Here is a 57671-nt window from a genome sequence, read left to right as displayed (position 1 = left end):
ATGTTGCGAACAGCAGCTTGTTTACTCATGACGGAAAGCAGATCGATACTCTCGATTTGAATTACACGGCTGCCAGTAATAATTATCAGCTGGAACCTGGGCAAAACAGTTTAGTAGTAACACTGGAAGGTCAAACCGCGAATGGTTTGAAAGTGAAGAAAACATTTACTTTCACTCGGGGTAGTTATCTGATTAACGTAGCCTATGTTATCAGCAATCAGGGGAATGAACCCTGGAAAGGCTATATGAACACGCAGTTGCTGCGGTCAACTCCTGAAGAAGATAAATCCAGCATGTTTCATGTAGGTTCTTATACAGGCGCTTCCTATTCTGTGCCAGGCCAATACAAGTATAAGAAAGTCAGCTTCAAGGATATGGATAAGAATAATTTGAATGCCCAGGCTGATGGCGGCTGGATTGCTATGCAGCAGCATTATTTTCTGAGTTCCTGGATTCCAGCTAAAGAAGCTAAAAACACAATTTATACCCGTGCCTCAGCGGGCGATTACACTATTGGTTCTGTAAGTCCGGCTATACAGGTGAATCCTGGGGAGTCAGAAAATATCGCCGCAGGCTTATACGTAGGTCCCGAAAATACTGAGGTACTCCAGGGAATAGCACCTGGGCTTGAGCTGACAGTAGACTATGGCTGGTTATGGTTTTTATCCTCAATCCTGTTTTCGATAATGAAGGCAATCCATTCGGTGCTGGGCAATTGGGGATGGTCTATTGTACTCGTTACCGTATTAATTAAACTGGCTTTTTACCGGCTATCAGCAAGCAGTTACAAGTCGATGGCAGGCATGCGCAAACTTCAGCCTAAATTACAGGCTTTGCGTGAGCGATATGGTGATGATAAGGCCAAGTTAAGTCAGGCTACGATGGAGCTTTATCGTGCAGAACAGGTCAATCCTTTAGGGGGCTGTTTACCTATTCTGGTACAGATTCCTGTCTTTATCGCTCTCTATTGGGTATTGCTTGAAAGCGTTGAACTGCGTCAGGCTCCCTTTATGTTCTGGATCAAAGACTTGTCTGCGGCTGATCCCTATCATGTACTGCCCATTATTATGGGAGCTACCATGCTGATTCAGCAAAGGCTCAACCCTGCTCCTCCCGATCCGACTCAGGCCAAAGTGATGATGTTTTTACCGGTATTGTTTACCGCGCTGTTCTGGAGTTTCCCAGCCGGTCTGGTCTTATACTGGATTGTGAATAATACATTGTCAATTTTGCAGCAATGGTATATCACGCGTAAGTACAGTGATGATAAACCAGTCAACAAAAAAATGGTTACCGTCAAATAAATGAATAATGACAGCATAGTTGCTATAGCCACTCCTCCTGGTCGCGGAGGAGTGGGTATTGTTCGAGTTTCCGGGCCTCTGGCTTATGAAATTGGACTTAAACTAAGCGGTCAGACTCAATTAATTCCGCGTCAGGCCATATACACCCGCTTCTATAATCTAAATCAGGAAATAATCGACCAAGGGCTGATTCTTTATTTTAAAAACCCTCATTCGTTTACTGGTGAAGAAGTGGTTGAGTTTCAGGGACATGGTTCTCCTGTGGTTCTGGATTATCTGGTAAATGAATGTTTGGCCTGTGGTGCAAGGCTGGCTCGCCCGGGCGAATTTTCCGAACGGGCTTTTTTAAATGATAAAATTGATCTGACTCAGGCAGAAGCAATTGCTGATCTGATTCATGCCAGTACGCTAACTGCTGCCAGAATGGCGGTTCGTTCTCTTCAGGGGGAGTTTTCTAAAAAAATTCATGCATTAAACGAGCAGATTATCCATTTGCGGATGTATGTCGAGGCTGCAATTGATTTTCCCGAGGAAGAAGTGGATTTTCTCAGTGACGGAAAAATTTTACAAAAATTGCAGTCTATTCTCACTGAATTACAATCTCTGCGTACCAATGCCAATCAGGGGGCTCTTTTAAGAGAGGGTCTTTCAATTGTGATAGTTGGCAAGCCCAACGCCGGTAAGTCCACATTAATAAATCATTTAGCGGGACGGGAAGTGGCAATCGTCACTGACATTGCTGGTACTACCCGTGACATCATGCGAGAAGAAGTATTGCTGGACGACCTGCCTGTTCATTTTATCGATACTGCCGGTCTTCGTGAAAGTGAAGATATCGTAGAGCAGGAAGGAATCAAACGCGCCTGGCAGGCAGTCAGACAAGCTGATTGTGTACTAATGATTATGGATATATCCACTGATCATGCAGATTGTACGATTAGTGAAGAAGTCAGAGCTAATCTTCCGCAGAATGTTCCTCTGGTGAAAGTGTTTAATAAAATTGATCTCAATCCTTCCGCTTTACCTGATAAAGAAGCAATCTACATTTCGGCAAAATCAGGGCAAGGGATAGAGGCATTAAAAACAAAAATAAAAGCCATTGTGGGCTATCAGGCATCCGAAGGCCAGTTCATTGCACGAAGAAGACATTTGCAAGCGCTCGAACAAGCCCATCAATTTCTTATCAAAGGCCTTGATCAACTAATAGATGTCAAAGCAGGCGAACTCCTCGCAGAAGATTTACGTCAGGCTCATCTGCAATTATGCGAAATCACTGGTGAGTTTAGCTCCGATGATCTGCTAGGAAAGATTTTTTCCAGTTTTTGTATTGGCAAATAAACACACATTTATTATCACTTCTCACAACCCGGCTAAACTATAGTAATAAAGAGCAATAAGGATGCGTAATGAAAACTCGGCCGGTCTACATCGCAGGGGGTATTCGTACCCCTTTTGTAAAATCAATGGGAAGTTATAGTGACATAAGCACCCAGGAGCTTATGATAGCCTCTCTCCAGGCATTGGTTAAAAAATTTAAACTGGAAAATCAGTTGGTTGGTGATGTAGCTCTTGGAGCGGTGATTACCAGTCCTTTTAACTGGAATTTATCAAGAGAGTGTGTGCTGGGAACCAGTTTAAATCCGGCAACACCAGGGTATACCTTGCAACGAGCCTGCGGTACCAGTCTTGAGGCCAGTCTGCAAATTGCTCTGAAAATTGCTAACTATCAGATAGAAGATGGCATTGCCGGCGGTGTCGACACCAACAGCGATTTTCCGGTGATGCTTCCGCGCTCCTTTAGTTTGAAATTAACGCAGCTTAAACAGGCGAAGGATTTTTCTTCAAAGCTTAAGGCCTTACTGGCGTTCAGGCCTTCTGATTTAAACCCTCAATATCCGGGGGTTGTAGAACCAAGAACCGGGCTATCAATGGGGCAGCACACTGAAAAAATGGTCAAGGAATGGCAGATCAGCAGAGAGGCGCAGGATGAGTTGACCTTGTTAAGTCATCAGCATGGTGCCAAGGCCTATGAGGAAGGCTTTTATGATGATTTGGTACTGGAATATATGGGATTAAAAAAAGACGGTATTTTACGAAGTAATGCGTCTTTGGAAAGTTTAGCCAGATTAAAACCGGTTTTTGATACGACCAGTGGAAAGGGCAGCCTTACTGCCGGAAACAGCACTCCACTTACGGATGGATCATCTGCTGTATACCTGCTTTCTGAGAGCCGCGCCAAAGAGCAGCATCTACCCATGCTGGCTCGTTTTGTCGATGCTGAGGTAGCTGCCGTCAATTTTGTTGCCGGCGAAGGCTTACTCATGGCGCCTACCATTGCGGTGAGTGAGTTATTGAAACGCAATCGTTTAACGCTTCAGAGTTTTGACTTTTATGAAATACATGAGGCATTTGCCGGGCAAGTTCTTTGTACTTTGAAAGCCTGGGAATCTGCGGAGTATTGCAAGCGGGTCTTATCCAGAAACAATGCAATGGGTTCAATTGATCGGACACTGCTGAATATTAAGGGGGGCAGCGTGGCTTTAGGCCATCCATTTGCAGCAACAGGAACCCGGATAGTAGCCAGTCTTGCCAAAATGCTGCATCAAAAAGGCAGTGGCCGGGGTTTAATTTCAATCTGTACCGCTGGAGGTATGGGGGTTGCGGCAATTCTTGAAGCAAGCTGAGTCAATCCGTAAATTGTTAATTGTTTTTCTATCGGCAGATTGAAAAAATAAAATACAGAAAGTCTTGTTTCTTGGCTTTAGCCATGATAAGTTATAAATTCGGCTTACTGCGCATTTTATGGATTGAACTATGGTTGACTCGGCATATACAAATTTCCTGAATCAAAAAAATCGTTTTTTTGAAAAACAACTGCAAACGACCGCTGCAGTGGAAGAGTATATGCGCCTTCATCTTAAAAACGAAGGTACCGAATTGGAGGACGAGGACAGTGAGGAAGATATTCTCAACTTTCGCTCCATTGCTCCCAACAAAACGTTGATAGAGCAGGAATTCTATGACATTCTCGGCAGCATAGATAAGAAGCTCTTAAAGCAGGAGAATGATGAACTATTAAAATGGGCTTATCATTGTGGTTTAATGCTCCAGGAAGTCTATGGGGCTTGCGCCTACGATCAATACTACCGCGACAGAGATAATAATCTGAAAAACAAGGCTGAGCTGTATGCACTACTTTGCCAACAGATTAAAAATCGTATTGATAAAAAAAATGTAGAAACGCGAAAAGCCCATGAATCATTTCTGGCGCATGTACTCAAAAAAATGAAGGAAGGTTTGCTTGATCTGGCAGAAACCCCTCTTCATTTATCTTTATTACGAAACAAAATTGCTTACTTAAACGTTTGCCGTCTTTATTGGGCATTTTGCCGCATGACTCTAAGCAGTGGCTTGAGGCTGGCTCGTGATACCCATGTGCTTGAAAAACTCGATAAACTGGTAGGTCATCACATTGATGCTGAAAAAATAATTCATACTTTTGAATTACCCAATTCAATTTTTCGTGCATTGAGCGTAGGTTTTTTTGCTTCACGTTTTATGCTTGATTCCCTGGCTTTAATTAAACATACTTTCTTCCCCTCTGAAGAAGAAAAATCAAGAACCAGAACCGAGAGGTTCATGGATGAACTGTACAAACGTCATTGCAATTTTTTAAATGACATCGTCTGGGCTACCGTAAACGGTATTACCAATTATAACAGTTTTTTCCATATCTCCGCTCCGGCTGCCGGCTGGATCACGGCTGGTTTTCTGGTCTTTGACGTGGCTATGATTATGTGGCGTCGCTTTCTTGCCCATCGGGAATACGATATTAAACGTAAGCAGTATGTGCAGGAGTTGGCTGATATTGAAGTTCGGTTGCTGAAGAAAAGCGATGTGGATGATAAAGAAAGCAGGCAGTTGAAAGCACGTCATGAAGCGGTCCGTGCCCAGCTTCGTGAACTGGATTTAAAATGGGAAGCAGCCAATGCCAAATTCTTATTTAATGCAGCTGCCGCCACTTTACTGGTGATGGGATTTTCTGCTGCCCTGCTATTCACCCCACCTGGAATTATTCTGGCGTCCTATGCGTTGTGTGCGGTCGCAGTGGGAATGTATTTATCAGCCGATGCCTTTGGCGAGTATCGTGAAAAGACATTAAGATTGCAGGAAGCTGTTGAATTAGCCAGACAGCATCGTGAGGATCCTTTCGATACCTTGCATGAGAGTGATTATTGGGCTGACCAATTAATCCTGGATGAGCGAGTCAGAAAACTGGTTCAGGAACACCAAAACGCCAGGCATGATTTTATTTATACAATGATTAAAAATACGGTAATGCCTGCATTAATTATCAGTACTTTAGCCATTTGTTGGCAGGCTGCTCTGGTAATCATTGCTGCTTATGCGGTTTATGAACTCGTGAATGCCTATCAAAGACATCAGCAGAAACAGGCTGCATTGCCTGCGCCGGAAGCCAGTGAGGAGGAAAAACTGCTGAAAGATCTCGAGGAGGCACCCCTTGAGGAATTGCATCTGGAAACCGCTGAGCTCAATAGAAGCTGTTGTTTCTAGCTTTATCCCCACTGCCCTTTAGTTACGGAAATTATTGTAGGTTGTGCCCTTGGCCCAACAAGGGCACAACCTACATCCTGATAGCAATAATCCTGTGTACCGCTGGTCCTTCATGTTTCCGGATACATTGCCTTCACTGCGGCAATATCTTTTTCGCTCAATTTAACTCGTTGACCGATTTCAACATTATCCATTAAAGGAATGATAGTTTTCTCACCGTTTTTTGAGAAAGCATAAGCGCCATAATGCATAATGGACAGATAATCGTATTCACCAAAATCCTTGCCATCTGTCAGTTGCTGGTCAAAATTATAGCGATGGTCTTCATCAATATTTTCCCAGACGATACGAATATAATTAGCACGATCCGCCCTTGATTGCTCATGCCACAAACCCAGAGCATGGCCTATTTCGTGAACTGTGTTCATAGTAGTGCAGCGGGGTGATAAATTAATTTCCTGCTTGCCGCCCATTTTACCCACATAGGACGAACAAGTAGTTCCTGCTGCTGGTATAAACGCGATATAATCTTTATATTCCGCACGATTTTTCGAGGTCAGCTCAACAAACTCAAGGGCAGTATATTGCTGCCAGTGGGCAATGGCTTGGAGAACCGCTAATTTGTTCATCAAGGGTAAATCTTCTGACATTTCAAAAGGTATCACGCCATGTGCCCAGCGATTGCCGCCAATTTTGGGACGAAATACTGCACCTGCTTTATCCAAATCACGGGTTTTGGCAAGTAGAATATCCCCTTCCGCCACTGCGAATTCATTGATTTTCTCATAGACAATGGTTCGACTGCCGAGCACCGGATCACTAACAATCATGTGGCCAAGATTCGCGGCATTAGCGATGGAAAAAATAAAGAGCAAACTGGAAATCCCTATTTTTTTTGTGATGGTCATCATTAAAGTCCTTATTAATAAAACGACACGGGATCTACTATTGCAGAAATTAAAAAAAAATTAAATAAATTGAGTCAATAAATTTTTATATTTATCGCTATAAATCATGGCCAGTTAACATAGTCTTTAAAATCCAAATCCGGTCGTAAAATGATCGGGCTTTGTGTATACACTTTTCCTTCAAGCATTCGTTGAATCTGCCGCTCGGAGGGACTATCCATTTGAATTTTCCACAAGTATTTGCTTAGTCGTACTGCATAAGGATCAGGCGGAGTAATTTCCAGGCCATTTTTAATAATTTCATTACCCACTACAATCGTTTCAATCTGACGCGCCTGGGCAGTGCAGTGTTCCAGACTACACCAGCCGTGCTGGTAATAATGGTCACAGCATATGGCGCGGCGCTCACAGCGTCCGCGTTCAAGATATTTTTTATAATAATCATTCCAGGCGATATCGATTAACTGCCGGTGTTTAAACCCCAGTCGCATGGCATTGACCATCACATGCTCAAGATGCTGGTAATCAATTACAGAACCTGTTATTAAAATATCCACATCCTGAGTCGGCCAGGATTCAAGCACCGCTCCGCAGAGCCAGTAGGTGTAGTGATCGACACCTTCAATGGCGAAAAATTCATCTCGCCAGGCATTTAAAAATTCAGGATCAGGAGGATACCAGGGAGTATTGGTTTCCAACTCGCCGCGAATATAGCTAAAAGCTTGTGCTTTCATTTTTAACTAAATAATTTATAATTACCGGCCAACTGCCCGCAGCCTAGTTTGTCCTTGCTCATCGGTCCAAAGGTATAGACTTTTTTAAGACCAAAGGATTGAACGCCGGCAGCCAGCGTTTCCAAAGTCTGTTGTTTAACTGCAATCAGCTGGTTCTGTTCTGCGAATTCAGTGGGATTAAGACAGGAAATTTTAAGCTCAATTTGACATCCCAGAATGTCGATGACTTTTTCCACCGTCCGTTTCAAATCGTCAAGCGAATTATTATAATTTTCCATCACGATATAATTGATCTTGATTGCGGTATCAGGTCGTTTAGCCATAAACATTTGAACATGCTGTAAAACGTCATGCAGATTATATTTGCTGCACTTACTATAGAGGTATTTTATTTTATCTTCATTCCAATGCGGAATTCCGACTTGAAGAGAGCGAAGCGGGAGTTCGGAGTCAGCCCAGCGTATTAATGCGCTGGGCAAGGCTCCCATGGTCGACATTTTGAATTGTAAATGGGGGTTTTGTTCCAGAAGTCTTGCTGAGGCTTCAATCAGCACATTCGTCATTAAGGTGGGTTCGCCAATCCCTGAATAAAATACGTCTTCACGAATCCTGTAGCTGGGAAAATCCCGGCGGTAAATAGCAATCAGAGTATTAACCTGCTCCACAATTTCCGAGACCGTCAATGCTTTAATTGGTGATAAGGTTCCGGAAGCGCAAAATAGACAGCCTACCGAGCAGCCAAAAGAAGTAGAGGGTTCAAACGCGATATTAAAAGGCTTTCCCTTATCCAGATGGAGATAATAAGAGGCTTCAATGAGCCTGCCAAAGCGCTTTGTTTTTAGCACAAACCGTTTGGCAATTTGTGTATTCCAGGCAGATCCTGCAAAAAAATATTCATCATTGATCGTTTCAATAACTTCATAAGCACTATTGGTCCATGTCATTGCCTCTCCTTAGGGATTGCCTATTCTCGTTGCAGGGGTATCAGCAGGTGGGATAGTGCTTATGGCGACCCTTAAGACCATTAAATTGTCAGTGATCTGACCGATAGCCTGTTGCATTCTGGATTGAGTAATGGCTGTGCTGTTCAGCGAGCGTACTGCAAAATCCAATCCGCTCTGCTCTAATTCAATACGTTCATTACCGATATCGATACAAGCCTGCCTTGTTCGGGGTGATAAATCAAGCATCGCATTTCTTGGCATAGAATCATTGTAGACAATATTCGCTCTATCGCAGGCATCTCGTAATGACATCCTCTGAAAATTGCTACTGCTGGTTAAAGCGTTTAACTTTTGTAAGCTGTCCAGCACAAAATGCTGTTGTAACTGATTGGGGGGAAGGGCTCTAAAGAACTGATTGAGTACTTGTATTTTTTCAGGTCCGCTTACGGCTTGCCAGAGTCCATTTGCATTCCTTCGATTTTTGCTGAGAAGCTCAAGATCGCCATTTTGAAGGATGCTCAGCTCATAATCAGAGGAAGCCAGGCTATATTTACCGCCCCTGTTAATCCCAATCTCAAAGGGTCCGCCATTGATTGTTCCTATTTCAGCCCAGCTTCCTCGCGGCATATGACGTGCGCCTTGTTTCATGAATATTTTTAATGATTCAACCACATTAGGACTCAATACCTGTTCATTAGCGGCTGAGGGTCTGCTTGCAGATGCAGGTTGAAAGAATGTCGGTTGATTGGCCACACTGGCTGTAGTTACTGGCGTTACAGTTGCTGCAGTGGCCGTTGTAGCTGTGCTTGTGGGAACACTGGTTGTGGTCGTGGTTGTTGCAGGACTTGCTGTTGCTGGGGCAGGAGCCTGTTGGGGTATCGCTTCCAGTCGCTGCAAATTTTCATCGCTGGCTTCAAAAATATAACCGCCGCCCCCTCCGGCCGGAAAGCGGATTCTGTCCACTCTGATGTTAAGAAGCTCTAAAGCTTTCTGAATTTTTGCGGGATTGTTTCCCTGATTATTCAGGCGTTGCATATCCTGATATTCATTCGAGTTTTCCCCATAGCGATCTTTCACCGCTAGATATAAACTAATGGCCTTCTCTGGCTTAACATACACAGAGCTTTGATAGGCTGCGAGAGTATCGTGTAATTTTCTGGTCGCCGGAGCCATGAAATTCACCCGAAATCTGTTTCCTTCAAGGCTGTCGATAGAATGTATGTCTGGAAATCTTAACAAAGTCAGTATTCGTTCCAACTCCTGCGCGCTGCTATGGCCTGTGACTGCCTGCGGACCATTTTGATTCACAATCGCTGCATAAAGTGCTCTTGCTGTTTCAGGACTTATTTCATGAGACAGGGCTAAACCTTGCGGTGAGGGGCGCAGGCGCATATGCGGATTATAGGCGGCGTTTAAGCCATCAAGGTTGGCATTCGATGACATGGCGGCATCCACACTGGCGTGGCCGCCTTCATTTCCGATCATTGCATGCGGATCGGCGCAATTGGTACAGGCGTTAATAAAGCCCTGACGTTCTACGAACACATCATCAGTGGGTGTTCCTCCCCATTGCAGTCCAAGCTGGGTGGCCACTCTGCCTATCTGCTCAAGGGTTTCTCGATAACCGGGAGGATTTGCCGCAGCACCGGCCTGTACATTTCCGGAAAATGGCAATTCCAGGCGGCCAATACGGCCGATAGCAGCAGCTCGCTGATTTTCAGGGAGTGCCGCAATCGTTCGCAATGCCTGCAATATTCCCTGCAGCCGGGCGTGTTCAAGATAAGGTTTGTCAGCGCCCGGTACTCCATGCGCGAAAAATCCCATGCCGGCCTTGAGAAATTTCAAACAGATCAGATCACCCTGATTTAACTCTTCTCCCTGTGCGACCACTGCATGCCAGGTCTGCAAAAATTCAGCGGAAATGGCATTAGCTACCAGATTTAAATCAAGCTTGCCACTGACTCCATACCAGCTGATCTGTCGATAGTTCTCAGGGGTTGCTGGCCGCTGATAACCGTACATATCGCGAAAGCTTTCGGCTTGCCAGGCAGCATAGCCATTTGGCAGATGTGCATCTGCAGGATTATCAGGATAGAAAAACATTCCGCCGGTGTTACGAAAATCTGACTGCCATTGCAAGCCGGCCTGATCGACTACAATCATTCGTCTGGGATTGGGGTAGGTGTGGATGGGATTGCCATGTGGATAACCACCATAGGCATTAACCTGAACAATTCCGGCACCATTAGTCGCTTTAACCAGGCAGCGGAGTCTGGCTATTTTATTATCGCTTAATTTTCCCTGATAAAGGCCGGTATTCATTATCCCGGTTACATTGCTGCTTTCATTCCGGGCAAGTATCTGTAAATGCCTTGCGGTTAGCTCATCGGCATTGGCAGGCAGGGTTTCTACCTGATTGGTATAAGGGTTATTAAAACTGCAGCCAAGAATAGGCTCACCGCGCAGCAGATTTCTAAAGGCCAGCAAAACAGGTTCAGGACAGTTTAAATCAATTCGATTAGCATTGGCAGGCAGGCTGGTGGCGTGAAAGGCCGCAACCCGTTCTATGCTGATTTGATTGACAGGGGCCGGTGCTGCTACTGGGGGCAAAACCGGTGCTGTTCTTGCTGCCGGTGGATTGACAGGGGGTTGCGCAGCCGGCGCATTGGCTACCGGTGTCATCGGTAAAGGTATATTAGCCTCTCTATAGGCTCGTACTCGTCCCCTTGATCCTCTGCCGCCGCCGCCAGTCAGGCTAAGATTGCTGCTTATAAGCATCCTCAGTCGTTCTCTGGCAAGGGGGGAAAGATGAATATCGTAGCCATTGTTTCCGTGAAAGCCGATTAAGCCATGCGGAATTTCCAAAATGTTCAGAGTTTGGCGTATTTTATCAGGTGAAGGATTATTAGTCAGTGAAGCAATCTCATTACCGCGCTCGAGACTGTTGACCATTTCATAGAGTTGTCTTGCTACATCAGGTGTCAGATGGAAGGTGGTTTGCTGCTGCTGAATATTTTCAATTAGTTGTAAATTTCGCTGCGGATTGGCAATTCGCAGAATATACCCATCGATTCCCCCTGCCGGAAAATCAATTTCCGGCTCATCGCGTTCATTTCTAACGAGATTAATATCCAGTAACTGCAGTGCCTTAATCATTTTAGCCGGGAGTATTCCCTCATTATTCAGTGCCTGCATTTCCTGGTATTGAGCTGAGTTTTCACCATATCGATCCTTTACCTGCAAATAGAAATTGCGGGCCATTTCCGGGGTAATATAAATTTTATCGGAATAGTTGTTTAACATAGCGACTAAATTATCATAGGTTTCTCGAACAGTGACCGAAAATCCGTTTTGTATGTTAAACCCTATGGTTAATTGATCGCCGATACCTAAGGTAGTCAGTATTTGACGGAGTTCGGCTGTCGTGGCATAACCAGTAACGGCCCGAGGGCCGTGACTCTTGACCACCGCGGTATACAGTGCTCTGGCCTGTTCATTAGTGATATTTATCTGCCGCAATGCACCGAGAAATTTGGCATTAAAAGCCGTTTGCGTCACTGGATCAGTAATATGGCTTCCGATCATATTCTGCAGACGGGACCAATTAGGAGAACGTTTGAGTGCCTGTACGGTTTCAGCACTTAAGGTCTCGAAAACTTTGGGGCCTGGCTGAAGCTGACCTTCATTTCTGACGGCTGTTTTTGCCAGAAGAATAGCTGACAGCGCCTCATGATTATCGGTGTTGGCGATCAGCTCAAGCAAATAGGCTGGTAGACCAGCTTCGTCAATAGTATAACTGGCCAATGTACTCGGATTGGTATGATTTAATTTGCCATTGACTGACTGATAATCGGCTCGCGCCTGATCAAAATACGCAAGATCGGTCTGAGAAACAGTATTCCTGAAACCAGAATGGATTACTTCCGCAAAGTCCACACAAATAGCTCCCTGATGAACCACAAATTTACCCGGTTTATCGACCCAAATAGTGAACTCATCAAAATGCGGTGAATCTTTGATTGTGGCCCAGTCGCTGCGGAAATAATCAACAATCTCTTTTTGATCTGCGGTATTTAGTTCCCTGTTTAATCCAAACGCCTGTCGGTTGTGATTGATGAATTCGAGGACTGTTTGTTCAATACTACCGCCCTGTGCCAGAGTGTTGTACACGCTGGTAATCAGGGTGTTTCTCAAACTGCTGTTTTCATCCAGAATCTGGCCAAAATTGCGTTGGGATAAGTCTTTACTGCGGGCGTAAATATTAACCTCAGCTAACAAAAACTGGAGCATAATAGCCAGCGTTTCTTTCTTTTTACCAGCAGTCAGGTTGGGATTATTAACACTTTGAAAGGGGGAAATGGGCAGGGTGCTCCAGAGTTCAAGCGCACAACTGTCTAGCCAGGCTTCCACGGTATCCCGGAAACTCGGATTATCTTCCATATGGATATCTTTCAGCAGTTGTTCAGTGATTGGTGTTCCTGCTGAATTTTCTGCAAAGTTCACATCAAGGCCAGTTTGCGCTTTCATTGCAGCCGTCAGAATGCTTTGAATTTGCTCAAAACTGGGTTGACGGTTTTGCTGGCGTGCTAATGCCTCAAGTTGCCTGATGGCAGCTCTGATTACCTGTTCTTTAGGGGATTGACTGCCGAAAACTAAATTATTAAAGCCGACCATCATGGCGCCATAGAAACGGTCGTTTCTCGTTCTATCCACAGTGAAGACGCGGTTTTTGGTGTAAAGATAACCATCAGTTACAGGGGGCATCAGCATACTGTAAAGGTTACTTCCTTCCATTAAACGGGCTACTGAAGGAGGATAGTCAGGATACACATGGTTGAGTTGGTTGATTTCAGGCGTATTCTGAATTAGCCTTAAAGCCGCTATAATTTTCTCAATTTGTTGAAGCCGGGATTGTTTTTGCTCCCTAATGCTTCGCCGTTCCTGATCTTGCGGGCTAATGGATGCAATGTCCTGTTGCAGGGCCCGGCGATACAATTCCATTTCCTGAAGGGCTCCGGCATGTTCCCCGGAGTTTTTTCCAAAAAAAGTTTTCATCGCCATCATGGTCTGACAAGTATTGTCAGTTCCAGCCCGCTCTCCGCCGACAGCCGGAACCAGGAGATGGATGATATTAGTAACAGGATTGACGAAGAACCAGCGGGCCGACGTGGGCTCATTGAAAAGGATATCCATTTCTGAATCCTTATGCAGAATTATTGTGCAGAGATGTAAATATATCTAACATGGTAGATTTTTTTTGATCAAAATACAAGTCAATTGAGCGGGATGTTGAAAAATATCGCAGGTCGCTTATTGTAAGCCAAGCGCTAATTGGTAAAGCTCGTTTTTCGAGGTTTTACTGATACGGGATGCGATCTTAACCGCTTGTTTTAGTGGAACTTCCTCAAGCAGAATTTTTAGCAATTGGCTATCGTCTGTCGTTTTCTCTTGCGAAAGCGGCGGAAATAAAAGTACAAATTCGCCTTTGCTACGCCCCGACTCGCTCTGCAGCCAGGCAATAATCTGTTCTGCAGAACCCTGCTCAAAATGCTCATAGGCTTTAGTGAGTTCTTTTGCTAAAACCAGACGGTAATCCAAACCATACACTTCAGCGATATCCTGCAGGCTATCGATTATACGATGAGTCGACTCATACACAACCAGCGTCTCGGAACGCATGGTCATCTCTTTAAGCCTGTCTTTTCTGGCTTTGCTTTTAGCGGGTAAAAAACCCAGAAAACTGAAGGTGTCGCAAGGTACTCCCGAAGCTGAAAGCGCGGTAATCAAGGCACAACAGCCGGGAACGGGAACGACCGGAATCCGTTGTTCACGGAGCAGACGTACCAGAACAAAGCCAGGATCGCTAATGAGAGGGGTTCCCGCATCGCTGATTAAGGCATAGGACTTGCCCGACAAAAGCCAGGTCAGCACCTGCTCTGCTTTTGAGTTTTCGTTATGTTCATGGAGAGAAATGAGTGGTTTTTCAATGCCCAAGGCATGGCAGAGCTGGCCTGAATGCCGCGTATCTTCCGCCAGAATCCCATCGACTTGCTTAAGTGTGTCCAGAGCGCGCAGACTAATATCCTGTAAATTGCCAATGGGGGTGGCGACAATATAAAGGGTACCGGGAACAGTTGCCGAAGAATTTGTCATGGTTTATCCTATGTGGTTCCAGCGTTTTGGACTCATTTTCATGCTCGTTAAATCTCGTTTAGCCAAATTATCGATATTGACTGCTTCAGTATTGTTATTAACCCACTGTACCAAGGCAGCAATCGAAAACCGCCCAATGGTCCACCAGTCCGAAGCTCCCTCTCCTTTCAGTATGCCTGCCGAAGCCTATCTGGCCATGGCAAATAATCAGTCAGGAGATGAGCGAAATGGCCTGCTCATTCTGGCCGCCGGCCGATATTTAAATGATGGCCAGTGGCGCGATGCCAATGATATCTTAACACAGTTAGACGGGCTTAATGCAGCACAAACCAGTGAAAAGAATATCCTGCTGGCAAAAATTGATTTAATGCGTGATCAGCCCAAATCGGCTATTTCACGATTGGCTTCGATTCAAAAGTCGGATGAAATTCCTGCCTATTTTTTCAGCCAGTACCACGAGGTGTTAGCCAGCGCCTATGAAGCAGGCAATAATTCTGTTTACGCAATTAATGAACGAATTAAACTGGATAAACTTCTGGTTAATGGCAGCGCTGCCGACAATAATCGAAAATTACTCTGGCTGGATTTAACCCGGTTGCCGATTGCTGAATTAAATACTCTGGATATGGAGGCCAAAGAGGGTTCCGAACTGAAAGGCTGGTTAAACCTCGCTTTAATTTCAAGACAACCCGACGGCGGATCAAATTTGCTCTACAAACTTGAAAAATGGCAGGAAGACTACAGCAATCATCCTGCCAACAACCTGCTTCCGCCATCACTGGCGGCTATAAAATCCAACTTGCATGATGGACCTCGACAGGTCGCGTTGTTATTACCTTTGTCCGGGGCACTGGCAGGGCCAGGAGGCGCCATAAGAGACGGATTTATGTCAGCTCACAATTCCGATACCTCAGGAAAACAAATCAATGTTCAGCTTTATGACACAGCGTCCGCCGATGCGGTCAGTCTCTATCAGCAGGCCATAGAAGATGGCGCTGATTATGTGGTGGGCCCTCTAACTAAAGCGGATGTGGCACGTGTAGCCGCTATTGAGCATCCTGTGCCCACTGTTTTTCTGAATGATACTGATGTTGAGAACAATCAGAATACCTATCATTTCGGGCTTTCGCCTGGTAATGAGGCCCGCCAGGTCGCCGTTAAGGCCAGCAAGAAAGGTTTGCGGCGTGCGCTCATCATTGCTCCAAATGGGGCCTGGGGCAAAGAGATTGTCACCGCCTTTGATGCTCAATGGAAGAGCGCAGGGGGTATCGTTGTTGATCAATTGGTTTACGATAATCAGTCTGACCTGAATAAGGGCATTCGCGATCTGTTGCAGGTTTCTGAAAAGAAAGCCAGCGAGAAGCAATTTAAACCAGGAACGGAAGAGGCCAGGCTTGCCGGGCCAATTCGCCGCCAGGACTTCGATATGATCTTTTTGCTTGCCTACCCTTCCAAGGCTCGCCAGATCATGCCGCTACTTAAATATTATTTTGCCGGCGATATTCCGGTATTCGCCACCTCTTCTGTGTATGCCGGCACCCCGAATACTAAGCGTGACCGGGACCTCGACGGGATTATTTTCTGCGATATGCCTTGGGTATTTAATCATCAACTGGCCAGCAAGAACTGGCCGGAGCAATATAATAGTTACAACCGCCTGTACGCTATTGGTGCAGACAGTTACACACTGGGAACACGTTTGAACCAGCTGCAACTGTTTCCGGCAATGGGAATTAATGACAAAGACGGGGTTTTATACTTAAATCGGGCACAGCAGGTGGCCAGAGTTATGGCTTGGGGGCGTTTTAGCGGCGGTGTTGCCCGTTTGACCAGTGAAACCACCTAGATAACGCTATGTCAGTAGAATTTGGGAAGCAAACTGAACGTCAGGCGGTTCAGTTTTTAAAAAAGCAGGGATTGCAATTCATTGAATCAAATTTCAGATGTCGATGGGGTGAAGTGGATGTGATTATGCGTGATGCGTCCACGCTGGTTTTTGTGGAGGTTCGTGCAAGAAGCTCTTTCGACTACGGCGGTGCCATAGCCAGTATCACAGTTGCCAAGCAACGCAAGTTGATAAAAACAGCGAATTATTATTTGCTAACCAAAAAACTGCATGACAAATGTGCGGCGCGTTTTGATGTAGTACTTTTTGAAGGTAAACCTTTACAGATAGAGTGGATAAAAAATGCATTTGACAGTTATTACTAAACTTAAACAAGGAACGTTGTAGTCATGACGCAAATGGAAGAACGAGTAAGACAATTATTTGGTATCAGCATCGAAGCCAAATTGGCTGTGGCCGACAGTCTGTCCTCACTGATTGCAAAGGCAGGCCTGCGTTTGGTGAATTGTCTATTAAGCGACAATAAGGTGCTGATTTGCGGTAATGGCGGTTCAGCTGCTAATGGTCTGCATCTTTCAGCCGCCATGTTAAATCATTTTGATGTCGAGCGTCCCTCGCTGCCTTTTGTCTCCTTAAGCAGTGATCTGGCGGCTGTGACATCTATTGCCAACTACAGCCATTTCGATCAGGTTTTTGCACGGCAAATCTATGCCTTGGGTCAGGAGGGTGATGTATTGCTGGTTTTAACCACATCGGGGAATTCCAATAGTATTTTACAGGCTGTCAATGCTGCAAATGATCGAGGCATGGACACTATTGCCTTAAACGGCCGTGATGGAGGTCTTCTGGCTAATCATCTGGGGCCTGAAGATATTGAGATCCGGGTTGCCTCAGACAGTGCTGCACGAATAAGAGAAACACACTTGTTTATCCTGCACTGTTTTTGTGATTTAATTGACCAGTCGTTGTTTGGGCAGATGTTGAGGTAAACCATGAAGTTTCGTGCCTTGTGTTTTTTACTGATTAGCGCTTTATTAAGCGGCTGTGTCGCAGCGGTTGTTGCAGGAGCGGCTGCCGGGGCTATTGTTTATGATCGGCGCAGCCTGTCAATGCTCGAGAGTGATGCGCGGATATATCATCTGGTTCATAAGGAAATAGTAACCGATCCGCAGTTTGCTGATTCCCGGATTTCAGTGGTCAGTTTTAACCAGATAGTGTTGCTGGTGGGACAAACGCCAACTGCTTCACTGCGGATTACGGCAGAAAAGATAGCTCAAAGAACTCCTCATGTGCGGCGGGTTTATGATGAAATCACGCTGGGATACCCACTATCCATGTCCCAGCAAACCCGTGATAGCTGGATGACTAGCCAGGTGCGAAGCCGTATGCTTACTCGAAAAAATCTTGAGTCCGGTTCAATTCGGGTTGTCACTGAGAATGCGGTAGTCTATCTGATGGGAATTGTTACTCAGGAGCAGGGCGATTTGGCAGTGGAAGTAGCCAGACAGGTTCCTGGAGTCCAAAAGGTAGTCAAAGTTTTCCAGTACATAACCTAGTATGAGACCAGGGATGGGGCACATCGTAATCGTCTTGATGTCATTGCTGCTCGGCGGTTGCCTGGGCAGCGTATGGACTGGCGCTAACTTGATTTATGACAGGCATGATGTATATAAAAAGCTGGATGATTATCAGCTGGCCGCTAATGCTCATCACATCCTGTTTGATGACAGAATCCTGAAACAACCCGGCTGTTCCCTTGATTTGGCTGTGTTAAACGGCGACGTACTGTTAGCAGGTCATGTACCCAGCCAGCATCTGCGCGATGTTGCGGTTCGCCGTTTAAATAGTCTCAGTGGTTATCGCGAATTATTTGATCAGGTCGATGTAAGTCGGGATGCAGGCAGTGGTTTGCAGGATAGCTGGATAACCACAAAAATAAGAAGTCAGATTTTTGCAGATGCCTCAATTGATCCCAATGCCTTCAAAATTATTACCTCGGATAGAATCGTATATATTATGGGGGATGTGCGGCCAAGACAGGCTGAGCGGGTTATTGAGATCGCACGTAATACAAGTGATGTCATTCGCGTGGTAAAACTGATGCGCTACTATAATTTGAGCGAATCCCCCGCTCCAAATGGTTAGAAGTCTGTGGTCTGCGCAAACACAGACCACAGTGTACCGACCCAAACCAGGAAGTGGCTAACCTGGAGGTTAGCATTAACTTTATCAATGGAATCGACCTTTATCCAGTCGTTTGCGAATTTTTCTTAATTTAAATGCACGCAACAATCCAGTTGACTCATTGTCATCGCTTTCGTTAAGTCCATTAAGAGCCTGTACAGGATGGGATTTGCAGTGTTTCCGATAAGTGAAGTGATTTTTGTTGTGCTTATGATGATGGCCATCGTCATAGCGATGGAGCATTTTTTCCCGCATAGTGGCTGCGGTGCCTTGTTGCTTTTCAGACATAAGTAATTCCTTAACTTGTCAAATCAGTTCAGACAGGAATAGAAGCTCCCTAAAACAAAGGGCAGTACTCCTAAATAAAATATAGGCAAAATGATTAAAATAAGCCATTTAGGATAAGGATTAATGTTATCCCCTCTCCACCGCGCATAGCGTGGGGGGAGAGGGTAGGGAGAGGGGGTTAAAAAATTTATCACGTTAGTGATTCCATTTTGTTGTGACAATAAGCCAGAGCTACTGAAAAATGAGTAATGAATCGCTACGCGACCTTATTTATAGCCCCCTCACCCTAACCCTCTCCCCCACGCTGCGCGAGGTGGCGAGGGGATCTGATAGGCTTAGCCTGACGGCTATGGGCCCTTGGTCCAACATTGAGTTCGGGAGTGGTTGAAACCCCTCTGCGTGGGCAAAGGGGCATTCCTGACATTTTACAAAGAAAGAGCAGAAGGAAAAGGAAGTGCCCTGCTTTTAAGCCTGAATAACCGTATAAATGAATGATTGCGTTGCTTATCCAGGTTGATTCTATTATAATCCGCGCCTGGAAAGGTAGGTTATTTTGTGAAATTAGAGAATAATGTAAGCGGGGTAAAAAAACTTCAGGAAATTCAATTGCTATTGATCCTGATAATTGTTTTCACTGCTGTGTTGATAAAAGACAGAGAAGCCGGCATATCTGCTTTTCTGGGTGGAGTGATTGCATTACTTCCTTCATTATTATTTGCAAAACTACTTTTTAAATATCGAGGGGCGAGAGCCGCGCGGCAAATAGTGAAAAATTTTTATCTAGGGGAATTTATAAAAATAGGCTCCTCTATATTCCTGTTTGTGCTGGTTTTTAGTACGTATAAAGTGCAACCCCTGGCGTTTATTTTAACCTATATAGTAGTGGTAATATCGCACTGGTTTTCACCACTGCTTATTGATAATCAACGAAATAGGCCAGAAAGTGACTGAAATGGTATCAAGTACAGATTACATTAAACATCATTTAACATATTTGACCTTCAATGTTAAAGAGATGCAGTTCGGTTCGGGTGGTTTCTGGACCTTGAATTTAGACACACTGTTTTTTTCAATTACACTAGGCAGTCTGGTGCTCCTGATGATGTATTTCGGAGCCCGCCGCGTTACTACTGCTGTGCCTGGAAAACTGCAAAACTTTGCCGAACTGATGCTTGACTTTGCAGATACTCAGGTGAAGGATTGTTTCCATGGCAAAAATAAATTGATTGGGCCTTTGGCTCTGACGATATTTGTCTGGGTATTTCTGATGAACTTCATGGATATCGTTCCAGTGGATGTTCTTCCTGAAGCCGCCAAGCTTATGGGGGTACACTATCTGAAAGTCGTACCAACCAATGATTTAAATCTGACCTTTGGTATGTCGCTGTCAGTATTTATTTTGATACTGTTCTACAGCATCAAAATTAAGGGAATAAAAGGGTTTACCAAAGAATTGGCATTGCAGCCGTTCAATAAATGGTACTTCATTCCTGTTAACTTGGTCCTTGAATTGGTTGGCTTAATTGCCAAACCTATTTCTCTGGCATTGCGGTTGTTTGGAAATCTGTATGCGGGCGAATTAATTTTTATTCTAATCGCCCTGCTTACTTTAAACTCCATGTCATCTGTCGCCGGAACGGTAACGCTTGGCGCTGCCCAGTTCCTGTTATCATTGGGATGGTCTATTTTTCATATTTTGGTTATTACGTTACAGGCATTTATTTTCATGGTACTGACTATTGTTTATTTAAGTCTTGCCCATGAGGATCACTAGGTTTAACTTTAATCATCGTCCATAAAGGGGATTTTTATGCAAGCAGCAAATTTAATAGCACAAGTTCAAGGTATGACTGTTATTGCAGTAGCCTTGTTAATCGGTTTAGGTGCTCTGGGTACAGCAATTGGTTTCGGATTGCTGGGTGGCAAATTCCTGGAAGGCTCTGCTCGTCAGCCAGAAATGGTTCCTATGCTTCAGGTTAAAATGTTTATCGTTGCTGGTCTGTTAGATGCGGTAACCATGATTGGTGTTGGTATTGCCCTGTTCTTCACTTTCGCTAATCCATTCTTAAGCAATCTGGGTTCTTGATAACACCGTCTAGGGGCGTGAATGCGCCCTGAACTGTTACAGGGGAGAAACTGCGTTGGAAATTAACTTAACACTGATAGTACAAATGCTCGTATTTGCTGCATTTGTATGGTTTACCATGAAATTCGTATGGCCGCCATTAGCCAAGGCGATGGAAGAGCGTCAGGAAAAAATTGCTGATGGTCTTGCAGCAGCCGAGCGTGGACGCAAAGAGCTTGAATTGGCTCAGCACCGTGTGAAAGATGAGCTCAAGCAGGCTAAAGCACATTCTGCTGAAATAATCGAAAAAGCGACCAAAAGAGCCAGTCAACTTATCGAGGAGGCTAAAGAAGAAGCCAAGCTTGAAGCGCAAAAGCAAGTTAAGTTGGCTCACGAACAGTTACAGCAGGAAATCAATCGCGCCAAAGATGATTTGCGCAAGCAAGTAGCTCAACTGGCTGTTGCCAGTGCAGAAAAAATTCTGCGGAAAACGATTGATGTTCAAGCAAACAGTGCCTTGTTAGATAACCTGATTGAAGAGATTTAACATGCCAGATACTGTAACCCTTGCAAGACCTTATGCCAAAGCCATATTTGAGCATGCGCTTAATGAAAAAAAGTTGGCGGTCTGGTCTGAATATTTAAATCTATTGGCTTTGCTGGTTATGAATGAGCAAAGCGAACGCTTTATCAATAATCCAGCAACGACTGCTGCTCAGCATAGTGAGTTCCTATCGTCATTGCTTCCTTCCAATGCCGGAGCGGATGCCGATGCGCTGAATAATCTTATTGCTCTTCTGTCAGAAAACAGACGATTAATGTTATTACCAGATATTATGGTTCTGTTTGAAGCTGAGCGCGCCGAGCATGAGAAGACACTTGAAGTTGAAGTTTTCAGCTATTCCGAGTTATCCGATACTCAGCAGGATAAACTGGCTAAGGCATTGAGTGAGCGTCTGCAGCGTAAAGTCAAGTTGAATATTGTAATTGATAAGTCGCTTATTGGCGGCGCAATTATCAATGCCGGGGATTTGGTAATCGATGGTTCGGTTAGTGGTAGATTGACCACGCTTCGTACCAGCCTTGCCGCATAACAAGAGGAACTATTCATGTCACAAGTTGCACTAAACCCTTCTGAAATTAGTGAATTAATCAGAAAAAAAATCGAACATTTTAATGTGGCGTCCGAAGCCAGAAATGAAGGTACTATCGTTAGTCTGAAAGATGGTATCGTCCGCTTGCATGGCCTTGCTGATGTAATGCAGGGTGAAATGATTGAGTTTCCTGGCGGGGTCTATGGTCTGGCGCTTAACCTTGAGCGCGACTCAGTGGGTGCGGTAATCCTTGGTGATTACTCAAGCCTCTCAGAAGGCCAGAAAGGAAAATGCACTGGTCGAATTCTTGAAGTACCTGTTGGCAGAAAGCTTTTGGGACGTGTTGTTGACGCCTTGGGTAATCCTATTGACGGCAAAGGTCCAATTGAAGCCGACAAAATGTCTCCCATCGAAAAAGTGGCTCCAGGCGTTATTGCCCGTCAGTCAGTTGATCAGCCTGTACAGACTGGTCTGAAAGCGATTGACGCGATGATTCCTGTTGGACGCGGGCAGCGTGAGCTGATCATCGGTGACCGACAAACTGGAAAATCAGCCATTGCGATTGATGCCATCATTAATCAGAAAGGCACTGGCGTTAAATGTATTTATGTCGCCATCGGTCAGAAGGCATCTTCTGTGTCCGCTATCGTTCGTAAACTTGAAGAACACGGCGCCCTGGAACACACTATTGTGGTTGTTGCCGGAGCCTCAGACTCCGCAGCCCTGCAGTTTATTGCACCCTACTCTGGTTGTTCAATGGGTGAATACTTCATGGAGCGCGGCGAAGATGCACTGATCGTGTATGATGATTTAACTAAGCAAGCCTGGGCGTATCGCCAGATTTCCCTGCTGTTACGTCGTCCACCTGGACGTGAAGCCTATCCTGGGGATATTTTCTATCTGCATTCACGTTTGCTGGAAAGAGCTGCGAGAATTAACGCCGCTGAAGTAGAAAAATTAACGAACGGTGAGGTGAAAGGCAAAACTGGTTCACTCACTGCATTGCCAATCATCGAGACGCAAGCGGGCGACGTATCAGCCTTCGTTCCAACCAACGTTATTTCTATTACCGACGGTCAGATCTTCCTGGATGTTGACTTGTTTAACTCCGGTGTACGACCTGCGATCAACTCCGGTCTGTCTGTTTCTCGGGTGGGCGGTGCTGCTCAAACCAAGATCATGAAGAAGCTTGGCGGTGGTACGCGACTGGCTCTTGCCCAGTTCCGTGAGCTGGAAGCATTCTCGCAATTTGCATCTGACCTGGATGACGCAACACGTAAGCAGTTAGAACGTGGCCAGCGAATTACTGAACTGATGAAGCAGAAGCAGTATTCGCCATTATCAGTAGCCGAAATGGGATTATCTTTGTTTATCGTAGAAAAAGGCTATCTCGATGATGTGCCTGTTGCAGAAGTGAGTGCTTTTGAAACCGCATTACGCAGCTTTATGCACGGTTCCTATGCCAGCCTGATGAGCAAAATTAATGAAGCAGGTGCATACGATAACGACATTGAATCTCAACTGAAACATGCAGTAGAGGAATTCAAGCGTACAGGCAGCTGGTAACAGCATACTAGGAAATAATTGATTACGCAGGATGGTTAAGCCATCCTGATAATTAAAGGCGAAGCAAGATATGGCTGGAGCAAAAGAGATCCGTACAAAAATTGCGAGTGTGAAGAATACACAAAAGATCACTCGTGCTATGGAAATGGTGGCTGCAAGCAAAATGCGTAAAACCCAGGATGCAATGCGAGCCTCAAAACCCTATGCAAGCAAAATTTATAATGTCGTCAAACATATCGCCCGCGCAAACTCTGAGTATCGGCATCCTTTTATGACGGTTCGCGACATCAAACGCATCGGCCTTATCGTGATTACTTCCGATCGTGGATTGTGCGGTGGTTTGAACGCCAATCTGTTGCGTGAAACGATTAAAAACATGCGGCAATGGCAGCAGGAAGGTAAAGAGATCAGTCTCTGCGTGATCGGTCGAAAGGGTCAGGCCTTTTTCAGACGAGTTGGTGGGCATGTAATAGCAAGTGCCGATCATTTGGGTGATAAACCAGGTGTCAGAGATATCATCGGTGTTGTAAAGATCATGCTGGATGCCTTTTACCAGGGCGAAATTGACGCTTTGCACGTGGTTTATAACGAGTTCGTTAATACCATGACCCAAAAGCCGGTTATCAGACAAATGCTGCCCCTGCCAACTGACGAAAAAGACAGCAGCCAACTGGCACACCATTGGGATTATATCTACGAACCGGATTCCAAAGAATTGCTGGATGCATTATTAGAGCGCTACAGTGAACTTCAGGTTTACCAGGCAGTGGTCGAGAATATTGCCTGCGAACAGGCAGCTAAAATGATAGCAATGAAAAGCGCCACTGATAATGCTGGTGCTTTGATTAAAGAATTTCAATTGGCATATAACAAAGCTCGACAGGCGGCTATTACGCAGGAATTAGCTGAAATTGTCGGTGGCGCAAGCGCATTATAAGAGGGTTTGAATATGAGTTTAGGAAAGGTAGTTGAAGTAATCGGAGCAGTAGTCGATGTGGAGTTCCCACGTGACAGCGTTCCAAAAGTAAACGATGCATTGCACCTGGTTGAAGGTGATCTGGTGTTTGAAGTGCAGCAGCAATTGGGTGACGGTGTTGTCCGTACTATCGCTATGGGTAGCACCGATGGCTTAAAGCGCGGCCTTGAAGCTAAAAATACTGGCGAGCCGATTCAGGTTCCAGTCGGTAAAAAAACATTAGGCCGAATCATGGACGTTCTGGGACGTCCTGTGGATGAAGCAGGTCCGATAGGTGCTGACGAGCACTGGGCGATTCACCGCAAAGCCCCTTCCTATGAAGAGCAGGCAGGCAGCCAGGAGCTGCTCGAAACCGGTATTAAAGTTATCGATCTTCTTTGCCCTTTCGCTAAAGGAGGAAAGGTTGGACTGTTCGGTGGTGCCGGTGTAGGTAAAACAGTTAATATGATGGAGCTAATCCGTAATATCGCGATTGAGCATAGCGGATACTCAGTATTCGCCGGGGTCGGTGAGCGTACTCGGGAAGGAAACGACTTCTATCATGAAATGAAAGACTCCAACGTACTGGATAAGGTGTCGCTGGTTTACGGGCAGATGAATGAGCCGCCTGGAAACCGACTGCGTGTTGCTCTGACAGGGCTGACAATGGCAGAAAAATTCCGTGATGAAGGAAGAGACGTTCTTTTGTTTATCGATAACATTTATCGTTATACCTTGGCCGGGGTAGAAGTATCTGCCTTGCTGGGTCGGATGCCTTCTGCGGTAGGTTATCAGCCTACACTGGCAGAAGAAATGGGTATGCTGCAAGAGCGTATTACGTCAACCAAAACAGGTTCTATTACTTCTATTCAGGCAGTCTACGTTCCTGCGGACGACCTGACTGACCCATCACCGGCAACCACGTTTGCTCACCTTGATGCGACAGTTGTATTGTCCCGTCAGATTGCCGAGCTGGGAATTTACCCGGCGGTAGATCCTCTGGACTCCACCTCACGTCAGCTGGATCCATTAATTGTTGGCCAAGAGCATTATGATACCGCTCGACGCGTACAGCAAACACTGCAACGTTACAAAGAGCTTAAAGATATTATCGCAATTCTGGGGATGGATGAGTTATCTGAAGAAGATAAACGAGTTGTATCCAGAGCCCGTAAGATTCAACGTTTTCTGTCTCAGCCTTTCTTCGTAGCTGAGGTATTCACTGGTTCACCCGGAAAATACGTGTCTCTCAAAGACACCATCAAAGGCTTCCAGGGCATTTTGGCAGGTGAGTACGATGATCTGCCTGAGCAGGCGTTCTATATGGTAGGAAGCATTGAAGAGGCTGTTGCTAAAGCCAAGACATTATGAGGCAAGAAAAAATGGCTATTACAACCCATTTGGATATTGTCAGCGCTGAACGAGAAATTTTCTCGGGCGTTGTGGAGATGGTGGTCGCCACCGGCGAGCTGGGAGAAATCGGTATTACTCCCGGCCATGCTCCATTACTGACAGTGCTGAAACCAGGCGAAATTCGGATTACCCATATGGGCGGTACACAGGAAGTGTATTACGTATCGGGTGGCATGCTGGAGGTTCAGCCTTTCTATGTGACCGTACTCGCTGATGAAGTTGAGCGTGCTGAAAGCCTTGACGAAGCGGCGGCTCTTGCTGCTAAAACAAGAGCAGAGGAAGCAATTGCCAATAAAAATGCTGACATTGATTATTCTATGGCAGCTACAGAATTGGCACGCGCGGTGGCGCAGATTCGTGCTATTCAGAAAGTCAGAAAAAACCTGAAGTAAATATGACATCCGCTATGTATCAGGCTGCAGCTTGATACATAGCATTCTTCAAAATATCCCCCTCGTCTAATCACAGTTCCCTCCGCTATCAAGAGCAAGCTAAACCGGCTATAATAGTGGGCAATAATCATTTGTTCAAACAGTAACCAGAAACCCAAATTATGCTAGCAATTGATAACATCGAGCAAAAGCCGCTTACTGAGTTCACCGAGAAAGCTTATCTCGATTACTCAATGTATGTGATTCTTGATAGAGCACTGCCCCATCTGGCGGATGGCCTGAAGCCTGTTCAGCGTCGTATTGTCTATGCGATGTCTGAACTAGGTCTGAAAGCGACCGCCAAACATAAAAAATCAGCGCGCACGGTGGGGGATGTATTAGGTAAATTCCATCCTCATGGCGACTCGGCCTGCTATGAGGCTATGGTGCTAATGGCACAGCCATTTTCCTATCGCTATCCTTTTGTTGACGGACAAGGCAACTGGGGTTCTCCTGATGATCCCAAGTCATTTGCTGCGATGCGTTATACCGAGGCGAGGCTTTCCAATTATGCGGAATTACTACTCTCGGAATTACAGCAAGGCACTGTAGATTGGGTCGATAATTTTGACGGCAGTTTGCAGGAGCCCGCTTTATTGCCGGCGCGCTTGCCTAATGTACTGCTAAATGGAGCTACAGGGATTGCCGTGGGCATGTCTTCTGATGTTTTGCCACATAATCTGATGGAAGTGGCCAATGCCTGTATTCATTTGCTGGAACACCCGCATGCAGAACTCGATGATATTTTGCAGCATATCAAAGGGCCTGATTTCCCAACCCAGGCTGAAATTATTACCCCGCCACAGCAAATCAGATCTATGTATGAGTCGGGTCAGGGCTCAGTGAAAATGCGGGCTATTTACCATGTGGAAGCACATCAGATCGTTATTCATGCCTTGCCTTATCAGGTATCTGGTGCGCGCGTCATTGAGCAGATAGCAGCGCAAATGCAGCAAAAGAAATTACCCATGGTTGAGGATTTGCGTGATGAGTCAGATCATGAGCATCCTACTCGCCTGGTTATCATACCCAAGTCGAATCGGGTCGACGTTGAGGGCTTGATGTCTCATTTATTTGCAACAACCGATTTGGAGCGCAGTTATCGGGTCAATTTCAATATGATTGGCCTGGATGGCAAGCCACGGGTCAAAGATCTCTTGAGCTTATTGAAGGAATGGCTGGTATTTCGTCTGGCAACAGTAACCCGGCGTCTGCAATATCGTCTGAATAAAATTCTTGAGCGTATCCATGTTCTTGAAGGCTTGATTATTGCCTATCTGAACCTTGATGAGGTTATTCGCATTATCCGCGAGGAAGATCAGCCTAAACTGGCATTGATGAAGCGGTTTTCCTTAAGCGACAGGCAGGCTGAGGCGATTTTGGAAATGAAGCTTCGCCATCTGGCCAAGCTTGAGGAGATCCGCTTGCAGGCTGAGCTCAAGGACTTATGTAAAGAGCGCGATCATATCGAGGCTTTATTAGCCGACGAAGGGAAATTGCGAAATCTGGTTAAAACTGAAATAGCAGCCGATCGCGACAGCTATGGCGACTTAAGACGTTCTCCCTTAATGGAGCGTCAGGATTCACAAGCCTTAAAAGAAGAGGATATTCTTCCGAATGAGCCAATCACCGTCATTTTATCGCAAAAAGGTTGGGTGCGAGCGGCCAAAGGCTATGATGTGAATGGTCAGGATTTGAGTTACAAGGCGGGAGATGGATTCAAGACGCAAACCAATGCGCGCAGTAATCAGCAGGTGGTGTTTTTTGATAGCGAAGGGAAGGTATATACCTTGCCTGGACATGTGCTGCCCTCTGCCAGAGGTCAGGGTGAGCCGCTGACTGGCAAATTAAATCCCGCAGAAGGCATGCTGTTCGAGGCAGTGATTTCCGGGGAGGCAGAAAACTACATCTTGCTCGCCAGCGATGCCGGTTATGGCTTTATCACTCAGCTTGGTGAGCTGTATGTCAAAAACCGCAATGGCAAGGCCTGTCTCAAATTGCCTGAGAATAGCCGTCTTCTAACACCAAGACCGGTAGATAATATAGAGAATGATCTGATTGCCTGTGCGACCAATATTGGCCGCCTGCTTATTTTTTCAGCAAAAGAATTACCACTTTTAACTAAGGGTAAAGGCAATAAAATGATTAGCATCCCCAGTGCAAAAGCCAGTGCGCGGGAAGAGTTTATCGTTGATTTTCAAGTCCTGTCTGAAGCTGATCAACTAACAGTTAACGCCGGGAAAAGACATTTTACTCTTAAACCGGTTGACCTGAATCATTATCGAGGGGAACGTGGACGTCGCGGGAACCGCTTGCCGCGTGGATTGCAGGCAGTCACCTCCCTTGAAGTGATTCGGTCGAATGAGAGCGCAGTATGAAACTTACTGCCCGCAAATTACGCTGGATTATGAATCTTTGGCCTCCCTTCTGGGGCGCTGGGGTTCACGTTGATGAAATAAAAGCCGATTATAGTTACATTAGGGTATCGCTTAAATTACGCTGGTATAATCAAAACTATGTAGGGGTTCATTTTGGCGGCAGCCTGTTTTCGATGACCGATCCCTTTTTTATGCTTATGCTCTTACAACGGCTGGGCAAGGATTTTATTGTCTGGGATCAGCAAGGTGAAATTCAGTATCTCAGTCCAGGAAAAGGCAGGGTATTTGCCGAGTTCAAACTAAGCGATGAAGAGATTGAGCATATTCGCCAGGAAGCGCTGGCCAAAGGAAAAATAAATCCGGTTTTTACAGTCACGATTTATGATGAAGCTAAACAGATGGTTGCTGCGGTAAAAAAAGTCCTATATGTGAAGAGCAAACAGTTTGTTAAGTGAAAGCCCTTTGACTGTTTCAACGCTAGTCCTCCAATATGGACCGCAGGCTCTTTTTCTTTTCTTCTGATATAGGCGCGAATGCCAAAGTAGCCAGCCCTGCCTGGCGATAGAATGATTCAATCACCGGATCGAGCATGGATTGCAGGTGCTGGCGTATCGTTTCTTCGTCTCCACGAGCGATTGGGCCCGTTAATGCATGAGGCAAATCCTTGGCATGACGGACATTAAACAGGCTGTTTTGCATCAGGGAAACAATAATTTCCTTTGCTATCTCCTTTTCAACCCCCGCCTCACGCATACATTGTTCAGCTGCGTGGGCAAGTGTCACCAGATAATTTGAGGCGATTGCAGCAGCGCTGTGATAAAGCATTTTTTGACTGGCCTCGATGCTGAATAATTTAGCGCCCAGATTTACAAATAAGGGTGAAATAATTTCTACCGCTTTTTCATCCCCCTCAATACTGCAATAACAATCGTTAAAAATTTCTGCATTGAGCGCTTGATGAGGAAAAGGTTTTAATGGATGAATGCAGACGATATGACAGCCCAGAGCACGCAAGGGGGATAATATGGCCGATGATAATACGCCGCTGCAATGGATAATGGTAGAGCCTTTGAGAATAGTTTCATGATGCTGCAGCTGTTGGACAATTTTCGGGATTACTGAGTCAGGAGTAGTAATAAAATGCAGATTCACCTGGGAAAGCGCCTGTAGTTCACTTATCGCATCTCCCTCGCCTAGTAAACTGACGGAGTTCAGGGCGGATTCATAGTGCTTATTATAAACAGAGTGCAATTTGCCTTGCCCTGAACAAATCAGGGCATAAGCCAGTTGTTTTCCCAGACGCCCACCGCCAATAAGATTAAAATTCATAAATTTTTATAATAAATTATTCAAATAGTAACAATATTTACACTCTATTATCACTATTTGTACTTAAATAAGAGTATAATCATAGTTTATTTATTACTAGTGGCCAATAGCGATGCCTCCATATCTGATTAGAGGAACTTATAAAGAAGTGTTCACCGCCTTCGGAAGCGATTTCGTACTTGGAGGTGGAACAAATATTTCAACCCTCGAGCCCGATTTCGAGCGCTCTACTTTTATGGGTACGCTCGAAGAATGTCTGCTTCATCTTGAAACCTGGAAAGATGCCGAGCAAAGCGATCATGAGTTCTATACCCAGGGTAATATGTTTGGTGCAGTATTAAAGATGCTGTTCGGCGCTGATGTGTATGCCCATCCTTTGAAAAAAGCAGAGGAAGATCCTGAGAATTTTACCAATAATAAGCTGGCATCGATAGATTTTGGTTTTGTTGATAAAGATGGGCAACTTGCTGCTTTCCATCTTGAATATCGAAAGGATGATCCTGGTCAATGGTTAGCCGGTATCATTAAAAATACCAATAAAAAACCGGAGGAACGCGAAGTCCTTTTTATGACCAGCTTTGAACCTGTAATAGTGAATCCAGCTGCCAGAATTCAGATAAGATCTGTTGAAGCGGGAGCTATCCCATTGATGGGAGACGATGATGCCCCGATTATTCACAACCAATTGGTCCGTAATATCCTGCAGGCTGTCTTTTTGAAAAATGGCAGAGTTCACCCTGATAGTGATATCGTCGAACAGTTCACGCAATTGGCAAATGATAAAGGGGGCTATGAGGAGAATGGACAATTATTAAATAGTTTGCAGGCTGATGTCGGTAAAGCACTTGCTAATCCGGGCTTGAAGGCAATCAAAGAGCTTGGAATAACCGGTTATCGAAGCGTTGCCTCAATGCAAAAATGCCTTAAGAAGGAAAATCCTTTTTATCAGCAACTGGCTGCCCTGACCAAATTAAACAATAAAACGCTAGCGATTCAGCGAGGGATTTTATTATTATTTTTAGACTCGGCCAATTTGTCTCAGTTATATTCCAGCTACTCCAAAGCTGTTTTCCTTCCGGCCTTAACAAGTTACATAAAAGAAAACATGATGGGCAAGACTGCAGATGAGATCCGCGAAAATTGCAATCAGGTTAAAACACTTTGGTCTTCTCTGGATAAAAGCCTGAGTAGCGCGACTAAAGAAACTATAATCGCCGCATTTCTTCGTTCCAGTAAATCACCGCTGATACAGAATTGTCTGCACAGTATCCGTAATGATAGTGAAGCCAAAGTGATTTTAAACCGTCTTCGTGACGGTGAAAATGATCTGCAGTATTATCTCGATAAAATGCACGGCTGCTATTATTTGCCCTCAGTGCTGGCTAGTCAGCCCACGACAATGGAGCGAGATCAGTTTTATCGCATCGCAGACGATCAGGACCTTCATCAGGCAATCCACCTCTTGCAAAAAAACGGGATTGAAACCTACACTGAATTACTGCTTGATCCTGCGCATTTTCAGCGATTGAAACCCTTCATTAGCGAATTGAACTCACCGGACCAGGACAAGATTGCCAAAGTGAGTATTATGCTATGGTTAAGCAACCACGGGCAGTTTGATCATTTCTATACCCATCAGAATCACATTGATTATTTACGCCTGTTAAAGCGAATGGTTGAAATCAATGCGCTGAAAGGAAAAGACTTAGCTGAAAACCTGCAAAAAACCCGAGTATTTTTGGAGGAGATCAAGCCGAAGATTCTGGAAACCGGGACTCGAAATGAAAAAGCAATCGCGTCACTTGCACAATGTTATCTGGTTTATCCTGGGGATAGTCCGCTGGCTGTATTACCGCGATTAAAGGATGAGTCACAGATTCGTTTACTGCAGTTTCTTCTAAGGCATGAAAAGAATGAAGCCAACCTGATTAGCCTGGTTGATCAACTGCAAGTCTATCCAAAACTGGCAGAGCAATTAATGCTCCTGTTCGACAAAGGGATAGGCGCAGATGATATCATGGCCATCGGTATGGAGCCCGACAAACACCAGTTGATGAGCCTATTGCAGGACCATAGAGTGCCCTACAATGCAAATGATATTTGTAACCTCCTGTTGCCTTTTTCCGCAGAGCTGCAAACTGCGGTTCAGGCAGAACCGAATGCTGAAATGCGCAAGTGTTTCCTGCAGGCTTCTTTAAGTCTTGCCCGAAACCACTTATTAAGCCATGAGCTTTTGAAACCAGAGGCCCAGCTGCAGAGGCAGTTAATCGCCAATTTGCAGCGTGCTGTACCGGGAAATTCAAGGTATTCCAGTCTGGCAGTGGGAGGCGACGCAAAATCTCATGACTTTAAATTGCTGCTGAGAGAAATATTTTCTAATAAATTACCCGTTTCAGGCCAAAAACTGTTGATTGAAGAGGCCTTTACAGCCATCACCGCTAGTACAATGGATAATTTACAGCCAGACACTGATGCTAAAAAGAAATTAGCCAAGCCCATCTCCCGGATGCGTACTCAAATGACCACATTAAAGCATCTGGAGAGCTTGCAACTTGAGCAAAAAACACTGGATTTACTAAAAGGGCAAGATGCCGCCGGTCAAAAGTTTTTCAGGATGGCAATGTTTATTGAAGAACAATGCGAGCAGATGCGCAAGCGTCTTGAAAAGACCAATCCTCAAAAATACCAGAAAATGCTTTCTCATGAAGTGAATTATCGAAAAGCGCTGTATGGTATTTTGCATGACAGCCTGAGAGGAGACGGCAGCCTTAGGAGTAAAGAGGCGCTTAACAAACGTTTGGAAACTGCTGAAAAGCCTTTGCTTGATGCTCTGGAGGGTGATAGCAGGAAAGCCTATCGTCAGGGCATGAGAATTATTGCCAATTTTTTTAGTATCCTGCTGATTGGCATACCTAACCTGATTCACCATAGACACACCGGAAACTGGACCTTTTTCAGCACGCCGCGTTCAAGGGAAACAGCGCAAACGGTAAGTAAAAAGGTAAAAGATGAAATCGAGTCATCTTCAGAGAATATTCAGAATAAATTATAGCGGGAATGGATTCCTTCTTCATTTGTTATGAACACATGAAATCCTTATTATTCATGTAATTATCCTGGATTGAATAAATCTCAATCTTTCCTTGATCTTTTTTTGCACTCTGATTCTGGATCATCCTACATAAGGTTAATTAATAAGCAATCTACTATTGAATTCTGGCAAGATTTCTGCTTAATATGAATATTCTGCATTGCACAGAAATTTTAAGGATGAGCCATGTCGCTGCCATTGAAGGCCTTTCAGCATAATCAATTAACATTTACCACCTCTGGGACGCCCGTTCCAACTTCTGGTCATACGATAAGCCGCGTTGAATTTCTGGACACTGATGGTTCAATCAAGAAAGGGTTTTTCAAGCCGGTTGATAATGAGCTTTATCCAGTCTTGCTGGCAAAATATTCTGTAGCGAGTAGTGTGTCTCTGCGCCTGTCGATGGGTGAGTTTATGGCTGAGGAGCGACTGGTTTATCGCGACGGCCAGATTGTGGGTACGGTTTCTTTTGATCTTCCAAACTATAAGCCTCTGCTTAAAATAACGGATGATCTGCCGGCTGACGCCATCGAGAAAATGTGGGTCGATCCGACAATGCAGACCTTGCTGGAGAAAAATGTCGCAAGACAAATTGCTGCCTGGCTGCGCATCGGGGATGAAGACAGACACCCGGACAATCTCAGTCTGTTTGGTGGTATTGATTTTGATATGTGCCATGACCGCTATAGTAAAATCATTCGCGGGCCAAGAGCTATCGATATGGTAACCAACCCGGATGTAGTTCGTGTTACCAGCGCGCAAATTGGTGATTTGCCGGTTGTTGAAGGAAGAACGCATTGGCCAGCCAACAGTTATCCCGAAAATTTTAATTTATTAAAAAAATACCGCTCAACCAGTGCTTTTCGTGATCTCGCAGGTAGTGAAGAATTTAAAGAGCAGATGTTTGAGGCCTTTACCTATGAATTATTAACTTACGATCCTGATGTGTTGCGGTCTCGTCTCACCGAATACCTGGGCGATGAGCCATTGGATTATCGAAGTCTTTCCGGAAAAAAAATAGAAGATCTCGAGGCGGCAAACAGTAAGCTATTTAATGCAACCACTGATAAGGAATCATTTGTTAATCACATGCTTGCAGTGAGTCAGGAAGAGTATGATGAATTATACCGTGCGGTAGTCGGGTATCCAGGGAGTGATGCCAACAGAAGGCAGCTTAAGGTTCCCAGTTTTAATACATTTCTGGAGAAAAAGCCCAAGGTTGTCCAGCGTATCAAAGAATGGACTGCTACTCAAAACAAGAAGACTGCTGAGGCAGTGGAAACTCATTCCCGGTTAATACAGGAAATTCAGAAACGAAAGCTTACTGCGACAGATGAGCCTCTTGAGAAACTAAAAAAGATGGAGGCGATGTGTCCAGCCTATTGCATGAGTGATCTCTGCAAATATGATGACGAGAAAATTTCCAAACGTTTCCATAAAATCTGGCGAGATTCGTTTTTGCCTCATGTGAATCAAATTTTATTGGGGCTGGATAATTTGGAAAGGTCAATTATTAACCTTCTCAGCCAGCAAACATTGCCTTCCATTGACGATAATTTGCCGGGATTGGATAAGTCAACTGCCACAGAGTCCTGGCAATTGCTGTCAAAGGCTACTGACTTATCGAAAATCAGCGTCAATTGCAGACCAGATAATCCTGAATACCTTGCCTTACAGGAAATCAGGGCCTTTCACAAAGAGCTTCACGACATAGCGGATACTTATTTTCGTACCGATCTTCTTAATTTAAGCGAAAGAACGAATGCAGTTTTTCTTGAGAGGATGCAAGACACCGTTAATAAGCATGAAAAGAGCATTCTGGATCATTTGGGAACAACAGGTAAAGCAACCGATTTTACCAATATACTGGATAAAATAGACCGCTATAAACCGATCATGAAGTGGTCGAGGTATATCAGTCGAGATGATATGCCTTTGTATGGCAACAAAGAAACACAATCCAATATCAAATTAAAATCACATGTCGATCCGCAGGTCATGGATGCTTGCTTTAAGCAATTATTTGCCTGGGCGGATGAGCAGGATGAGATCAGCGGGAAGAATGGCGATTCGGCTTTAACTAATTTTATAGCAGAGATTATTGAGCGTAATTATACGCCTGGCACTTTCAGCTGGTTTACTAATCGTTACCGTGCAACCAGTGTATTGAATTATATCAAAACGACTCGCCTCAAAGGCTCTGAAAAACTGGCCTGGATTTTTAGCGAGGGCGGCCATGAGACTACCTCACTGAATACCCATCTGGTCAATAATCTGATTAACAGCATGCTTGTCGATTTTCAGGACGAGGTGGGCTGCAATCTTGCCAGTGTCAGACATGCCATCAATACAAAAGTATTTAACAGTGCTGCTTACACGCAGCGAATTATGAACTACTCCAGAACCAATGAAAAATTTATTCACAGTCGGAGTGTAAGCGCTGTTTCTAATTTTCATAATGCAATGTACAAATGGGTAGACTCGTTTAAAACAGAAGAGGACTTTCGGAAGTTTATTGATGATTGTGTCAAAAAGTATCTTGAACCGGCCAGTCTTGGGGTACAGTTTTATAACTTTTTCGTAACAACCAAGGTGAGAGATCAGGAAGTATCCACTTATTTTGATAAGAAATTCGGCTATTCACGCAGCAATATTCTGGCGATGATTTTAACGAACGGTGCAATTAATGATGGTTCACTCAATTCGGTATTGGTAAAAGCAATTCTGGCGGATATGCAAAGCAAATATGCTGTCCACGAACGGGCTGTAAAACATGGTAGCAGCGCCAGCTCTGCGGAGTTTAAGATATCTGAGACGGATAATGAGTTAGAAACCTTTGGGGCTTATGATTCGGTTCGGCCAATGAAAACTACAGATATTACGCACAAGTTTCTTGAGGATTTACGTAAATTGTCCAAAGACAAAACGGTAGTTCAACCGCAGGCAGCAAAGGCCCCTCCTTCACTTGCTAAAGCCCTTGCGGAAACTCCGGTGGATACGCACAGAGATAGCGAAAAAAATGGAGCGAAATCTGGTCAGAACCCAGTGTCAGCGCTCAGTTTTTCCTGATTCTTCCTGTCAAAACTTAAAAGCACGCCCTAAGGTTTAGGGCGGCTATTTGAAAGATGATGGTCCTCGATAAAGTCATTTAACTCTTCCAGCAAGCTATCCAATGCGTTTTGATCATAGCGCATCGCTTTCTGTCGGGATTTTAACCTACTAACGGTGTCGCTAAACTCTTCGAGAAGAGTCTCTTGCTCTTCATCACCAGAAGCACTGACATAGCCAGCAATCAATGCTAATGAGTCCTCCGCTTTAACTAGATTTTCTTCATATTGTAAAAGATTGACTTCCCGGGGAGCGCTAAGGATTGACACATTTGCCCAGTAACGATCATAAAGCAATTTGAGCAATATAATTCCCAAAGGCAATAAAATAAGAATGCTAAAAAAGATAAGCGGATTGATGGTTGCTGCCTGCTGGTTTGTAGTTTCATTTGAGCTTGCGGTTATTGGGGGCGGGCTATAGGCGGGCAATGCCCGGTGAGAATTTTTGACCGGTGAAATAAACATCTGGTTAAGAGGCTCCGGGGTGGATTTAAAAAACCGGGATCGTTCAGGCCGTTTGGCAATCGTCTTTTCTTTTACGGGCGAGCGATTTTTTTTTGCTGGTTCCTGTGTTTTGGTCTCGGACAATGAATGTGGTTTTGGATAGGACCTTGTAATTGCCTGATTCAGTGGTTTTTCAGGAAGGCCGGCAAGACGGTTTTGCTGATTAACCCAGGATTGCATTGAGCTCATCACTTGTCCCATCAGCTCTTTGGCCGAGCTGATGAGTTCCAGCTGCTTTTCCTCGGTGGCGAACTGATGGAGGTGCGTTTTTATTTGATTCGTTTGTTCCATAATCTGCTTTTCAACCTGCTGCAGATTAACAGGAGTTACCCCAAATCGTGACAAATTATCCTGATTGTTAATAAAGCTGTCAATTTTTTCGGGCTTATCTGAAATCCATTTTTCCCACCAGCGAATATCCTGTTTGTCTTGAATGGATTGATGATAGGCGGCACTATTGGCTTCCAATACCTCCATAACCGGGGCTTGCGAACGTTGTACGAACAGTTCAATTCCTTCAAAGAGATCAAGCATTTGCGAGCGAAATTGCGTGATGGTAAACACTTCCCCGGCCTGATCGAGCAGCTGTGACAGTTGCTCAAGAATATTTTGAAATCTTAACACTTCCTGTAAATCACTAATTGCCTGGCCGTAAGCTTCATGAACGGTTGATGGCAGATTATCGATAAACTTAAAACCAGGGCACTGTTTCAAATCCTCGGCAGTCAGACGAATGGATTCAGGTGCAGCGATAGTACTGACGGACTCTGGAGCAAGCTCAGTTGTTTCACTGACGATTAGTGCACAATGTTTGGCAGCCAGGGTAGGAAACTCGCGCTGGGAGCCAATCGTTTGTGCGTCTTTGTAGAGCTCCCAGAAAGGGTGTGGATTTGCATCGTAAGCGGTTACAGCAAAATGCATTCCTGTGTGTCTTTTCTGGGCAAGATTGGTCAGCTCATGATGAAGGCGTTCGATTTTTATCTTAAACTGTCGGGATTGCAGTTTTTGCTGGATGTCAAATTGAATGTCTTTTTCGATGGCACTGCGACAATCCGCCAAAAACAAGCGATCGCTGCCCGCCATAGGGGAGGTCATCACCTCGACTGCCCGTAAATATTGGGTGAACAACTGCAATTGTTCACTAACATATTCTGCATCATTGATGGCAGCCAGTTTTCGCAGAATCTGCATGCTGTCCAGTAACACATAATTAAATGGCTGGTTAAGATGAGCCTTGCTAAGCGCATCATTTCTAATCAGGAGGTAATCGCCAATTTGCCTCATCATCATACTCAAACCCGTCCAGCTTACCCGCTGGGGAGGCAGGATTTCGGCATGAAAGTCGTCCAGGCTCAGTTCGTGGCGTGGCCGATATTGCACACTCAACAGCCATGAGCCCTCATTCACTGCAGAAAAAGCCTGGGTTTTATCTTCATTAAACCAGCTGTCTTCTGTGCTCAGCAACTGGGCATCGATTTTGCTCGCTGTTCGCAGATTAATCACGCGTTGTCTGAATTGTAATTCTTCTTCGGTGTAACAGAGTTCATCATAAAAGGGTCTTGCAGCAATGTTTAGCCGCGAATGGTCTTGCATCGAACGATAGGGAATACGAGAATGTCCTTCCTTCATAAGTGGGCCCTCCGTGCTGGCTCATATTGATTAGTTTTTGATAAATCAACCTCTTCAAAGCAGAGAAATCTTCCTGATGTCCACATTTGAATACTTTTAAAGCCAACTATTAATTAGCCATAGAACAGCGCAATTGTAAATGCTTTGCGAAAGACCTGTTTCCAGTCCATTGGTATCTACCCATCCCCCTCGGCTTGTCCCTGAGAGATGGTCACAAAATTTAACTATCCTATAAGAGCTTGTGTACCGCGTAAGAGCCTGCGTACCGCGTAAGAGCCTACGTACTCCGTAAGAGTCTACGTACCGCGTAAGAGCCTAAGTACTCCGTAAGAGCCTACGTACTCCGTAAGAGTCTACGTACTCCGCTTTATGCGGGGTATCCATAAAAATGATAGTGCGTTTTAAAATGCGTTTGCCAATCAGACGCATTGTCTGGATACCCCGCATAAAGCGGGGTACGTAGAGGTTTAACATTATGATTATAAATCAATGTATTATGTTCAAATTTTGTGACCATCTCTCAGGGACACACGAGGAACGTAGACGCGAGGAGCAAACTCTGTTTTCAGAGATGTTTAGATATCGATGTTCTCCAAGTCAGGTGACACCGCCCATGATTTCACTTATGATTAGGCTCAATATTTAGTTGCAGTAATTGTATGCTCATTGATTTTATTAAAACGTTTCCCCAGTATCTGTTACCCAAGCAGGCGTTGACGGTTTTGGCTGGCCTGCTCGCTGATGTCAAATCCCCTGCGGTTAAAAATTTTATTATCCGGCAATTTATCGCCAAATACCGGGTTAATATGCAGGAAGCATTGGTGGAAGATCCGGCCATTTATAAGAGTTTTAATGAGTTTTTTATCCGCAATCTCAAGCCCGAGAGCCGCCCTCTTGCCAAAGCCGATATCATTTCCCCTGTGGATGGTGTGGTCAGCGAGCTGGGTCGGATAAACGAAGGGCAATTGCTGCAGGCGAAAGGGCGCTATTATACCGTCGCTGATTTTCTGGCCAACGAGCCAGCCTCGGCACAGTTTCAGGATGGCCATTTCATTACCTTGTATTTGTCACCGAAAGATTATCATCGCGTACATATGCCGCTGGATGGAATGCTTCACAAAATGGTTTACATCCCAGGGCGCTTATTTTCAGTGCAGCCTACCACAGCGCGGGTTATCCCCCAGCTATTTGCGCGTAATGAACGCCTGGTTATTTATTTTGAAACCCGTTTGGGTTTAATGGCGATGGTCATGGTGGGCGCAACAATTGTCGGAGCGATTGGCACCAGCTGGCACGGTGAATTGCGGCGTCAGAAAAAGGTGCAGACATTTGAATATCAGCAGGCTGAAACCATGCTGAAACAAGGCAGTGAAGTAGGATTTTTTAAGTTAGGCTCTACGGTTGTTTTACTATTCACCAATGAGCATCCATTACAGTGGACAAATGCCTTGCAGGCCGGCTCTCCGGTTCGCTTTGGTCAAGAGCTGGCTTCTGCTGCGTTATAAGTAGTCTTTGATGGCAGCGAGGGCTGCCTGCGCGCACTGCCCGTCCAGCTCAGGATTGGCTCCGCTAACTCCAATTGAGCCCAGATGCTGCCCTGTTTTGCTTATTATTGGCAGGCCTCCCTCCAGAAAAACAATATCGGGAACTGAGGTGTAGGGGCTATTGGCATAAGCAGTATTTCGCTCAGAGAGTGTTTTAGTCGACACAGGAATGCTCGCCGATGTCATTGCTTTAAGCTGAGCCATACGCACACTAACGAAATTATTACCGTCCATTCGCTTGAACAATTTCAGATTGCCATGATTATCCATAATGGCGAACGCCAGAGTTAAGCTCTTTTCAAGCGCAAAAGCCTCTGCCGCTTCCGCCATTTTTTCCGCTAAGGCAAGTGACAACGCTTGTACTTGTAACAACATAGGCTCACTCCTTGATAAAACGAATGGTATTTTACAGAATGGAATAAAAACCACAACATGAATTCCATTAGGTTTGAATTTAGTAAAGGCGTAACGCCCCTTTGGCATTATTAAGATATAATTTATTATCATATGGAGCCATAATTAAACAGGCAGGATATTGAATGATTATGTTTTTTAAACAGAGGAACAAGCGGAGGTTTGCATGGCAAAAGATAAAATGACTAATAAAACCCAATTAGAAAACGAGCGCGGTTATTATAAATCGGCTTATTCCTCAGTGAGCAAACATCTGCTTATCGCAAGAAATAATGATATTCAGGTTGTTAACAGTCAAAGCCTGCAAGTAATCAAAAAATTACGAAAACAGCCAGGCTACACTCCTGCAGATATGCTGTTTTTAGAGGATGGGCAATCGTTCATTTGTTGGAACAATAGTGGCTCTATCGATTTGTGGAATATTGAGTCAGGAATATCTGAGGAACTTATTAATGGAGCGACTACAGATATTTTTTCTGACGGAGGTCTTGTGGGATTGCAAGGCGATAGCCTTATTGTTAAAACCGATAAAGATTTTTATTTCGAAGGAAGAGGAATGCATGCAGAGGATAGATATCAAACAGAGCTTGTGTTTATAGGCATCAAATCAAAAAATGTTTCAGAACAGTGGCTATTAAGCCGCCGGTATAATGATATTAGGATGTACGATGATTATTTGGTCTGTGGTTCGGGTGGTGGGCGTTGTATTGACGTGTATTCCATCAAGGGTAAAAAACTTATCAAGCAAATTGGCACGGGCTTTCCTGTTTATACGGCTCAGCTAGTAATCGAAAAAGATAAAAAATATAGCCTGGTTTGTAGTGGTAGTCACGCCGCTATTTGTATCTATGATTTTGATTTAGAACAAAAGAAAAGAGAAATTGTAACAACCAATACCCAGATTCACGATTTTCTTGTTACACCGGACGGCTGTCATATTTTTATACCAGAATACGATAACCAAGTAGTTAGCCTGCATCGCTTTGATGATGGCCAATTTCTGGAGTCAATGTCTACTGGTTCCTGGGTAACAGATGTTCATTTTAATGAAAATGATAAAATGATATTGGCCGTTGATTTTGATGGGGTGAGAAGAATGGATTGCAACCTAAATGTGCCAACACCCCCATTAACCAATATGGCCGTTAACGTGTTGGAAGCAAATTTAGGTTTTTTTGCCAATGAGAAGTTGACAGAACATCAGGTTGAAGTTTTAAAGCAGCATTTTGATATAGAAGAAAATACAGATGAGGATTTAAATGACTCTGAAAAGCCTGCACTATAAATTGATTTATAGGTAAAAATATCTGAGAAGAAGTCGTAATAAATTAAAGTGTTACGTGCTAATTTGATTTGAACTGTTACAAATTTATTAATGGTACCGAGAAGAGGACTCGAACCTCCACGGGGTTGCCCCCACTAGCACCTGAAGCTAGCGTGTCTACCAATTCCACCACCTCGGCATTGCGGCTAAGGTACTCAAGAAATGTCCTGATGTCAATCATTATTTGCGTGGTTTATATAAAAAGCATCATTAACAGCGTTATGAAAAGCTGCTACACTTTTTTTATTTAGTAAAGCCCAGAATGACTTTTCTTGAGTGTCTTGAAAAAAGTATAGACCGATACTTTGCCTGCGTGCCGCGTTGGCGGCCTCAAAATCAATTATTGCAAGAGGTCTATCTAATTGCCCATCGTGGAGCGCATAGCAAAAAGCTGCGGATCATTGAAAATACCCTGCCCGCTTTTGACCGGGCCCTGAAGCTGGGGTGCTGGGGGGTTGAGCTTGATATTCAGATGACTGCCGATCAAGTGCCTGTGGTGCATCATGATCCTGATTTGAATCGGCTCTGGGGAAAAAATCAGTGGGTAAATCAGCTAAGCTTTGCTGAACTAAAAAAAGAAGTGCCCATGATCCCTTCTCTCGAGGAGGTCATTAATCGATATGGGAACTCGCTGCATTTCTTTATTGAGCTAAAGGCGCCATTTGCAGGCGAGGATGCTTTGTTTGAGGTTTTAAGTTCTCTGCAATCCGAAACTGATTATCATCTGTTGAGTCTGGATGAGGAAATATTTCGAGAACTGACGCTCTTCTCAAGGCAGGCCATGTTATTAGTTGCCGGGCATAATAATATGGCTCGTTTCTGTCAGGATAGTTTGGCTCAGCAGTATGGCGGTGTTTTAGGTCATTACCTGCTTTTTTCCAGCAAAAAAATTGAACTACTAAAGCTTGCCGAGCAAAAGGTAGGGGTTGGCTTTGTGGATTCCAAAAATGTGCTCTATCGCGAAGTTCACAGAGGGATGCGCTGGATATTCAGTAATAACGTGGGAGCGATCAGCCGAATGCTGAATGAACCGCGGGATTAACCCCGCGGTACGCCAACAACTAACCGGCGTTAACCATTTCCTCAGGCTTCACATATTCATTGAACTGTTCAGCGGTTAAGTAGCCCAGTTTAACTGCTGCTTCCTGTAGGGAAGTGTTGTCATGGTGCGCTGTTTTGGCGATTTTGGCGGCTTTATCATAGCCAATGTGCTGATTGAGTGCTGTAACCAGCATCAGTGAGTGATGCAGATAATAGTCAATCTGTGTGTAGTTGGGCTCAAGACCCTCCGCACAGAACTCCCTGAATGAATGGCAGGTATCCGCCAGCAGATTTAATGAATGAAGCACATTAAAAATGATAACCGGCTTAAATACATTTAATTCAAAATTCCCCTGGCTGGCTGCAATTCCCACTGTGGTGTCATTCCCAAGAACCTGTGCGCAGACCATGGTCATTGCTTCACATTGAGTGGGATTCACTTTGCCGGGCATAATGGATGAGCCTGGTTCATTTTCAGGCAGAATAAGCTCGCCAATTCCACAGCGAGGACCTGAACCAAGCCAGCGGACATCATTGGCAATTTTCATCAGTGCACAAGCTAATGCCTTGAAGCTGCTATGCGCCATGACCAGCGGTTCATGGGAGGCCAGCGCTGCGAATTTGTTGGGTGCGGATACAAAGGGTAGTCCGGTAATTTGAGCGATATGGGCAGCCGCTTTTTCGGCAAATTGCGGGTGGGTGTTCAGGCCTGTGCCCACAGCGGTGCCTCCGAGCGCCAGTTTATAAACATCTGGCAGGCATTGTTCGACATATTGCATGCAGGCATCGAGTTGCGCGACATAACCGGAAAACTCTTGTCCGAGAGTTAAAGGGACTGCGTCCTGTAGATGAGTTCGACCAATTTTTACGATGTCCTTAAACGCATTCATCTTGGCAGCCAGAGTATCTCTTAACTCACGCACCGCAGGCAGCAGGCGTTTGTGAATGGCAATAGCTGTCGCGATATGCATAGCGGTGGGAAAGGTGTCATTGGATGACTGCGACATGTTGACATGATCATTTGGATGAACCGGCGTTTTACTGCCCTTCACTCCTCCGGCAAGTTCAATTGCCCGGTTTGAGATAACTTCATTGGCATTCATATTGGATTGGGTTCCGCTGCCAGTCTGCCAGACATGCAGAGGAAAATGTTCATCCAGCGCCCCTGAGCTAACCTCATCAGCCGCTTTAATAATCAGATCGGCCTTATCCTTGGGTAATTTTCCCAATTCAAGATTTGTGAGAGCGGCGGCTTTTTTTAAAATGCCAAAGGCATGGGTAACCTCTCTTGGTATGATGTCATTGCCAATGTTAAAATGATGCAGCGAGCGCTCGGTCTGCGCCCCCCAATAGCGGCTGGTCTCAACCGGGATTTCACCCATACTGTCGGTTTCAATGCGTGTGGCGGTCATTATTTTCTCCAGAATAGAAAGTTAGAGATAGTAGCATAGTCATCGATAGAAATTAACGAGAGGATTTTTGTGCGTTTAATTCGTATTTACCAGCCAGGACAATATTCTCCTGGAGACATTATTGAACTAACACCTGAGGCTGGCCAGCATGTGGGTGTGGTCTTAAGAAAACAGCCAGGGTATAGGCTTTGCCTGTTTCCCGGTAATAATCTCGAGTTTGAGGCTGAAATAGTTCAGGCGCATAAAAAACGGGTAGCGGTTAAAATCATTTCTGGTCAGGAAAGGAATCGTGAATCGCCGATCAGGCTTCATCTGGTGCAAGGCGTTTCAAAAGGCGAGCGTATGGAAGTGGTTGTGCAAAAGGCAGCAGAGCTTGGGGTGGCCAGTATAACGCCGGTTCTTACTGACTATTGCGCCGTGAAGCTGGATGAGGAGAGGATGAGAAAAAAACAGGCGCAGTGGCAGCTTATCGCCATTTCCGCCTGTGAACAATCTGGAAGAAACACTATACCGTTAATACAGCCAATAATCCCTTTTACCGGTTTTCTGAAGCAAATGCCTGCCGGCGCCAGTTTCGTGCTCTCACCCACCGCGGATAAGCACTGGCGAGACTATCAATGTAAAGACAAAGAGATTTATTTATTTATTGGCCCTGAAGGTGGATTCTCGGATGAGGAGCTTGATCAATTAATACAGAACCATTGTGCGCCGCTTTCTTTAGGGCCAAGGGTCTTACGTACAGAAACTGCTGCGATTGCCGCTCTGAGTATTTTGCAGGCGGTATGGGGCGATTTGTAGTCGTCTTCTGTTGTGTATATAATCAAGATCGTATTTTAATTCTTAAATCCTTAGGGGATAACACATGAGTGAACATATTAAAACGGTAACTGATGCGAGCTTTTCGCAGGACGTATTGAATTCAACCAAGCCAGTATTGGTGGATTTTTGGGCCGAATGGTGTGGTCCATGCCGTGCGTTAACACCTATTCTTGAGGAAGTTGCCGCCAGTCATCACGAGCAGATTACTTTCGCAAAAGTCAATATTGATGAGAATCCACAAACTCCATCCAAGTATGGTGTGATGAGTATCCCTACTCTGATTATTTTCAAAAATGGCCAGGTGGCAGCAATGAAAATGGGTCTGCTAAGCAAATCCCAACTGACTGCATTTGTTGAAAGCAACAGCTGATTTTGTACTTTTCCGCAAGGTTTTCAGGGTGGTTTCTGGCTCGATGCCATTAATTTAAAGGAATTATCGTAGGTTGGGCCCCTTGGCCCAAAGAATATCTGATCCCCTCTCCACCGCGCAGCGGGGGAGAGGGGATAAATTACTTCTTAGCCTAATGGCAGTGGTTCCTGGTCTCAATAAATCAGATAACCTAATCCAGACGCATATCCACTTTAATCGGAGCCATTATTTTTTCCATGGATTCATTCTTGGACAAAGCGTCTCGAATCACTCTAAAATTGATATGCCCCGGTTGACTGAATACATTAATAATTTCCTGAGTATTGGTACTATGATTCCTTTCCTTGGAATTATTTATCCTATCTTTGATTTGAATAATAGCCGCAGCAATTTTTTTATCATCTGAATAATCGATATCTTTCATTATATTGCGTATTTCCAGAATGATGGCAGGGATATTCCCATCTTGCCCTTTCATTAGATCATCATCATGTAATACCGCGTTAACAGCGAAAATATTTTCTTCTCGCTCGCTGGCAGGAATCTTAATAATGTTGCTTCTAACTTTTAACTTATTCGGCAGAGCAGTGGCTGGAGGCGGACTGATAATTTTAATTTGTTCCAGACTGTTAATTCCTTTTTCTATTTCATCTAAGTCCCGTGAAAGGTCTGGTAAGTCAACGAATTCTTCGCGTGCTATCATTTGTTCCAGGTTGTTAATTCCCTCTTCTATTTCGGCTAAATCCCGAGAGAGATCGGGTAGGTCAATTAATGTTTCTTCGCTTAATATCTCAGGCGGCTCCATGTCTTTACAAATTTGGGCAATATCTAAAAATCTGGAATACACTTTTTGCGTATCGATTTTCAAAAATCTATCCTCAGGCTTTCTGATTTCATCATTATAGTCTTCAAATTCCCTAATAATTTGCTCTATGACAAAAGGGTTCTGATTAATGTAATGCCTGAATTCAGGAATGGCGATGAGCGTGTTTTTTAATAGGGCGGTTCTTTCAATTTTATGTGCAATAAGATCTTTTCTTAAGGTGTCGGAATTAATAGTTGCATTTGCTATTCCTATATAATTATCGTCATCAATAAGAATGCGTTTCAGAAAGCTATAATATTTCTGTGAAATAAACTCTGGATTATGAACTAATTTATCAACATCTAGTAATTTGGGGGGATATATATGGACAAAGCTATCCGGACTTGCATTTTTCAACCTTGGGAAGTTAATTATATCATCAGCAGTAATAATGAATTGATTTTGGGCAGAATAGTCTCTTTTCTCGGCTATAACAGGATAGGTACTGGCACCATGATCTATTTTAACTGAAATTATTTCATCGTCCTTGTTGCGTCCAAACCCGAAATTTTCTGCATTTAAATCATTTTCCTCTTCGCAATAAGCAGCAACTAAAATTTGCGGAAACTTGAGTTTAATAAACTCCTCTGTAGTTAGCCCTGTCTTGTTATTCTGTCTATAAAAACTGTGAAAAGAGAGGTATTGAGGTATAAGTTTTGATATAACCCCAATGGTTACATTTGAGTCATTATGAACTGCCCTCACTTTTGCAGCCTGCTCTCCGAGCAACATTCGATAACATAAGCCATTGAAAGCTTCTATCTCACTCAATTCAGGACCGAGGCCTGCTTCTTTGTATACATAGGAACGATCAGGATGTGCGTTATCCTCTTTTCGCTTCACAAGAGATGCTTCAGAAGTAGATTGTTCTATCTGATCCGATTTCTGTTTCTTTGTGAATAAATTTTCACTCTTACTTTTATAAGGTCTCTTTTCATGTGTCATTTTATTCGCACTAATTAGCTATCCATACCTAATTATATTAGCTAATCTTCCGGTGAAAGCATCATACACTACAGGGCGCTGAATAATCGCAATCCAGACGCGGTTCATGTACTACTTGATTCAGTTTGCCGGAGCAGGTAAATAAACTGCTGTGTACCTGCCAGCTCGAGACCGCCGCAGAATTTTTTTGCCAGACCATTTCAATCGAATCTCCCTCAGCACCAGACGCAGGACGTTTTATTGCTTCAACGGCAGGTTTAAAAACCAGACTGGCATAGGCATGAGTATTATTTTGCCATTGCCCTTTAGCTGACCATTGGCTTTCTTTGTTGATTTCATTTCCGTTTTCGGGTAGCAGCGCTTCCCGACTGCCGGGAGAAAAATAAGCGGTTACCGTTGAGCCCTCATACAGAGAGGCGTCGAAGCCCTCGCCTTTGGGTAATAATGGGGGGCGGCCAGGAGAATTGACACATTGTAATTCTTCGTCTGAGATGTATTGTTTACTTCCCCCCAGAGTACCTACCAGGTGCTGATGTACAATCCAGGGCTCGTCGTCGGGATGTTCGCGAACATGGAGTTGACTGCAACTGTAATTATGAGAGTCAGCGGTTAGAATGGTAGCGATGCGATGATTTCTGCAAAGCTGCATTAATCGCTGCCACTCCTGCCAGTGCGCACGATAATCCTCGCCTGGATCCTTGCCCATCACCAGCGGTAGCGGCGAAATCAGCACTTTATTACTGGCCTTGGAGTTGGCGAGCGACTGTTCCAGCCATTGCCATTGCTCTTCACCCAGCAAATAAGCATCGGCCCTGTTTGCAGTGTTGGTATAACGATTATGCAGAAAGAAAAACTCGCTTTGGCCAATGCGCTTCTTATAATAGGGGCCTGCTCTGCCAATAAGACTGTCGGGATTATTTTCGTTAAGAGGCTGAGATAAAAAGCTTGGCATTAGCAGCATTTCATGGAACGCTTTTTCCATATTTTCTCTTCGGCGATGCTCGCTTGGAGTTATTGGAGGTTTGGCCTTATTTTGTCCAGTATCATGATCATCGGCTATTGCGTAAACACCATAGGCGAGATGCGAAAGACCATTGCCGGCCGGTTTGCCAAAATCACTTGCCAGATGCTGACGAAATGCTTTCAATGAGTCGACCCCTACTTCAAAAACGCTTCTTCCTCGACGAAAAAGATTCCGCCAGGAGAAAAAAAACTCACCATTAAACAGGTCTCCGAGATGGATCATCATCTGGTAGGGTTGTGATTCAATATCATCTTCTGCACTGGCTTCAAAATTACCTTCATCGGCGATGTGCCGATAAAGCAGCCGGGTATGCGATGCATTGTCCAGATCGAAACAGCGGCCCAGAACGCCGAATTGCTCGTGCCGCTCCTGGTCGCCGCCCACGGCAATTTTGATAGGCTGGGGATCTTGCCGGGCCGGCGGTGTTCTGATGATAATTTCATGGCGAGTCGCCTCTCCCGCGCTGCCCGGAATCGGCAGGGAAGTTCCTTTGTATAAAAGCTCATAGCGATAATTGGTTTTGCATGCCAGCTTATCGAGATGAAAATGAAGAAATTTCCCTTTTTTCCTATTTAGGGAAATACTATCTGCATTATAAGCGGAAAATATTCTCTCGGATTCTTCAGAGAAGGGATTGGTGGGAGTCAGTCGAATTTGAAAATCATCGCAAGCGTATTTTTTGCTCAGACGAACTGCGATGCTGCAGGAGACACGATCATCCTCAATTTCCGGCTCTTCAGAACCCGAATCAATATACTCCAGTTCGCCAAATAAAAGATTTTTTATTTGCGGTAAACGGGTTTCTCCCATAATCAGTCCACACTTCAGGTTAGATATATATGGAAGAGATTATATTCCTGGTTGGAGTGGTTTCAATACATTATGATCTTAATGTCGAAGGAGGTAATTTATTTGATGATTATCTTATTGCCGCCCTGCAGTTTGCCTTCCTGCAAGGCATGGGCCGCTTCGGTCAGTAGATTGACCGTGTTAAGATGAATTTTCGGATTAAAAAAGACTACTCCGATTGTTGCTGTGGTTCGCACTCGTCCCACGCGAGTCAGATGCTGTTCGCTGGCAATATTTTTGCGGATGCGGTTGGCAACGGCCAGTACATCTGGTTGTTCTTCACAGGGCAGCACAATTACAAATTCCTTGCCGCCCCAATACCCGATCGAGTCTTCGCAGCCGCATGAGTTAATCAGCGTCTGGGTAATTGCCTTCAATAAATCATTGCCAGCTTCATGCCCGTACTCCGTGACAAAGGCCTGCAGACTATCCACCGAAAGCTGAATGATCCCAAATTCGCTTTTATTGAATTTGCTTAATTTCCTTTGATATTCGATTACCTGGGTTATACCTGTTTTATTCCAGAGACGTGTAAGGGGATCCAGTAGCTCCTTTCTTTTTTCTGCGTTTAATTCATGAAGTTTTTTTTCTGGCGGATGAATATGCTGGTGATTTCTTATCTCTGTATCTACTAATGAGGCAATATCTTTAAGGATTATTTTATCGTGGGAGGAAATTTGTCTTGGGCGAGTATCAATAATACATAATGCACCAATTCGATGCTCATTGACAGTATGAATGGGACAACCGGCGTAAAAGCGAATCGATGGCGACTCGGTCACCAGGGGATTGTCTGAAAAGCGCGGATCTAATTGGGCATCATCGACCACCAGAACATCATCTTTAAGAATGGTATGCCCGCAAAAAGAGATATCCCTTGGGGTACTATTGGCATCCAGGCCGATTACCGATTTAAACCATTGAGTATCCTTGTCAATAAGGCTTATTGCGACAATAGGAACATCAAAAATTTTTTTCGTTAGCCGAGTGATTCGCTCGAAGCCCTGTTCAATAGGAGTATGGAATAAATGGCTGTCGTAAAGGGATTTTAGCCGTTCCGGTTCGTTTTCCGGCATGCCAGGCACTATCATATATCCTCCATTACTATACTCTAATTTTAGAAAACAAAGCCTGATAAAGCAAAATGCATACATAGAAAAAACTGGATTTACACCACACCCTGTGTTAGTCTCATGTGAACGAGGTCTGTTGACATTTGTTTTGACTTCGATTGCTTCGTGTTTTATCTGAAACAAATGTCAACAATCCTCGGCTTAAGTTATATTCAGTAGGCCTATTTACCATTTATGTCAGACAGGATGAGATATTCTTCACAAATGGTATTAAAATAAGTAAACTGATAATATAGCTCGAGTGGCAACAGCTTTCTCAAGCTGACCTTCCGTTTAAATAACCCCGGACATCCAATTCTTTTAACCAATACATCAAGTGAGAAGTATGAATCTTAGAGAACTCAAGCAATTGCCCATTGCCGACCTTGTCAATATCGCTCAAAAAAAGGGAGTCGAAAACGTTTCCAGCAAACGCAAACAGGATATTTTATTCGCTATTTTAAAAGCGCATGCCGGTGAGGGTGAAGATATTCTGGGCGGCGGTGTCCTTGAAGTGTTACCTGATGGTTTCGGTTTCTTGCGTTCTGAAGATGACTCTTACCTGGCGGGGCCGGACGATACCTATGTTTCCCCAAGCCAGATTCGTCGTTTTGGCCTGCGTACAGGCGACACAGTGTATGGAAAAATACGTCCTCCGAAAGATAACGAGCGTTATTTTGCTTTACTGAAAGTAGATCAGATTAACTTTGATGCTCCTGACAGCGCCAAACGGAAAATTCTGTTTGAAAACCTCACGCCTCTGTTTGCGACCGAACGTCTGGTTATGGAGCAAGGAAATGGTAGTACAGAAGATCTCACCGCTCGTGTGGTCGACCTCTGCGCGCCTTTTGGACGTGGCCAGCGGGGTCTTATTGTTTCTCCACCCAAAGCTGGAAAAACATTGATGTTACAGAACATCGCTCATTCGATAGCAAAAAGCTATCCAGAATGTTACCTCATTGTATTATTAATCGACGAGCGTCCTGAGGAAGTAACCGAAATGCAGCGCTCTGTTAAGGGTGAAGTGGTTGCCAGTACCTTTGACGAGCCAGCTAACCGTCATGTTCAGGTTGCTGAAATGGTCATCGAGAAAGCCAAGCGTCTGGTTGAACATAAGCGCGACGTGGTCATTTTGCTGGATTCTATTACCCGTCTTGCCCGTGCGTATAACACCGTTGTTCCTTCATCAGGTAAAGTGCTTACCGGGGGAGTTGATGCCAACGCGCTTCAACGTCCAAAACGCCTCTACGGTGCTGCGCGTAATATCGAAGAAGGCGGCAGCCTGACGATCATCGCCACCGCACTGGTCGATACAGGCTCCAAGATGGATGAAGTCATTTACGAAGAGTTCAAGGGAACCGGTAATATGGAAATTCATCTTAGCCGAAGCATTGCTGAGCGCCGAACCTTCCCGGCGATTAATATCAATCGCTCCGGTACTCGACGTGAAGATCTCCTGCTGTCTCCTGAAGATCTGCACCGTACCTGGATTCTGCGTAAAATATTACAATCTATGGATGAATGCGATGCGATTGAGTTTCTGATCGAGCGTATGAAAAACCATAAGACGAATGCGGAATTCTTTGATGCGATGAAGCGTCAGGAATAAAATTAAGTTAAGCTCGATTATCTACTAAACTGTCCTCCCCGCCTTCGCGGCATAGGTATCTACACATCATCTGCCCTACGCCCTGCGGCTTGTCCGCAGGGTCCAGGGCTTCTCTATGAGTCTTCTGGATCCCTCGGACAAGCCGAGGGACGTAGAGGCTAGGAGCAGACTGTGTTTTTCAGAAATGTGTAGATAAGCGCCCGTGCGGGGAATGATAGAGTTTCAAACCACTACTTCCTGTTAATCGCCTGCGCAATCGCCATAATATTCTCAAGCTGCATCGCTATCTGTTTTGTACTCAATTGTTGCTTAATCTCTTCCCAAACGATGTCCGAGCGAATATATTCCAAGAGATCATATCCGGACCAGGTAAGCCGTAATAAATGAAAGCCGTGCGGAGAGCCTCCCGGTGTTTTATGAATTTTTCCCTGCAATAGACCGGCCTCTTGCAATATTTCGAGGTGACAGGAAATCTCACTCTGCTTATCGGCAGCAAAACTGTCCAGAGTCAGTAAAGCATTCGGGGCAAGTTGTTCGATTTTCAGGAGAATCTCCCGAATTATATCCCAATCTCGTTTCATCCAATTATTCCGCCTGTTGTTTATAGTCTTGAGTATAAGCGGAATTTAATAAATATCTATAACAGTAAACCTATAGCGGTTTAGTTAGCAGTTCTTCGTTCGTATTGCCAATAGGATACTGCATGATTGAGCAGCACGGTGAAAATTGCCACAACAAATGGAACGCCGAATAAATAGCGCCAGGGCATGATAAACGACAAACCCAGTATATTGTTCGCCACGTAGAAATTGATAGCAATGGCGGTGCACACCGCTAAAAGACCCGCGTAAAAACCGGTAAAAAAGGCTTCGCTGCTTTTGATCCATAACAGCTGCTTTTTGCGCATCCCAAGTGTTTTTAAAAGCCAGGTTTCCTGCTTTTTGCTGCCGCTTTGAGATAGCATGGCCAGCGCCGTTATAATCAGCCCTGTTAGCAAACCAAAAAACGAAATCAGACTGATCGCCTTGCCGACATTATCAAAAATGGATCGCACCCGTTCAAGAGTAGTTGCGATGTCAATTACCGTAATATTCGGGAACTGTTTCACCAGGCTAATTAAAAATTCACGATTATCCGGGGGTAAATAAAGGCTGGTAATATAGGTTTTTGGGAAGCTGTCAAGAACCCCAGGTTTAAAGAGAATAAAAAAGTTGGGTTTAAAACTGGACCAGTTAAGACGGCGGATACTGCTTATTTTACCGCTAATGATTTGATCAGCTATTCTGAAGCCGAGTTGGTCGCCAATCTTGACCCCTAAGCGGTTGGCTAAGTCTTCTTCAATGGATATCCCGCTATTCCATTGGCCTGCAATCAGTTGATTCTCATCAGGAAGGGCTTCGGTCCAGGAGAGGTTAAGTTCTCTTTGTAAGGCATTAATTTCCTGAGTCTTGTCTCCCAGCACCTGTTCAACCGGCTGCTCATTAATCCGAATCAGCCGGCCGCGAACCATCGGAAAAATCGCGGCACTTTTGATTGTGTGCTGCTTTAAAAGCTGCTGTAAGGGCGGAATTTGCTGCGCTTCAATATTAATTAGGAAATAATTGGCCGCATCAGGCGGTAATTGACGCTGCCAGTCAGAAAGCAATTGTGTTCTAAGCAAGAAGAGACTCAAGAGTGCGGTAAGCGCTAATCCCATGCCAATAATCTGCAGCGCACTATTCGCCAAATTACGCGAAATACTGATAAAACCAAAACGCCAGTTCAAATGAATTTGCCTGGCACTGGCCAGCAGACCAAACCCAACATAGAGACTGAATATCACCAGTAAAATAAAAAAAAGACAGCATAGAACAACCACCAGGGTAACTGTCCATGATTGAGTGTAAAGATAAGCGAGGCCGGCAGAAAGAATAAATGCCAGAATATAACCTTCCAGCATACTGCCCTGTGCCTGGGTGCTTTGTCTTCGGAAGATACTGGCAGGACTCACGTTTTTTAATTTGAGTAAATGAGTAAGACTAAAAGCGCTTAAAATAATGATACCGGTAGCGAGGCTAAGAGCGGCTGGCTTTAAGCTGAAAGGAGCCTGCATTTCAGGCGTGATTCCGCGAAGCCAGCCGACGAGGAGTGGCTGCAGGGCATAGCCAAGGATTATACCAAAGATGCTGGCGATACTGCCCAGAAAGAGAATGCTTAGAAAATACCAGGTGAGAATATGCTTTTGCGAAGCCCCAAAACATCGGAGAATAGCCACATGTTGCTGGTGGCGCTGACTGAAACGCAGGCTTGCCATACTGATGGCAACGCCTGCCAGAACCAGACTCATTAAGGTGCCGAGATTAAGGTAAGCCAGGGTCCGGCTGGTGTTTCTTTCTACCGCTCGATTGCCCGACTTGCTGTCAAACCATTGCTGTTGCTCATTTAATTGCGGCCTGAGATATTCATATAACTGTTCCAGAAGAATTGGCTCGCCACTGATAAGCCACTGATAACGGATATTGCTGCCGGTCTGTATCACTGCGGTTTTGTTTATGTCGCTCTGATTCATCAGAATATGAGGGGAAATATTGAACCAGTCACCCACCTGACCGGGCTCCTCGAGAATAATTCCGTCGACTACAAATTCAGCGGCTCCAATCTGTACTGTATCCCCTGGTTGCACTGCCAGACTGCTAAAAAGACGCCATCCCATCCAGATGCGGCCGGCTGAGGGCGCGCTATTACTGGTAAATACCCGCGAGTTATCAATGGATTTGCTAATCGTCAGGCGGCCATTTAATGGATAGGGTGTCTGTATTGCCTTGATTTGAGCAAGCTGTAAATTGTCGCCATGACTGACCATCGAGAGGAAGCTCTGCGCCTCGCTTTGTTTAAGACCCAATGAGGAGGCCTTGGCAAACCAATCTTTTTTTAGCGGAATAGCACTGCTGAGTTGGCGATCGGCGCCCAGTAACTGGGCGGCTTGACGATCAAGCTGATAATTAATCAGCTCTCCAAGATTATTTAAAGCGCTGACACAGGCCATTGAAAAAAATAAGGCAAAAGCCAAAAGGCTCAACTCACCGCTTTTCCATTCTCGTATAAAGCTTCGGAAAAATGCAGGCAGGGCTAGCATTTCAGCTGTCCTTCTGCAAGCGGCCAATGCGTCTGGCAGCGTGCCGCAAGAGATTCATCGTGAGTTACAATCACCAGTGTACTTCGATGCGCTGAATTCAACTCAAAAAGTAAATCGATGATGTGCTGCCCCGTTTTTTTATCCAGATTACCGGTTGGTTCATCAGCAAACAAAATCGAAGGGGTGATTGCAAACGCCCGAGCAATGGCGATACGCTGCTGTTCGCCTCCGGAAAGCTGGTAAGGAAAATGATGAGCGCGCCTGGCCAATCCAACCTGATCGAGCCATTGCAGGGCAATGGCCATCGCATTCCTTCGATTGGTAATTTCCAGCGGTAACATAATATTTTCGAGAGCAGAAAAATTCGGCAATAACTGGAACGATTGAAAAATAAAGCCAATACGTTCAGCCCGCAAACTGGCCCGACTATCCTCGTCTAATTGGGTGATATCGGTTTCATTATAATAAACATGTCCTGAAGTGGGTAATTCGAGGCCGGCCATGATATTTAAAAGCGATGTCTTGCCAGAACCAGACACTCCGGTGATAGCAATTGTCATTCCGGAATTGATTCGCAGGTTAATATCCCTGAGAATAAGCAATTGCTCATTTCCACTTTGAACCTGATAACTCAGGTGATGTAAACTAATCGATTGAATAGGAGATACCATGCCAGGGAAAGTCCTCGCTCTTATATTTTCACTTTTTATGATAGCACCTTTATGGGCCGGAACAGTGTTAATTTTAGGTGACAGCCTCAGTGCAGGCTATGGTCTTGCCGATCAGAAAAACTGGGTTGCGCTGCTTGACCAGAAATTGCGTCAATACCCGGGTAATTGGCAAACGGTTAATCTTAGTACCAGTGGGGATACGACCAGCAACGGACTGGCCAAGCTGCCGGCTGCACTGCAAAAATATAAACCCGAGATTGTTGTGATTGAACTGGGAGCGAATGATGGTTTGCGAGGTTTGTCTCTTCTGCAAATGAGCAAAAATCTTGAAACGATGATCAATATGTCACGGCAAAGCAATGCCCGCGTGGTTTTATTAGCGACGAAATTGCCGCCCAATTACGGCCAGCAATTTCTGACTCGTTTTGACAAGGCCTATAAGGATCTGGCACAAAAATACAAGCTCGTTTTTGTCGCGATGTTTTTAGAAGGTGTTGCCGGCCATCGCGAATATATGCAAAATGATAATATTCATCCTAATATGGCGGCCCAGAGTAAAATTCTCGATAATGTTTGGCCTGTTATTGAACCGTTAATTAAAAATACTAATTAGTTGCTGAGGGATGTTAATTAAGGCATGGTTCCTGCTTAAAACAAAACCATGAAACTCGGGCTTATCGGCAGGTAAGCCAGAATCCTATACAAGGGGAAATAGATGAAAAAAGTTGGATTAAAGGCACTGGCCTGTTTACTAGGCGCCATGACCTCAATGTCTTATGCTAATCAGCAGTCCTGGAATAGCTGGGTCGCTGGTGTGAGGCAGGAGGCATTATCTCAGGGCATTCCGGCTTCATTGTTTGATCAGGCCTTTGCTGATATTCATGAACCCAGCAGGCAGGTTAAAAGTCTCGCCCGCTCACAACCCGAGCATCGCCTGACCTTCACTAAATATTTAAATACTCGTGCGGATGCCTATCGTATTGCCATGGGTAAAAAGAATTATCAGAGAAATAAAGAACTGCTGGATCAGGTGGGCCAAAGTTTTGGTGTCGATCCTTGTTTTATCGTCTCCTTCTGGGGTATGGAAACCAGTTATGGTACTTACATGGGCGACTTCCCGGTTATCAAATCCTTAGCCACCTTAGCCTATGATTCAAATCGTCAGGACTTTTTCCGTAAGCAATTGATGCTGGCCTTGCACATTGTCAACGATGGCCATGTGAGCCTGAAGGATTTTAAAGGCGAATGGGCAGGTGCTTCAGGTCAGCCGCAATTTCTGCCTTCAAGCTGGGTTGAGTACGCGGTGGATTATGATGGAGATGGCCGAAAAGATATCTGGAAAGCCAAGGCAGATGTCTTTGCCTCTATAGCCAATTACATGAAAAAGAATGGCTGGCAAACTGGCGAGCCCTGGGCTATCCATGTACGCCTGCCTGCCAATTTTGACAAAAGCCTGGAAGGTAAAACGACGGTGAAGCCAGTCAGCGAGTGGAACGCGATGGGTGTTCGCACCACGGATGGAAAACCGCTGCCCTATCAAAATCTCGAGGCCAGTATTGTACAGCCCAATGGCGGTCCGGTATTTCTCGCCTTCCCTAACTATAAGATGATTTTGCGCTACAATAATTCTATCTACTATGCAGGCGCTATTGGTTACATGGCTGATAAAATTTGTGGCAGAGTGAAATAACTGCCAGGCCAGGAAAACCGCATTTTGTGACTTGCCTTCCACGAGAGTGGAAGGTTCCTGGCGATAGCCTGGCGTTATCACCTAGGTTCCTCTTCCCAGCCAGACCATTTCGCCGCTTTTCCAAGGTGAATCATGGACCATTATCTAGATAAGACAGCAAGCCTTACTCCGCAGAGCCGACGTATTATTTGCCATAAAGCGACCGAATATCCGCACACCGGGCAATATGTCAAACCGATAAAACAAGGGACTTATCTTTGCCGTCGCTGTGGTTTGGCTCTGTTTCGCGGCTCAAGTCAGTTTCATTCCGGCTGTGGTTGGCCAAGTTTTGATGACAATATCATTCAGGCTGTGAAACAGGTTCCTGAT

At 44.8% G+C, this 57671-nt stretch carries 47 protein-coding genes and 1 tRNA gene (2 of these 48 cut by a window edge); 31 read left to right on the top strand and 17 right to left on the bottom strand.

What is annotated here, in order from left to right; translation table 11 throughout:
• From yidC to DYH61_RS14935, 4 genes are all read left to right on the top strand, one after another.
• A protein-coding gene (gene yidC, locus DYH61_RS15760) for a membrane protein insertase YidC (protein ID WP_058506925.1) crosses the window boundary here: on the top strand, positions 1 to 1304 show its 3' portion. Its footprint begins 376 nt before the window's first position; only the last 1304 of its 1680 coding nucleotides appear in the window; the start codon falls outside the window, past its left edge; its stop codon occupies positions 1302 to 1304.
• Complete coding sequence (gene mnmE, locus DYH61_RS15755) at positions 1305 to 2642, top strand: tRNA uridine-5-carboxymethylaminomethyl(34) synthesis GTPase MnmE (RefSeq protein ID WP_058506926.1); 1338 nt, start codon at positions 1305 to 1307, stop codon at positions 2640 to 2642.
• Positions 2643 to 2710: 68 nt separating this feature from the next.
• Positions 2711 to 3988 (top strand): acetyl-CoA C-acetyltransferase, encoded by a 1278-nt coding sequence (locus DYH61_RS14940; protein WP_058506927.1) that lies wholly within the window; start codon positions 2711 to 2713, stop codon positions 3986 to 3988.
• Between the two features lie 130 nt (positions 3989 to 4118).
• Positions 4119 to 5879 (top strand): hypothetical protein, encoded by a 1761-nt coding sequence (locus DYH61_RS14935; protein ID WP_058506928.1) that lies wholly within the window; start codon positions 4119 to 4121, stop codon positions 5877 to 5879.
• A 110-nt stretch (positions 5880 to 5989) separates the two neighbouring features.
• On the opposite strand, the gene legP is transcribed toward DYH61_RS14935, so the two are convergent.
• The 5 genes from legP to rsmI form a co-directional block, all read right to left on the bottom strand.
• Positions 5990 to 6790, bottom strand: a complete 801-nt coding sequence (legP, locus tag DYH61_RS14930; RefSeq protein WP_269147557.1) for a Dot/Icm T4SS effector Zinc-dependent metalloprotease LegP — start codon at positions 6788 to 6790, stop codon at positions 5990 to 5992.
• A gap of 101 nt (positions 6791 to 6891) precedes the next feature.
• Positions 6892 to 7521, bottom strand: a complete 630-nt coding sequence (locus DYH61_RS14925; RefSeq protein WP_058506930.1) for a hypothetical protein — start codon at positions 7519 to 7521, stop codon at positions 6892 to 6894.
• Between the two features lie 2 nt (positions 7522 to 7523).
• A complete protein-coding gene (locus DYH61_RS14920; protein ID WP_058506931.1) occupies positions 7524 to 8465 on the bottom strand; it encodes a radical SAM protein in 942 nt (313 codons plus the stop codon).
• Positions 8466 to 8474: 9 nt separating this feature from the next.
• Complete coding sequence (locus DYH61_RS14915) at positions 8475 to 13658, bottom strand: hypothetical protein (RefSeq protein ID WP_058506932.1); 5184 nt, start codon at positions 13656 to 13658, stop codon at positions 8475 to 8477.
• 117 nt (positions 13659 to 13775) lie between these two features.
• Positions 13776 to 14618 carry a 16S rRNA (cytidine(1402)-2'-O)-methyltransferase gene (gene rsmI / locus DYH61_RS14910; RefSeq protein WP_058506933.1) on the bottom strand — a complete coding sequence of 281 codons (843 nt, stop codon included), beginning with the start codon at positions 14616 to 14618 and terminating at the stop codon, positions 13776 to 13778.
• Between the two features lie 40 nt (positions 14619 to 14658).
• On the opposite strand from rsmI, the gene DYH61_RS14905 reads away from it, so the two are divergent.
• The 5 genes from DYH61_RS14905 to DYH61_RS14885 are packed head-to-tail and all read left to right on the top strand — an operon-like array spanning position 14659 to position 18609.
• Complete coding sequence (locus tag DYH61_RS14905) at positions 14659 to 16464, top strand: penicillin-binding protein activator (RefSeq protein WP_058507307.1); 1806 nt, start codon at positions 14659 to 14661, stop codon at positions 16462 to 16464.
• 8 nt (positions 16465 to 16472) lie between these two features.
• Positions 16473 to 16829: a YraN family protein gene (locus tag DYH61_RS14900; RefSeq protein WP_058506934.1), complete on the top strand. Its 357-nt coding sequence runs from the start codon at positions 16473 to 16475 to the stop codon at positions 16827 to 16829.
• A 24-nt stretch (positions 16830 to 16853) separates the two neighbouring features.
• Positions 16854 to 17453, top strand: a complete 600-nt coding sequence (locus tag DYH61_RS14895) for a D-sedoheptulose-7-phosphate isomerase (RefSeq protein ID WP_058506935.1) — start codon at positions 16854 to 16856, stop codon at positions 17451 to 17453.
• A 3-nt stretch (positions 17454 to 17456) separates the two neighbouring features.
• Positions 17457 to 18020: a BON domain-containing protein gene (locus DYH61_RS14890; RefSeq protein WP_058506936.1), complete on the top strand. Its 564-nt coding sequence runs from the start codon at positions 17457 to 17459 to the stop codon at positions 18018 to 18020.
• A 13-nt stretch (positions 18021 to 18033) separates the two neighbouring features.
• Positions 18034 to 18609, top strand: a complete 576-nt coding sequence (locus DYH61_RS14885; protein WP_162263991.1) for a BON domain-containing protein — start codon at positions 18034 to 18036, stop codon at positions 18607 to 18609.
• 84 nt (positions 18610 to 18693) lie between these two features.
• Here DYH61_RS14885 and DYH61_RS14880 read toward each other — a convergent pair whose 3' ends face one another.
• Positions 18694 to 18936: a hypothetical protein gene (locus DYH61_RS14880; protein WP_058506938.1), complete on the bottom strand. Its 243-nt coding sequence runs from the start codon at positions 18934 to 18936 to the stop codon at positions 18694 to 18696.
• 555 nt (positions 18937 to 19491) lie between these two features.
• Here DYH61_RS14880 and DYH61_RS14875 point away from each other — a divergent pair.
• The 11 genes from DYH61_RS14875 (at position 19492) to DYH61_RS14825 (ending at position 29293) form a co-directional block, all read left to right on the top strand.
• Positions 19492 to 19887, top strand: a complete 396-nt coding sequence (locus DYH61_RS14875; protein ID WP_058506939.1) for an ATP synthase subunit I — start codon at positions 19492 to 19494, stop codon at positions 19885 to 19887.
• Between the two features lies 1 nt (position 19888).
• Complete coding sequence (atpB, locus tag DYH61_RS14870) at positions 19889 to 20710, top strand: F0F1 ATP synthase subunit A (protein WP_083499174.1); 822 nt, start codon at positions 19889 to 19891, stop codon at positions 20708 to 20710.
• Positions 20711 to 20746: 36 nt separating this feature from the next.
• Positions 20747 to 21022 (top strand): F0F1 ATP synthase subunit C, encoded by a 276-nt coding sequence (gene atpE, locus DYH61_RS14865; protein WP_028385819.1) that lies wholly within the window; start codon positions 20747 to 20749, stop codon positions 21020 to 21022.
• Positions 21023 to 21077: 55 nt separating this feature from the next.
• Entirely contained in the window at positions 21078 to 21548 is a 471-nt protein-coding gene (locus tag DYH61_RS14860; protein ID WP_058506940.1) for a F0F1 ATP synthase subunit B, read from the top strand.
• A gap of 1 nt (position 21549) precedes the next feature.
• Positions 21550 to 22095: a F0F1 ATP synthase subunit delta gene (locus DYH61_RS14855; protein ID WP_058506941.1), complete on the top strand. Its 546-nt coding sequence runs from the start codon at positions 21550 to 21552 to the stop codon at positions 22093 to 22095.
• A gap of 15 nt (positions 22096 to 22110) precedes the next feature.
• Positions 22111 to 23661, top strand: coding sequence for a F0F1 ATP synthase subunit alpha (gene atpA / locus DYH61_RS14850; RefSeq protein ID WP_058506942.1), 1551 nt, complete (start codon positions 22111 to 22113; stop codon positions 23659 to 23661).
• A gap of 70 nt (positions 23662 to 23731) precedes the next feature.
• Positions 23732 to 24598: a F0F1 ATP synthase subunit gamma gene (atpG, locus tag DYH61_RS14845; protein WP_058506943.1), complete on the top strand. Its 867-nt coding sequence runs from the start codon at positions 23732 to 23734 to the stop codon at positions 24596 to 24598.
• A gap of 12 nt (positions 24599 to 24610) precedes the next feature.
• Positions 24611 to 25987, top strand: coding sequence for a F0F1 ATP synthase subunit beta (gene atpD / locus DYH61_RS14840; RefSeq protein WP_058506944.1), 1377 nt, complete (start codon positions 24611 to 24613; stop codon positions 25985 to 25987).
• An 11-nt stretch (positions 25988 to 25998) separates the two neighbouring features.
• Positions 25999 to 26421, top strand: a complete 423-nt coding sequence (locus tag DYH61_RS14835; protein ID WP_058507309.1) for a F0F1 ATP synthase subunit epsilon — start codon at positions 25999 to 26001, stop codon at positions 26419 to 26421.
• A 161-nt stretch (positions 26422 to 26582) separates the two neighbouring features.
• A complete protein-coding gene (parC, locus tag DYH61_RS14830) occupies positions 26583 to 28838 on the top strand; it encodes a DNA topoisomerase IV subunit A (protein WP_058506945.1) in 2256 nt (751 codons plus the stop codon).
• Entirely contained in the window at positions 28835 to 29293 is a 459-nt protein-coding gene (locus DYH61_RS14825; RefSeq protein WP_058506946.1) for a DUF4442 domain-containing protein, read from the top strand. The genes parC and DYH61_RS14825 overlap by 4 nt, the downstream gene beginning before the upstream one ends.
• Before the next feature lie 22 nt (positions 29294 to 29315).
• Here DYH61_RS14825 and DYH61_RS14820 read toward each other — a convergent pair whose 3' ends face one another.
• The gene (locus DYH61_RS14820; RefSeq protein WP_058506947.1) at positions 29316 to 30167 is read right to left on the bottom strand and encodes a Rossmann-like and DUF2520 domain-containing protein; all 852 of its coding nucleotides are present in this window, start codon (positions 30165 to 30167) and stop codon (positions 29316 to 29318) included.
• 112 nt (positions 30168 to 30279) lie between these two features.
• Between DYH61_RS14820 and DYH61_RS14815 the strand changes: the two genes are divergently transcribed.
• Positions 30280 to 33219, top strand: a complete 2940-nt coding sequence (locus DYH61_RS14815; RefSeq protein WP_058506948.1) for a hypothetical protein — start codon at positions 30280 to 30282, stop codon at positions 33217 to 33219.
• Between the two features lie 225 nt (positions 33220 to 33444).
• Positions 33445 to 36327, top strand: coding sequence for a protein kinase family protein (locus tag DYH61_RS14810; RefSeq protein WP_058506949.1), 2883 nt, complete (start codon positions 33445 to 33447; stop codon positions 36325 to 36327).
• Positions 36328 to 36356: 29 nt separating this feature from the next.
• Here the strand turns inward: DYH61_RS14810 and DYH61_RS14805 are convergent, their stop codons facing one another.
• Positions 36357 to 38498 carry a hypothetical protein gene (locus DYH61_RS14805; RefSeq protein WP_058506950.1) on the bottom strand — a complete coding sequence of 714 codons (2142 nt, stop codon included), beginning with the start codon at positions 38496 to 38498 and terminating at the stop codon, positions 36357 to 36359.
• Between the two features lie 659 nt (positions 38499 to 39157).
• Here DYH61_RS14805 and asd point away from each other — a divergent pair.
• Positions 39158 to 40003 carry an archaetidylserine decarboxylase gene (gene asd / locus DYH61_RS14800; protein ID WP_058506951.1) on the top strand — a complete coding sequence of 282 codons (846 nt, stop codon included), beginning with the start codon at positions 39158 to 39160 and terminating at the stop codon, positions 40001 to 40003.
• Here the strand turns inward: asd and DYH61_RS14795 are convergent.
• A complete protein-coding gene (locus DYH61_RS14795) occupies positions 39998 to 40417 on the bottom strand; it encodes a GlcG/HbpS family heme-binding protein (RefSeq protein WP_083499175.1) in 420 nt (139 codons plus the stop codon). The genes asd and DYH61_RS14795 overlap by 6 nt on opposite strands.
• 205 nt (positions 40418 to 40622) lie before the next feature.
• Between DYH61_RS14795 and DYH61_RS14790 the strand changes: the two genes are divergently transcribed.
• Positions 40623 to 41741: a YncE family protein gene (locus tag DYH61_RS14790; RefSeq protein ID WP_058506952.1), complete on the top strand. Its 1119-nt coding sequence runs from the start codon at positions 40623 to 40625 to the stop codon at positions 41739 to 41741.
• A 91-nt stretch (positions 41742 to 41832) separates the two neighbouring features.
• Here DYH61_RS14790 and DYH61_RS14785 read toward each other — a convergent pair.
• A tRNA-Leu gene (locus DYH61_RS14785) sits at positions 41833 to 41919 on the bottom strand.
• Between the two features lie 123 nt (positions 41920 to 42042).
• On the opposite strand from DYH61_RS14785, the gene DYH61_RS14780 reads away from it, so the two are divergent.
• A complete protein-coding gene (locus tag DYH61_RS14780; RefSeq protein ID WP_058506953.1) occupies positions 42043 to 42822 on the top strand; it encodes a glycerophosphodiester phosphodiesterase in 780 nt (259 codons plus the stop codon).
• Positions 42823 to 42841: 19 nt separating this feature from the next.
• On the opposite strand, the gene fumC is transcribed toward DYH61_RS14780, so the two are convergent.
• Entirely contained in the window at positions 42842 to 44233 is a 1392-nt protein-coding gene (gene fumC, locus DYH61_RS14775) for a class II fumarate hydratase (RefSeq protein ID WP_058506954.1), read from the bottom strand.
• A 69-nt stretch (positions 44234 to 44302) separates the two neighbouring features.
• On the opposite strand from fumC, the gene DYH61_RS14770 reads away from it, so the two are divergent.
• Entirely contained in the window at positions 44303 to 45031 is a 729-nt protein-coding gene (locus DYH61_RS14770) for a 16S rRNA (uracil(1498)-N(3))-methyltransferase (protein WP_058506955.1), read from the top strand.
• A gap of 64 nt (positions 45032 to 45095) precedes the next feature.
• A complete protein-coding gene (trxA, locus tag DYH61_RS14765; RefSeq protein WP_058506956.1) occupies positions 45096 to 45422 on the top strand; it encodes a thioredoxin in 327 nt (108 codons plus the stop codon).
• Positions 45423 to 45612: 190 nt separating this feature from the next.
• On the opposite strand, the gene DYH61_RS14760 is transcribed toward trxA, so the two are convergent.
• The 3 genes from DYH61_RS14760 to DYH61_RS14750 all read right to left on the bottom strand — a co-directional run bounded on the left by DYH61_RS14760 (position 45613) and on the right by DYH61_RS14750 (position 50196).
• Positions 45613 to 47232 carry a hypothetical protein gene (locus tag DYH61_RS14760; RefSeq protein ID WP_058506957.1) on the bottom strand — a complete coding sequence of 540 codons (1620 nt, stop codon included), beginning with the start codon at positions 47230 to 47232 and terminating at the stop codon, positions 45613 to 45615.
• Between the two features lie 61 nt (positions 47233 to 47293).
• Positions 47294 to 49066 carry an alkaline phosphatase D family protein gene (locus tag DYH61_RS14755; protein ID WP_058506958.1) on the bottom strand — a complete coding sequence of 591 codons (1773 nt, stop codon included), beginning with the start codon at positions 49064 to 49066 and terminating at the stop codon, positions 47294 to 47296.
• A 98-nt stretch (positions 49067 to 49164) separates the two neighbouring features.
• Complete coding sequence (locus DYH61_RS14750; protein WP_058506959.1) at positions 49165 to 50196, bottom strand: sensor domain-containing diguanylate cyclase; 1032 nt, start codon at positions 50194 to 50196, stop codon at positions 49165 to 49167.
• A gap of 367 nt (positions 50197 to 50563) precedes the next feature.
• On the opposite strand from DYH61_RS14750, the gene rho reads away from it, so the two are divergent.
• A complete protein-coding gene (rho, locus tag DYH61_RS14745) occupies positions 50564 to 51826 on the top strand; it encodes a transcription termination factor Rho (protein WP_058506960.1) in 1263 nt (420 codons plus the stop codon).
• Between the two features lie 230 nt (positions 51827 to 52056).
• Here the strand turns inward: rho and DYH61_RS14740 are convergent, their stop codons facing one another.
• The 3 genes from DYH61_RS14740 to DYH61_RS14730 form a co-directional block, all read right to left on the bottom strand.
• Entirely contained in the window at positions 52057 to 52407 is a 351-nt protein-coding gene (locus DYH61_RS14740; protein ID WP_058506961.1) for a DUF2513 domain-containing protein, read from the bottom strand.
• Positions 52408 to 52487: 80 nt separating this feature from the next.
• Positions 52488 to 54941 (bottom strand): ABC transporter permease, encoded by a 2454-nt coding sequence (locus DYH61_RS14735; protein ID WP_058506962.1) that lies wholly within the window; start codon positions 54939 to 54941, stop codon positions 52488 to 52490.
• Positions 54935 to 55612, bottom strand: coding sequence for an ABC transporter ATP-binding protein (locus DYH61_RS14730; protein WP_058506963.1), 678 nt, complete (start codon positions 55610 to 55612; stop codon positions 54935 to 54937). Before DYH61_RS14730 ends, DYH61_RS14735 begins: the two co-directional genes overlap by 7 nt.
• Between DYH61_RS14730 and DYH61_RS14725 the strand changes: the two genes are divergently transcribed.
• From DYH61_RS14725 to DYH61_RS14715, 3 genes are all read left to right on the top strand, one after another.
• On the top strand, positions 55611 to 56225 hold the full coding sequence (locus DYH61_RS14725) for an arylesterase (RefSeq protein WP_058506964.1): 615 nt from the start codon (positions 55611 to 55613) through the stop codon (positions 56223 to 56225). The two genes, DYH61_RS14730 and DYH61_RS14725, sit on opposite strands and share 2 nt — an antisense overlap.
• A gap of 102 nt (positions 56226 to 56327) precedes the next feature.
• On the top strand, positions 56328 to 57302 hold the full coding sequence (locus tag DYH61_RS14720; protein ID WP_058506965.1) for a lytic murein transglycosylase: 975 nt from the start codon (positions 56328 to 56330) through the stop codon (positions 57300 to 57302).
• A 132-nt stretch (positions 57303 to 57434) separates the two neighbouring features.
• Positions 57435 to 57671, top strand: partial view of a bifunctional methionine sulfoxide reductase B/A protein gene (locus DYH61_RS14715; protein WP_058506966.1) — the start only. The gene runs 633 nt beyond the window's last position; 237 of the gene's 870 nt are visible here — the first part of the coding sequence; it begins with the start codon at positions 57435 to 57437; the stop codon falls past the right edge of the window.

This window comes from Legionella quinlivanii (assembly GCF_900461555.1).
Lineage (GTDB): Bacteria > Pseudomonadota > Gammaproteobacteria > Legionellales > Legionellaceae > Legionella_C > Legionella_C quinlivanii.
Note: the sequence above shows the minus strand (reverse complement) of the source record. Positions and strands in the feature narration are given on the sequence as shown.

Coding starts and splice junctions, on each gene's coding strand:
- mnmE (WP_058506926.1), top strand. CDS start 1,305: ATGAATAATGACAGCATAGTTGCTATAGCCACTCCTCCTGGTCGCGGA.
- DYH61_RS14940 (WP_058506927.1), top strand. CDS start 2,711: ATGAAAACTCGGCCGGTCTACATCGCAGGGGGTATTCGTACCCCTTTT.
- DYH61_RS14935 (WP_058506928.1), top strand. CDS start 4,119: ATGGTTGACTCGGCATATACAAATTTCCTGAATCAAAAAAATCGTTTT.
- legP (WP_269147557.1), bottom strand. CDS start 6,790: ATGATGACCATCACAAAAAAAATAGGGATTTCCAGTTTGCTCTTTATT.
- DYH61_RS14925 (WP_058506930.1), bottom strand. CDS start 7,521: ATGAAAGCACAAGCTTTTAGCTATATTCGCGGCGAGTTGGAAACCAAT.
- DYH61_RS14920 (WP_058506931.1), bottom strand. CDS start 8,465: ATGACATGGACCAATAGTGCTTATGAAGTTATTGAAACGATCAATGAT.
- DYH61_RS14915 (WP_058506932.1), bottom strand. CDS start 13,658: ATGGATATCCTTTTCAATGAGCCCACGTCGGCCCGCTGGTTCTTCGTC.
- rsmI (WP_058506933.1), bottom strand. CDS start 14,618: ATGACAAATTCTTCGGCAACTGTTCCCGGTACCCTTTATATTGTCGCC.
- DYH61_RS14905 (WP_058507307.1), top strand. CDS start 14,659: ATGCTCGTTAAATCTCGTTTAGCCAAATTATCGATATTGACTGCTTCA.
- DYH61_RS14900 (WP_058506934.1), top strand. CDS start 16,473: ATGTCAGTAGAATTTGGGAAGCAAACTGAACGTCAGGCGGTTCAGTTT.
- DYH61_RS14895 (WP_058506935.1), top strand. CDS start 16,854: ATGACGCAAATGGAAGAACGAGTAAGACAATTATTTGGTATCAGCATC.
- DYH61_RS14890 (WP_058506936.1), top strand. CDS start 17,457: ATGAAGTTTCGTGCCTTGTGTTTTTTACTGATTAGCGCTTTATTAAGC.
- DYH61_RS14885 (WP_162263991.1), top strand. CDS start 18,034: ATGGGGCACATCGTAATCGTCTTGATGTCATTGCTGCTCGGCGGTTGC.
- DYH61_RS14880 (WP_058506938.1), bottom strand. CDS start 18,936: ATGTCTGAAAAGCAACAAGGCACCGCAGCCACTATGCGGGAAAAAATG.
- atpB (WP_083499174.1), top strand. CDS start 19,889: ATGGTATCAAGTACAGATTACATTAAACATCATTTAACATATTTGACC.
- atpE (WP_028385819.1), top strand. CDS start 20,747: ATGCAAGCAGCAAATTTAATAGCACAAGTTCAAGGTATGACTGTTATT.
- DYH61_RS14855 (WP_058506941.1), top strand. CDS start 21,550: ATGCCAGATACTGTAACCCTTGCAAGACCTTATGCCAAAGCCATATTT.
- atpA (WP_058506942.1), top strand. CDS start 22,111: ATGTCACAAGTTGCACTAAACCCTTCTGAAATTAGTGAATTAATCAGA.
- atpG (WP_058506943.1), top strand. CDS start 23,732: ATGGCTGGAGCAAAAGAGATCCGTACAAAAATTGCGAGTGTGAAGAAT.
- atpD (WP_058506944.1), top strand. CDS start 24,611: ATGAGTTTAGGAAAGGTAGTTGAAGTAATCGGAGCAGTAGTCGATGTG.
- DYH61_RS14835 (WP_058507309.1), top strand. CDS start 25,999: ATGGCTATTACAACCCATTTGGATATTGTCAGCGCTGAACGAGAAATT.
- parC (WP_058506945.1), top strand. CDS start 26,583: ATGCTAGCAATTGATAACATCGAGCAAAAGCCGCTTACTGAGTTCACC.
- DYH61_RS14825 (WP_058506946.1), top strand. CDS start 28,835: ATGAAACTTACTGCCCGCAAATTACGCTGGATTATGAATCTTTGGCCT.
- DYH61_RS14820 (WP_058506947.1), bottom strand. CDS start 30,167: ATGAATTTTAATCTTATTGGCGGTGGGCGTCTGGGAAAACAACTGGCT.
- DYH61_RS14815 (WP_058506948.1), top strand. CDS start 30,280: ATGCCTCCATATCTGATTAGAGGAACTTATAAAGAAGTGTTCACCGCC.
- DYH61_RS14810 (WP_058506949.1), top strand. CDS start 33,445: ATGTCGCTGCCATTGAAGGCCTTTCAGCATAATCAATTAACATTTACC.
- DYH61_RS14805 (WP_058506950.1), bottom strand. CDS start 38,498: ATGAAGGAAGGACATTCTCGTATTCCCTATCGTTCGATGCAAGACCAT.
- asd (WP_058506951.1), top strand. CDS start 39,158: ATGCTCATTGATTTTATTAAAACGTTTCCCCAGTATCTGTTACCCAAG.
- DYH61_RS14795 (WP_083499175.1), bottom strand. CDS start 40,417: ATGTTGTTACAAGTACAAGCGTTGTCACTTGCCTTAGCGGAAAAAATG.
- DYH61_RS14790 (WP_058506952.1), top strand. CDS start 40,623: ATGGCAAAAGATAAAATGACTAATAAAACCCAATTAGAAAACGAGCGC.
- DYH61_RS14780 (WP_058506953.1), top strand. CDS start 42,043: ATGACTTTTCTTGAGTGTCTTGAAAAAAGTATAGACCGATACTTTGCC.
- fumC (WP_058506954.1), bottom strand. CDS start 44,233: ATGACCGCCACACGCATTGAAACCGACAGTATGGGTGAAATCCCGGTT.
- trxA (WP_058506956.1), top strand. CDS start 45,096: ATGAGTGAACATATTAAAACGGTAACTGATGCGAGCTTTTCGCAGGAC.
- DYH61_RS14760 (WP_058506957.1), bottom strand. CDS start 47,232: ATGACACATGAAAAGAGACCTTATAAAAGTAAGAGTGAAAATTTATTC.
- DYH61_RS14755 (WP_058506958.1), bottom strand. CDS start 49,066: ATGGGAGAAACCCGTTTACCGCAAATAAAAAATCTTTTATTTGGCGAA.
- DYH61_RS14750 (WP_058506959.1), bottom strand. CDS start 50,196: ATGATAGTGCCTGGCATGCCGGAAAACGAACCGGAACGGCTAAAATCC.
- rho (WP_058506960.1), top strand. CDS start 50,564: ATGAATCTTAGAGAACTCAAGCAATTGCCCATTGCCGACCTTGTCAAT.
- DYH61_RS14740 (WP_058506961.1), bottom strand. CDS start 52,407: ATGAAACGAGATTGGGATATAATTCGGGAGATTCTCCTGAAAATCGAA.
- DYH61_RS14735 (WP_058506962.1), bottom strand. CDS start 54,941: ATGCTAGCCCTGCCTGCATTTTTCCGAAGCTTTATACGAGAATGGAAA.
- DYH61_RS14725 (WP_058506964.1), top strand. CDS start 55,611: ATGCCAGGGAAAGTCCTCGCTCTTATATTTTCACTTTTTATGATAGCA.
- DYH61_RS14730 (WP_058506963.1), bottom strand. CDS start 55,612: ATGGTATCTCCTATTCAATCGATTAGTTTACATCACCTGAGTTATCAG.
- DYH61_RS14720 (WP_058506965.1), top strand. CDS start 56,328: ATGAAAAAAGTTGGATTAAAGGCACTGGCCTGTTTACTAGGCGCCATG.